Raw genomic sequence first — 57,671 nt, 5'->3', positions numbered from 1 at the left:
AACCAAATCGGGATGCGCCGTCAGTGTGTCGGTGGCGATCGAGGCCGCCTTGCCACGATCCCAGTCGCCCGGCAGCGAGGCGACGACCTCGAGCCCCGGCGCCAGTTCCTTGAGCTTGTCGGCAAAGCCCTTGGCGCGCTTCTCGCCGGTGATGTTGCCGGAGAGACCCTCGATCACCAGCACCGGACCCTTGGCGTCCTTGCCAAGCTTGGAGACGAGATATTCGGCCCCTTGCGCACCCGCGGCGACGTTGTCGGAACCGATATGGAAGGTGACCTTGACGCCTTCCTTGTCGAGAACCGCCTGGTCGAGATTGTTGTCGAGATCGACGATCTTGATGCCGGCATCCTGCGCCGATTTCAGGCAGGGCAAGAGGTTGGTCGAGTTGATGGCGGCGGTGATCATCGCCACCGGCTTGCGCTCGAGCATCGTGTTGCAGAGGTTAAGCTGCGGCTCGGCCGCCTGGTCGCTTTCGGCCGCCTGCTGGAAGTATTTCACGCCGGCTTCCTTGGCGCCGTCGGCGACGCCCTGCGCCATCGCGCCCCAGAACGGATTGGCCAAGGTCTTCATCAGCACGCCATATTCGCCGTCCTCGGCCTTAGCAGTGCCGACCGCGGCAAAGGTAAGCGCCACGCCCAATGCGAGAGTAAATCGATTTATCTTTGTGGAAAGCGATGTCATTCCGTCCTCCGTTTGTTTGCGCCGGATGCCTCGGCCAGGGCCGGCACTCTTCTTCCGTTTTCGACAATGGGGGTTATTGTCGGTCTCCTCCCCCGGAATGCGGGACGCTGCCTGGCGAGCCAACGGATTCCCGCATGAACACCTTGCAAGGTTCGAGCCGCGCCCTCGGCGGACCGCGCTCGCCTTCGATCCTGCGAAACAAAACCTCCATTGCGTTGGCGGCGATCTCGCGCACCGGCTGCACCACCGCGGCGATCGCCGGCCATGTCACCTGCATCCATTCGGCGTCGTCGAAGCCGACCAGCGAGATGTCGTTTGGGCAATGCCAGCCGCGCCGCCGAAATTCCGAAAGCGCCACCAGCGTGCCCTTGAGGAAGAGCGAATAGACCGCCGTAGGCCTGTCGCCGCCGTCTTCCCGCTGGCTGAAATAATCGCGAAGCAGCGTCCGCAAGGGCCCGACATCGCTTTCGCAGAGTACGACGTCGACCCTGATGTCGGGCGCAAGCTCAACTGCCATCTTGCGAAACCCTTCGAGCCGGGCGCGCACGGTCGCCGCCTGCTGGCCGAGACCGACCACAAGAACATGGCGATGGCCCTGGCTGACCAGCGCGCGCGCCACCTCGGCGCTTGCCGCCGCGCTGTCGGCCGAAACCGTGTCGAAGGCGTCATCGGCAAGCACGCGGTCAATCAGCACCCCTGTCATGCCGTTCGCTTTCATGAAACCGGCCGCCGGTCCGTGCTCGTTTCGCACCGGCGCCAGTACGACGCCGGCAACGCGCCAGTCATGCATGCGGGCGAGGATCTCCTTCTCACGTTGCTCCGATTCCCGGCTGGAGGCGGCGACCAGCGTATAGCCGCGTTGCTCGGCGAGGCCTTCGAGCTCGCTCACCATCTGGCCGAAGAACTCGCTTTCGAACTCCGGCATGATGGCGCCGATGATGCGACGCTTGGCCCTGCGCATATCCGAGGCGAGCGGATCGACGCGGTAGCCCAGAAGCTCGACGGCATCGAGGACGCGCTGCGCGTTTTCCGGTTTTACCGTGGTGACGCCGGAAAGAACCTTGGAAACAGTGGCCGCCGACACGCCCGCCTGGCTTGCCACATCGTGGATCGACGCGCGCCGCTGCTGGGCCTGCTGTTGCGCCATTAATCTTCTCCCGGAGGCGAGTGGTCGCCCTCTCGTTAACATAATCGATAAATCGATTTTTCGCTGTTGTAAATCGTTTCATCGGGAGTAAAAACGCTGATATGATTGGTGCGATCCAATCGCGCCGGGAGGAAAATCATGTCCAACAAAGCCTCGCCGCTGGTAATCAGCGCACCCGAACCGCGCACGCTCGACCTGATCTTCACGCCGCCGCAGCTGGCGCGCTTCCGCAAAAGATATCGCATCGTCGAGACAACGCCGGAAGGCGTCTCGGAGTTGCCGACAGATGTGCTGGCCGAAGCCCGCTACATCGTCGGCCAGCCGCCGATCACCCCTCAGACGCTGGAGAGGTTGAAAGCGCTGCGCTGCATCTTCAACGTCGAGACCAATCTCATCAACAACATTCCCTATGAGACGCTGTTTGCCCGCGGCATTCACGTCGTCACCACCGGCCTGGTGTTCGCGGAGCCGGTGGCGGAACTGGGCCTTGCCATGGCGCTAAACCTGGCGCGCGGCATCGTCGATGCCGACCTCGCCTTCCGGCAAGGCAAGGAACTATGGGGCGGTGACGGCAACCAGACGGCGCGACTCCTCTCAGGTTCGGATGTCGGCATCATCGGCTTCGGCGATCTTGGCCGCGCTCTCAATCGGCTGCTGACCGGCTTCCGAACGCGCACTAGAGTCTTCGATCCCTGGCTACCGCCTTCCGTGCTGGTGGAGCATGGCGTCGAGCCGGCCTCGCTCGAAAGGGTGCTGTCGGAAAGCGATTTCGTTTTCGTCGTCGCCTCGGTGACCAGCGAGAACCAGGGTTTTCTCGGCGCCGACGCTTTCGCCAAGATGCGCCAGGGCGCCGCTTTCATCCTGCTCAGCCGCGCCGGCGTCGTCGATTTCCCGGCGCTGATGGAAGCGGTCAAAAGCGGCCATGTCGTTGCGGCCAGCGACGTGTTTCCCGAGGAGCCGCTGGCGAAGGACCATCCGGTGCGCTCGCTTTCCGGCTTTCTGCGCTCAGCCCACCGCGCCGGCGCGCTCGACGTTGCCTTCAAGCGCATGGGCGACATGGTGCTGGAGGACATGGACCTCGTCGACCGCGGTCTGCCGCCGCTGCGCTCCAAGCGCGCCGAGCGCGAGACCGTTTCACGGATGCGCTCCAAGCCGGTCGACAGGAACTGATCGCCCCTCGTCGCCTGGAACGTAACATTCCTGCTAATGATTGCCGCCCGTGGTGTAGTGCAACCAAACTTAACGTCCGGACCACGGAGAGTTTTCGGCCCTCTCGGTACCATTTTTCTTCAGAATTTTTTTCTGCATTTCACGGGAATAGAGGAACTTTGATCCGGACCTTCCGTTGATGACACGATCGTTTCTCGAACGATCCGGAGAAACAGGAGGTTATGTCATGAACATCAAGATGATCTGCCTTGGCGCAATGACCCTTTCGATGGTTGCCGGCTCGGCTCTCGCCGCTGGCGAAACCGGCACGTCGGCGCTGGATGACCCGGCCAAGATGCAGCCCTTCTACACCGACTCCAGCATGAAGACGATGGTCAGCAAGGACGCCTTCGTGAAGGCGTGGAAGGCAATGTCGCCGGAGGACCAGACCGCGATGATGACGGCTTGTGAGGACGAGGCCAAGAACGCCAATGCAGCCAACAGCCATCCGGAGTTCTGCAGCAGCGTCAAGGAGAACGGCGGCAGCAAGTAACCAGTCAGTGCAGCTACCGGCAAAACGGCCCCGTTGTGGGGCCGTTTTTGCGATCCCAGACGAAGGACCGTGACGCACTTTCCCCAGATTGATCAGGCAACCAGATCGCTGCGGTCCGTCTGTTCGAAGCCGTCATTGAAATTCGCCGCGAGCCAGGCGATCGCGCTGGCGACATCGGCGATAGCGAAACGCGCCGCGGTCTCGCCCTGCGGCCTCACGCGGATCGAGATCCCGCCCGCGGCATTGACGGTCTCAAAACCGTTTTCGTCGGACGTGTCGTCGCCGAGGAATACCGGACGCCGTCCGGTGAAAGGTTCAAGCTGCATGAAGCGCCGGATTGCGGCGCCCTTGGCCGCCTCTAGCGGCATCAGTTCGACACCGGCATTGCCGGCAATTACGCGGTAGCCTTTCGGCAGCCGGGCAAGTGCTGTCTCGACCAGCTCCGTCGCGCGGGCCAGCAATTGCGGCGCTGCCCGCGTGTGGATGGCGAGCACCGGCCCCTTGCGCTCCACATAGACGGCCTTGCTTGCCAACTCCAGCTCGATTTCGTCGGCAAGTGCGGCCATATCCGCCGGCTCGTCGGCGGCCTCGATTTGTCCGTCCGGTGTCAGCCTGTGCTCCAGCCCGTAGAGGCCGGCGATCCGCAGCTTCAAAGGCTCGAACAGCCGGTCGACGGCCGCGATAGAGCGGCCGGTGATGAAGGCGAGCGCTCCATCCAGCCGGTGCTCGACCGCTTGCAGCAGCGAACGCAAGTCCGTGCTGACCGCGACGCTATCTGGATGGGCGGCGTGCTCGAGCAAGGTGCCATCGATATCGAGGAAGAGCGCCCACCGGCCTTCGGGGAGCGGTGGGGTCAAATCTGCTTGGATGTTCATCGGAATCCGACTGCCTGTTTGCGTTCGAAGATAGAGACGACATTGTCGCCGTTGGTGTTTGCCGAGCGGTCGGACAAGGCCGTGACGCGGTCGAGCTCGCCGCGCTTCCTCAATCGCGCCGCGTCGAGCAGCATGCTGCCGGCCCAGCGATAGACATTGTTGTCGCGTACGATCTCGCGCATGCGGCGCATGCGCTCGCGCTGCTCGTCGGGCCCCATGACCAGCGCCTGCCGCATGGCTTCGCTCATCATCGCCGCGTCGTAAGGATTGACGATCAGCGCCTCGAGCAGTTCGCGCGAGGCGCCGGCAAACGTGCTGAGCAGGAGCACGCCCTCTTCGTCGTCGCGCGCGGCAACGAACTCCTTGGCCACGAGGTTCATGCCGTCATGCAGGCTGGTGACGAGGCAGATGTCGGCCGCGCGGTAGATCTTGTAGACGTCCCTCTGCGAGTGATGCTCGGCCACGAGCACGACCGGACGATAGCTGCCGTTGCCGTAGCGCTCGTTGAGTCCCTCGGCGAGCCGCTGGCATTCCTCATGCAGGTGCTTGTAGGCCGGCAATGTGCCCCGGCTCGGTGCGGCGACCTGCAGGAACACCGCCTTGCCGATCATTTCAGGGTAGCGGATGAACAGTTCCTCCAGCGCATGGAAGCGGTCGAGAATGCCCTTGGTGTAGTCGAGGCGCTCGACACCGACGCACAGCTTGGCGTCGGCTGGAATCCCGAACCGCTCGCGGATTTGCGCGCGGCATTCCTCGACCGGCGGCAGGCTCTTCAGGAGCTGCACAGGCCATTCGATAGAGATCGGGTAGGCGTGGACCAAAGTCGTCTGGCCGCCATAGGACACCGCGGCATCCGCCCGTTCGATCCGGCTCTCCATGAAGCGGTCGACGCTCTCGGTGAAGTTGTTGGCATGGAACTGGGTGTGGAAGCCGATGATCGAGCTGCCCAGCAGCCCATCCAGGATGCGCTCGCGCCACGGACAGATGCTGAACACTTCCGAGTTCGGCCACGGGATGTGCCAGAAGGTGATGACGATGGCCTCGGGCAGGCGCTCGCGGATCATGCGCGGCAGCAGCGCGAAATGATAATCCTGGACCAGCACGATCGGCCTCTCGTTGCGCGCCTCGGCAACCACCGTTTCGGCGAATTTGCGGTTGACGGCCTCGTAGGCCGCCCAGTCCGACTCGCGGAAGATCGGTCGGGTAAAGGCTATATGGCAGAGCGGCCAAAGCCCTTCATTGGCGAAGCCGAGATAATAGCCCTGATATTCCTCATCGGTCAGCCAGACCCGGCGCAGGGCATAAGATGGATTTTCGGGCGGCACCTGTACCCGGTCGTGGCGGTCGACGACCTGACGATCCGCGCTTCCGCCGCCATAGGCGATCCAAGTGCCGGCGCAGGCGCGCGTGATCGGCTCCAGTGCCGAGACCAGTCCGCTCGCCGGCACGACGAGCTCGACATCGCCGTTCTCGTCCTCATTGTGGATGTAGGGCTCGCGGTTGGAGACGACGATGACCTGTGCGTCCGGCAGATCCTCGGCAAGGATCTTGCGCAGCGTCTCCGGTGACCAGGTGACGAGGGCGGCGTCGACCGACTGCCCGTTCTTCTCGAATTCGCGCAACACCTTGCGTGCGGCTTCCGATGCGACGTCCTCGCCCGCACCGGGCGTGTTCACAGCCGTTGCATGCTGGTGACGGTGCCTGGTTATTGAGACGAAGATCGCGAGAGCGCTGAGTCCGAGACTAGCTAGGATAAGGACCCACAAGAGGCCGACGCCATACTGTGCCATTGATGCCAGGTTGCCTCCGGCTGTCCGCTATTTTGTTTTCGTTCTTGCCGGCTGCGGAGAGGTGTGCCGGTTCCGGTTTGCAAACGCATAGGGCGCTCGTCGGTTCCGACATTTTTCGACTGCCGGATGCATTTGCGGGACTCCGCTCTCGTAACGGTTTTTCCGCCCGGAATTGCGCAAACGACCCGTCTAAGTCCGCACAATCAGCGGCACCAGGCCCTCATGCCGATCGGCGAGGAAGGCAACGACGCGGTCTCCGACACGCTGGAAGGTGAGGTCAATAGTCTCATCGCCGACGGACAGATGCCGGAGCGTGAGCGTGTCGATACCGATAGGCATCCGTGGGCGGGTGACGCGCAACTCGCCTTTCCAGCCGTCGATTTCCAGACCGAGGCAGGCCTGCATCAGCATGAAGGTAGAGCCTGCCGACCAGGCCTGCGGCAGACAGGCGACAGGATAGGCGATCGGCGCCTCGCCTGGCGCCCGGGTGAAGCCGCAGAACAATTCCGGCAGCCGCATATTGAAGTGCACGGCCGACTCGAACGTGCCGCTCATCAGCCGCACGACACTTTCGCGCTCTCCATAGCGCGAGAGGCCGACACCGCAGAGCGCCGTGTCGTGCGGCCAGATCGAGCCGTTATGGTAGGACATTGGGTTGAAGAAGATCGCGTCGTCCGCAAGCGTCCTCAGTCCCCAGCCGGAATGGAAGGAAGCCGACAGCAATTGATCGGCGACAATCTTGGCGCGCTCCGGCTGCGGCAGCCCGGCATAAAGCAGATGCCCCGCATTGGACGTTCGCACCTTGCAGGGCTGGCCTTCGCCGTCGATCGCGATGGCGTAGAAGTTTAGATCCTCGATCCAGAAGTCACGCTCGACGGCGATCCGCATTTCCTCGGCGCGGTTCTCCCAATGTTCGGCATCGGCAAACTCGCCGCGGCGGCGTGCGAGCGCGGCAAGGCCGCGATAAGCGGCAAAAACATAGCCTTGCACCTCGACCAGCGCGATCGGTCCTTTGGGCATGCGGCCGTCGGCATGGAAGACCGAGTCCACGCTGTCTTTCCAGCCCTGGTTGGCGAGGCCGGACTCCGCTGCGCGTTGGTAGGTGACGAAACCCGTTGCCCGGCTTGCCTCTTCCGTCCACTCGGCCGCCGCCTTAAGCGATGGCCAGAGCGTGTCGATGAAGGCCATGTCGCCGGTGCGGTCGGCATAGGCGCAGGCGAGATGAATGTAGAGCGGGGTCGTGTCGACGCCGCCATAATAGCGGCCGAAGGGAAGTTCGCGCAGCGCCGCCATTTCGCCCTTGCGCGTCTCGTGCATGATTTTGCCTGGCTGGGAATCGATGAAGGGCGACGTCTCCGTCGCCTGATGTTCGGCAAGGAACGCCAGCACGCCGCGCGCGAGACCCGGATTGAGCCACAGCATCTGCAAGCCGGAGATCACGCCGTCGCGGCCGAAGGCCGTGGAGAACCACGGGATGCCGGCATAAGGATAAGGCCCGGTAGGAAGCTCGGTGGTAAGCAACGCGACATCCGCGCGGGCGCGCTCGACCCAATCGTTGAAGACGCGACCGGAGCTGTGGACCGTGGCGCCATGCCGGCGCTTGGCGCGCATGGCAAAACGCGCGCGTGCGGCAGCGGCCCGGAACCGGTCGCGATTCGGCGTTTCGGCAACTTCCGGGCCCACTTCGACATAAAGCACCTTGCTGCTGCGCTTGGTCACCGCGATCAGGAAGTCGGCACGACTGTCGCTCAGTTGGTCGGGAGCTTGCGAGAAGGAGATTGCCGACTGGCGCGGCAGGCCGTCGAGACCGTCATAGCCGAGCATAACGGACGCCTTGTCGGTCTTCGCCAGATGGACCGTTCCACGTTTCGGCCGTGTCGAGCCGCGCACCTCGAACATGTCGCGAAAGTCGGCGGCGAAATGCAAGGAGATGGCGATGGTCGAATGCTCGCGGCTGTAGTTGGAAAGCGTGATGCGATCGAATAGCCTGTCCTGCCAGATCAGCCTGACGCGCTCGATATGGATCGCGCCTTGCGGAATGTCGCGGCCGGCGGCGCTCTGTATCGGCAAGTTGGTAAGGTTGCTGGTGAAGAGAACATTGTCCTGGCTGAGCGAGGCGCCGAGCAGCGACATCGGCCTGCCGCCGATCGTCAGGCGGAACTCGGAAAGAACGCGCGTGTCGTCGCGAAAGAAACCGTCGCCGGCGCCCCTGATGTCACCATAGGCGTCGGTGACCGCGAAACAATCGCCCTGTTTGAGCGCGAACAGCCGGTGAGGCTCCCGCGGCGCTGTTTCGTCGAGCGAGGCAAGGGCTACGGCGGGATCGAGCTTGCGCTCGTCGAGCTGCGTCATTCGTCACCTCTTCGCTTGCCCCGCCCAAAAGAGAATGCCGGTCAGGAGGCTCTCGCCTCCTGGATGCCGATCAGGCGCATATAGGCGGCAAGATAGTCGCGCGCCATCCTGGTGGCTGAAAACCGCTTTTCGAAGACCGTCCTCACCTGCCGTCGGTCAAGTTCGAGCAGGGCCGGCGTTGCAGCGACCGCATCATCGACAGAGTCCACGACAAAGCCGGTCACGCCCTGGTCGATGAGCTCCGGCAGGGCGCCGCAGTTCCAGGCGATTACCGGCGTGCCACAAGCCATCGCCTCGATCGGCGCCAGGCCGAACGGCTCCGGCCAGTCGATGGGAAACAGCAGGCCCGCGGCATTGCCGAGAAACTCGGCCTTCTCGTGTTCCGCGATCTCGCCGACATAGTCGACCCGGTCGCCGTCGATGAGCGCCTCGATCTCGTCGTGAAAATAGGCGCGATCGTCATCGCCGATCTTGGCCGCCAGCTTAAGCCTCAAACCGGAACGCCGCGCGATCTCGATCGCTCGATCCGGGCGCTTGTCGCGAGACAGCCGGCCCAGGAAAGCCAAATAGGGTTCCTCGGCCGAGGGATTGTAGGTGGGCTGATACGCATCGACCGGAATCCCGTGATGGATCGTCGCCAGCCAGTTGGCGTCGGGCAATCCGCGCTTCTGGCTGTGCGAGATGGAGATCATCGGAAAGCGCGGGAAGCGCTTGTAGGCCGGCGCCAGGTCGACATAGTCGAGCCGGCCATGCGGGGTCGTCACCGTTCGCCCCGCCATGTGTTCGAAGAATGGAAAATGCACGAAATGACTGAGATGGAAGTGTATGACGTCGAACTCGTCCGCCCGCTCGCGCACCTGGCAAAGCATCGCCATATGCGCCGCAATCTCGGACTTTTTCGGCCGCGGATCGAGACGGATTGCCTGGTCGCGGCCGGGCACCAGCCGCGCCGAGGTCTCACTGTCGCCGCTGGCGAACAGGGTCACTTCGTGCCCGACTTCCACCAGCGCTTCGGTGAGATAGGACACGATCCGCTCGGTGCCGCCATATAGTTTCGGCGGCACGGATTCGTAGAGCGGCGCGACATGAGCGATGCGCATGGTTCCCTCAAACGGTTGATGGGAACCAAAATGCGTCAGCCGCCAGATCGTTCCTGCCCGATTGTCGCAGGCGAGGCCTCGAGCTTCGGCCAATCAACTCATCCAGTTGCCGCCGTCCACATTGAGCGTCTGCGCCACGACGTAGTCGGCCTCGCTCGATGCCAGGAAGACGGCCGCACCCCGGTAATCGTCGGGATCACCCATGCGCCCCGCCGGCACCGCCAGCCCGACCTGCCGCTTCTTCTCGCCGATCGGCAGGTTCTCGTAACGCGCGAACAGGGCGTCGACCTGGTCCCACATCGGTGTGTCGACCACACCAGGCGCGATGCCGTTGACGTTGATGCCGTGCTTGATCAGCGCAAGGCCGGCCGATTGCGTGATGCTGATTACGGCGGCCTTGGTGGCGCAATAGACGGCGACCAGCGCCTCGCCGCGCCGTCCCGCCTGCGAGGCCATGTTGATGATCTTCCCCTTGCGCCCTTGGGCGACCATGCGCTTGGCCACCGCCTGCAGCGTGAACAACAGCCCTTTCACATTGACCGAGAACTGCAGGTCGAAGCTCTTCTCCGAAATCTCGAGAAGCGGCCCCATGTCGAAGACGGCGGCATTGTTGACCAATATGTCGATCCCGCCATGCGTCCTCGACACCGAAGCGACCATCGCGTCGATCGAGGCGAGGTCGCGCACGTCGAGTTGCAGAGCGGTAGCTTTGCCTTCGAGCTCGCGCGCAAGCGCTTCCGCCTTGTCTACTGCCATATCGGCGATCACGACATGGGCGCCTTCGGCGGCGAAACCGCGCACGATGGCTGCACCGATGCCTTGCGCGCCGCCAGTGACGACGGCGACCTTGTCCTTGAGTTTCATCGCAATTCTCCTGTCTCAGCGCCCTAAGCTCAGCGCCATCTCAGCGTGTGGTATAGCCGCCGTCGATGACTAGCACCGCGCCGGTCACGTAGCTCGAGGCGGGAGAGCACAGGAAAAGTGCGGCCGCCGCAACTTCTTCCGGCTGGCCGACGCGGCCCATCGGCGTCATGCCGCGCCAGATCGGGAACCATTCCGGATTCTCGATGCCGCCGCGCGAAAGGTCCGTTTCGATATAGCCGGGCGCGACGGCGTTGACGCGGATGTTATCGGCCGCCACCTCGCTGGCGAGGCTCTTGGTCATCATGTGCACCGCCGCCTTGGAACTGTTATAGGCAACCTGGTTCTGGGGAATGTTGGAGACGATGCCGGAAATCGAGCCGACATTGAGGATCGCGCCGCCTCCCTGGCGCCGCATCGGAGCCAGCGCCGCCCGGCAGCAGCGGAAGACGGCATCGACATTGATTCCCATCGTCTGCCGCCAGATGTCCTCCGGATAGTCGCCGCTGTCGCCATGGATGGCGATGCCGGCGCTATTGACCAGGATGTCGAGGCGGCCGGCCTTGGCGAGCGTGTCGGCGACCAGCCTGTCCGGCGCTTTCTCGTCCAGCATCTCGGCGGCGTGAAAGTCGAAGGCGAGGCCCGCGAGTTCCTGCCGCGCATCATCCTTCATCGTCCGGCCCGCAACGACGACGCGTGCGCCGGCTTCGCCGAGCGCCTTCGCGATGGCGAGGCCGATGCCGCGCGTGCCGCCGGTCACCAGCGCGACCCTGTCGTCCAGTCGGAAGCGGTCGAGGATCATGGCGGCGGTTCCGTTTTGCGAGGGCCGGTCGGCGAGCCGCTCAGATGTCCACGCTCTGCGGCAGGATGACGAGGTCGCGAATGGTGATGTTGCGCGGTCGCGTCAGCATGAACAGCACGGCGTCCGCCACTTCCTTCGCCTCCATCAGGCTGCCGGCGGCGAGCGCTTCTTCCATCTTGGCCTTTGGCCAGTCGCTGAGCAGCGCCGTCACCACCGGACCGGGAGCGACTGCACCGACGCGAATGCCGTGCTTCAGCACCTGGCGCCGGACCGTATGGACGAACGCCTGCACGGCGAATTTCGAAGCGGTGTAGATCGGCTCCCAGACCACCGGAACGAAGCCGGCCACCGAACTGGTGACGATGATGTCGCCGCTCTGCTTTTCGATCATGTGCGGCAGCACGGCGTGCACCGTGCGGAACACGGCGTTGACGTTGAGGTTGAGCATCCTATCCCACTGATCGGGGTCGCCCGATGCCACCTCCCCGCCGACATAGGCGCCGGCATTGGCGTGGAAGATGTCGAGTTGGCCCGCTCTTTCGAGGATCTCGGGCATCATGCGGTTGACGCTCGCCGGATCGAGCAGGTCGGTGACAACCGCATAAGCATTGTCGCCGAGCTCCGCGACAAGTTCCTGAAGCCGGTCCTCGGCCCGGTCGACTAGGAAGACCTTTGCGCCGGCGGCGAGCATGGTGCGGGCGCATTCCAGCCCGATGCCCGAGGCAGCGCCAGTGATTGCGGCAACCTTGCCGGAAAGACTATCAGACATTGCGATCCTCTTCGATAAGCCGTCAGGCGCGGCCGTGTGAGACACGCGAGCGGCGGGCGAGAGAATCGACGATGACCGCGATCGCCAGCACGCAGCCGGTGATCATGTACCGGAGCGAGGATGACAGATCGAGCAGCGTCAGGCCGCTTGCGATGGATTGGATGACGATGATGCCGAGCAGCGCCGAATAGGCGCTGCCGCGGCCGCCGAACAGGCTGGTGCCGCCGATGACGGCCGCCGCGATGGCGTTGAGATTGACGTCGCCGGTGCCGGCCTGCTGGCTGGCGGTTGCCAGGCGTGCCGCCGAGAGCAGGCCGCCCGTCGCCGCCAGCGTGGCGCAGAGCGCGAAGGCGCTGGCGTAGATCAGCCGGAGATTGATGCCGGCGCGACGCGCCGCTTCGCGGTTGCCGCCGACAGCGGTCATCGAGCGGCCCCATTGGGTGCGCTTCAGCGCATAGTTCATCGCCACCACCAGGCCGACGAACAACGCGAACATCCAGGGCACGCCGCGCGACAGATTGAGGTAGTAAGCCACCAGTTCGAGCGCGACCGTGATCGCGACGGCCTGGAGCAGCAGCCCGCCGAGCGAACGCGATGACAGGCCGGCGGCCTGGCGGCGTTGCGCCTTGCGATAGCCGAGAGCCAGGGCAAGCAGGCCGGGCACGACGGCCAAAGTGTGCGCCACCCAGTGCGGCATCACGAGCAGCTGTCCGAAATTCACCAGCGGCGAATCGTAAGGCAGGTTGATCGAGCCCGTCGGGCCGAGGATGTAGAGCTGCAATCCCAGGAAGGCGAGCAGGCCCGACAGCGTCGAGACGAAGCTTGGCATGCCGAGCCTATTGAGCAGCAGCGCGTAGACGCAGCCGGTCACGAACCCGACCGCCATCGCCGCCAGCATGGCAAGCGCGACCGGCCAGCCCCACTGCACCCACAGCACGCCGAGCAGCGCGGAGGCCAGGCCGCTGACGGACCCGACGGACAGGTCGATCTCGCCAACCATCAGCACGCAGACGATGCCGAGCGAGATGATGCCGACGGTCGAGCAGTCGAACAAAAGATTGACCAGATTGTTCGGCGACAGGAATACCGGGTTGAGCGTCTGGAAGATGGTGCAGATCAAAACCAGCCCGACCACCACGGGCAGCGAGCCGAGATCGCCGGAGCGGACGCGGTCGAGGAAGCCCCTGATGGCGCCCTTCGCGCCGCTGCGATCCTTCAGCCGTTCGTCGCTGCGATCGAGCAGCGCGCCGGGATTGCGGTCGGACGCCGTGGTCATGGCTGTTCTCCTTGCGCCTTCTCGGCCGTGCGCCTGCCGCGCCGCGAGACCGCATTGTCGTCGGCGCCGGTGATCGCGGTGACCAACTCCTGATTGGAGGCGCCGGGCAGGAAGATGCCGTTGTTGCGGCCGAGCCTCAGCACCACGATGCGGTCGGCCACGGCGCGCACGTCCTCCATGTTGTGGCTGATCATGACGACGCCCAGCCCGCGATCCCGCACGCGCTCAATGAGGTTCAGCACTTCGGCGGTCTGCGCGACGCCGAGTGCGGCGGTGGGCTCGTCGAGGAGGATCACGCGCGGCTCCATCAGCAGCGAGCGGGCGATCGCCACCGTCTGCCGCTGCCCGCCCGACAGCGACGCCACCGGCTCGCGTACGCTGGGAATCCGCGCCGAGAGCTCGTTGAGCAGTGTCCAGGCGCGGACCTCCATCGAGACCTCGTCGAGGCGAAGCGGATGAAGCTCGCGGCCGAGAAAGATGTTGGCCACGACGTCGAGGTTTTCGCAGAGCGCGAGATCCTGGAAGACGGTGGCGATGCCGAGCTTCAGCGCCGCGGCGGGATTGGCAAGCGTCACCGGCTGGCCATCGAAAGTGATCGAGCCGGAGCTCGGCATGTGCGCGCCGGCCAGGATTTTCACCAGCGTCGACTTACCGGCGCCGTTGTCGCCAACCAGGGCGACGATTTCTCCGGCATTGATGTCGAGATCGACGTCGGTGAGAGCCGACACCGCGCCGAAATTCTTTGAGATGCCGCGCAGGCTAAGCACCGGCGGACGGCTCGTCGTGGGCGGTGCGTCGGGTATTGCCATTGCGTGTCTCTCTTCCCGCGTTTTGGTCGATATGTCCGGCCGCCAGGAGGGAGCGGCCGGACACACCCGACTCTCAGCCCTGACGGGCCAGCCGAGCATATCGCAGGCGACGCGGCTGCGCCGCATCGCTGTTGGAGACGATACGGCTCCGCCGCCTCGCTCCTAGAAGACGATGCACCTTGGGCCGCATCGCTTCTGGCAGACGATGCGGCTTCAGCCGCATCGCTTTGGGAGACGATGCGGCTTCAGCCGCATCGCTCCTTATTGAATGCCGAGCTTCTTGCAGCCTTCGGCGTAGCGGTCGGTGCAGAGCTGGGCTGCGGTCTGGATCTTCTTGTCGATGATCTCGGCCTTCAGATTCTCCTGCGTCACCACCGCCGGCACGAAGAGTTGCGAGGGCGTATCGTAGAGCGTTGTCTCGGCTTTCGGCGTCTCGCCCTTGAGAAGTTGTACAGCAACGTTTGCCGCCGCCGCGGCGACGATTTCGCTCGGCTTGGAGATAGTGTTGTACTGGTCGCCGGCAATGATGAGCTGCAAGGCGGCGATCGTCGCGTCGTTGCCCGTCACCGGCGGCACCGGATCGACGCCGGCTGCCTTGAAGGCGGCAATAGCGCCGCCGCCCGTGCCGTCATTGGCGGCGACCACGCCGACAATCTTGTTGCCGAAGCGCGCGATCTGTCCCGCCGCCCATTGCTGGGCATTCGATGGCGCCCAGTTCGGCGTGTCAAATTCGGCGAGCGTCTTGTAGCTGCCGGTCTTGAGACCCTCATGGATGCCGTCCTTGATCAGGCCCGCCGCGGCGTCGGTCGGCGAGCCGTTGATCTGCAGCACGCCGACGTCGCCGTCGCTCGACACGCCCTTGGCCTTGAGATGCTCGACCAGCGAGGCGGCGATCGCCTTGCCGATGGCCTTGTTGTCGAACGATACATAGAAATCGGCCTTGGCCGTGGGGATCGGACGGTCATAGGCGATCACCTTGACGCCCTGAGCCTGCGCATTGTGCACCAGCGAGGCCGCCGCCGCGGAATCGACCGGGTCGAGCACGACAACCTTCGCGCCCTGAGTGATGACGGAGTTGAACTGCTGCTGTTGCTTGGTGACGTCGGCGTCGGCATTGAGATAGAGCACCTTGCAGCTGTCGCAAAGCTTCTTCATTTCAGCGACGAAGCCCGGATGATCATGCTCTTCGTAACGCGTCGAGCCCTGGTCGGGCATCAGGAACGCGACCGTGGAGCCGGCGATATCCTGCGCATTGGCAAAAGTCGCCCCGAGAGCGAGGCTCGAGACGGCCATCGCGGCTGCTGTCAATCTGGACACGTATCTGGACATAAGGTCTTCTCCAATTCCCATTGTGTGATCTAAACGGACTTCGACATCGAGCCGCGGATGCTGCTCGCGCGCCCGATTGGAAGTCCAGTGAACTCGTGCAGCAGCCTCACGGCTTCCTCCCGCTGGCATGACACGAGGAAATACTCGTCCATCGCTGGTTCGCTTGCGCGACCCACCGCTTCGTCCTGGTTCTTGTCTAAGGCTTGTTTCTCCTCCCGAACTCCTTTCTATGCGGCGCGCGCGGCCGCGAAATTATCCGCAACCAATCTCCTGAACTGCGAGGGCGGCATGCCCTTCTCGGCCAGGAACTGGCGATTGAAGTTCGACAGATTGTTGAAGCCGACCTCGAAGCAGATGTCTGAGATCTGCGCCTCTTCGTCGCTCATCAGGATCTGGCAGGCGAGATTGATGCGCAGCCGCTTGATGTACTGCAGCAGCGACATGCCGGTATGCTTGCGAAACGAGCGCGAGAAGGCGCTCGGCGTCTGTCCCGCGATTGCCGCCAGATCGCCTTCGTTGAATTGCTGGGTCAGGTTCTCGCGGATATAGGCGAGCGCCTGGTTCATGCCCGCAGACATGTATCCGGACGGGTCCGGCAGATAGTTCTCGCTGGCGAGCACGCGCGGCGTAGTTTCGCGGCTCAGCGCCTCCATGATCGACATGAACAGGCTGATCCGGTGAACGCCGTAAGCATGCGTGATCTCCGCCAGCAACGGCATGACCGCCCTGCTCACACTGGCGCTGAACAGGACGCCGCGCCGCGCGAGCTCGAGCAGTGGCGAGACCGCGCCAAGCTCGGGAAAAGTGGCGATCGCGCCGCCGATGAATTCCTCGCTGAACTGGACCAGCCTGCAGCGCAGCGGAACTGACTGACCTTCCGGAACCTCGCTGATCCAGTTGTGCGGCAGGTTCGGACCGGTGAGAACGAGGTTGCCGACCTCGAACTCGCCGATGAAGTCGCCGACGAAATAGCGGCCCTTGGTCGCCACGATCTGGTGCAGTTCGTATTCCGGATGAAAATGCCAGCGCACCGTATGGTAGGGATAGCCATGCCACCTCACCGCGAACGACTCGCCAGGCCTTATCTGTATGACTTCCAGATCGGGTCCCATCGATTCCTCCCGCAGGCTGTGCCAGCCTTCGAACCGCGGCCGTTTGTTCCGGCTCATCTAGGGTCAGGATAGCGGCGGCCAAGGATGTCCGCCACCTCGCCACGCCGCGCCTACTGATACGTTTTTGACCTTTTTGACCCAGCGAAAAACCTCCCTTCGAAAATTAGAAGCTTCGAATATCGGCGACTGGCCCGCGGCCATTGGGCGTGGGAAAGTCGCCGCGGACCACGCTATCGCATTGCACAATTCCGGCCGGGCTGCACAATAGGAAGCATGTCCGCTGGTTCGTTGACCATCCTTGTTATCGACGAGAACCGCATCCGCGCCTCGACCATCGAGGCCGGATTGCGGGACGCCGGCCATCGCCATGTCACCGTTGTTCATGACGTGGCCGGCATTGCCAAGCGCATCGCCGAGATCGAGCCGGATGTCATCGTCATCGATCTCGAAAACCCCAACCGCGACATGCTTGAGAACATGTTCCAGCTTTCGCGAGCGGTGAAACGGCCGATCGCTATGTTCGTCGACCGCTCCGACCGGGCCTCGATCGAGGCGGCGGTCGAAGCCGGCGTGTCCGCCTATGTGGTCGACGGGCTGAAGAAGGAGCGCATCAAGCCGATTCTCGACATGACGATCAGCCGCTTCAACGCCTTCTCGCGCATGGCGCGCGAACTGGAGGAGGCGCGCAGCGAGCTCGAGAACCGCAAGGTCGTCGATCGCGCCAAAGGCATATTGATGAAATCGCGCGGCTTGAGCGAGGAGGCCGCCTACGCGCTTCTGCGCAAGACCGCCATGAACCAGAACCGCAAGATCGCCGACATCGCCCAGAGCCTGGTGACGGCGGCGGGATTGCTGGGACCGCTGGAGGGCGAATGAGCAAGACTGCGGCGCACGAGATCACCGCCGGCTTCATGCCGCTCTTCGACAGCGCCGTCCTTGTAGCGGCCGGCGAGATGGGCTTTGCCGCCCGCGAAGGCATCGAGCTCAAGCTGCATCGCGAGACCTCGTGGGCCAACATCCGAGACCGCATCGCCATCGGCCATTTCGATGTGGCACATATGCTCGGGCCGATGCCGCTCGCCTGCAGCCTCGGCCTCACGCCGCTTGCCTCGGAGACCATAGTGCCCTTCTCGCTCGGGCTTGGCGGCAACTGCATCACCGTCTCCAATGCGGTGTGGCAAGGCATGGCGGCGCACGGGGCCGCGCCCGACCTCGATCCGGGACGCGCTGGCACGGCGCTTGGCGCGCTGATCCGCGAGCGGGCGGCCGCCGGCCGCGAGCCTTTGCGTTTCGCCGTCGTCCATCCGCATTCCGGGCATAATTACGAGCTGCGCTACTGGCTCGCCGCCTGCAGCATCGATCCCGACCGCGATGTCGAGATCGTCATCGTGCCGCCGCCCTTCATGGCCGATGCGCTCTCCGCCGGCCGCATCGACGGCTATTGCGTCGGAGAGCCCTGGAACAGTGCCGCCGTCGCCGCCGGCACCGGCCGCATCGTCACCGTCAAGGCGCTGCTGTGGCGCAACAGCCCGGAAAAGGTGATCGGCGCGCGCAGAAGCTGGGCCGAGGAAAACCCCGACGCGCTGGCGGCGCTGCTGAGAGCGCTGCATCACTCCGCGCGCTGGTGCCAGGATCCGGTGAACCGCGGCGCGCTGGCCGCGCTGATGGCCAAGCCTGCGTTCCTCGGGCAGCCGGAGGCGATCCAGATGCCGGCACTCACCGGGCGACTTCAGCTCGGCGGCGGCCCGGAGCGCAGCGTTGAGGCTTTCTTCCTGCCCTTCGACAAGGCGGCGAACTTTCCCTGGAAGAGCCATGCGCTCTGGTTCTACACGCAGATGGTGCGCTGGGGACAATTGCCGCATACGCCGCAAAACCTGGCGATCGCCCGCGACTGCTACCGGCCCGATCTCTACCGCTCGGCGCTGAAGCCGCTCGGCGTGGCCCTGCCCGGCGCCAACGCCAAAGTGGAAGGCGCGCTGAAGACCGCGACGCCGGTCGGCTCGGCCGGGGCGAGCCTTGTGCTCGGCCCGGACGGATTCTTCGACGGCCAGATCTTCGATCCCGATCGGATCGATGCTTACATCGCGGCCCAGAATCGCGACTGATCATTTGCGCGCCATTCTTGTGCATTGCACAAAATTTGTGCGCCCTGCCCGCTCCGTTGATCAACGTTTGACCGTGTCTCGGCTCGGCCGGGCCGGTGCCTGAAGCGCCTACCGCTTTGATTTTTCTGGAAATCCGTCTTCCACGCAAAACTGGCACGCTTCGTGCTTTAAGATAATCGCGCCCCTCGCGGGCAATAGAACAGGCGTCCAATGGCGGGCGCCACAGGCAAAGCTGCCGCTCAGGTCGACGCGCGATCCCGGATGTACGGACGCGACAGGCCTGGTCGGCAGCTTTTTTGTTTTGGACCGAAACGCAATCGAAGGCGCCGATCCCAGGCGGCGCCGAACGGAGACGACGATGACGAAACGGATCGGAATTGGCGCTTCCCTGATGGATTTCACCCGCCGCGATTTCCTGGCGAGCAGCATCCTGACGGCGGTGCTGTTCGCCGCCGCGCTTCTGCTGTTTCCCACCAATCACGACAGAGAGGCCAAGGGTCCGCAAGTGACCGCGCAGGTCCCAGCCTCGGCGCGCTGACCGATGCCGAGCCTTTGATCAACACAACACGCGGTGTCTCCCACGCCGCAAACGGAGCCGACCATGACCGCAAACCTCCAAGCCGCGCCCAGTCAGGACAGTAGCTCCCGGCAGGCGCTCCTCATCTCCACCATCGCCTTCACCGTCTGCTTCGCGGTGTGGACGATCTTCTCCATCATCGGCGTGCGTATAAAGCAGGAGCTCGGGCTGAACGAGACCGAGTTCGGATTGCTGGTCGGCACGCCGATCCTCACCGGCTCGCTCGTGCGCATGGTGCTCGGCGTCTGGACCGACCGCTACGGCGGCAGGCTGGTTTACACCATGACCATGCTCGCGGCCGCGGTCGCGACCTTCCTGCTCGCCTTTGCACATACCTATGAGCAGATGCTGGTGGCGGCGCTCGGCGTCGGGCTTGCCGGCGGCTCCTTCGCGGTCGGCGTCGCCTATGTCTCGCGCTTTTTCCCCGCGCGCAAACAAGGCACGGCTCTCGGCATCTTCGGCGTTGGCAATGTCGGCGCCGCGGTCACCAAGTTCCTGGCGCCGCTCGTGCTGATTGCCTGGGGCTGGCAGTCGGTCGCGCTGATCTGGGCCGCGGCGCTGGTTGTCATGGCCGGCGTGTTCTGGTTCACGACCAGCGACGATCCGGTCATCCGCGAGCGCCGCGCCGGTAAGGCAGTACCGGCGAGAAGCTTCTGGCAGGAATTCGCGCCGCTGAAGAACCTGCAGGTCTGGCGCTTCGCCTTCTACTACTTTTTTTCCTTCGGTGCGTTCGTGGCGCTGTCGCTCTGGCTGCCGCGCTATCTGATCGGCGTCTATGGCTTCGGCATCGCCACCGCCGGCATGATCGGGGCCGCCTACTCGATCCCTGCAAGCATTTTCCGCGCTTATGGCGGCGTGCTTTCCGACCGCATCGGCGCCCGTACCGTGCTCTATTGGACCTTCACCGTCTGTGCCGTCGCGACCCTCGTTCTGTCTCTCCCGTCGGCAGATTACGTCGTGCGCGGCATCAGCGGGCCGATCCCGTTCCATGTCGAGATCGGCCCGCTCGCCTTCATCGCCGTCGCCTGCGTGCTCGGCTTCTTCATGAGCCTCGGCAAGGCCGCCGTCTACAAGCACATCCCCGTCTACTACCCGCAGAGCGTCGGCGCGGTCGGCGGGGTGGTGGGCATGATCGGCGGCCTCGGCGGCTTCATCCTGCCGATCGCCTTCGGCGCGCTGAACGACCTCACCGGCGTCTGGTCGAGCTGCTTTATGCTGCTCTTCGTCATCGTGGTCTCGTGCCTTCTCTGGATGCACGCCACCATCCGCCGGATCGAGCGCGCGGCCGCCGTAAAGCCCGCGCCCCTCACCTACGCCGCCGAATAGATCGGAGCTGACCGGACATGAGCGAGAAACTCGTCATCATCGGCAACGGCATGGCCCCCGGCAGGATGCTCGAGCACCTGCTGGAAGCCGCACCCGACCGCTACGCCGTCACCATCTTCAATGCCGAGCCACGCGTGAACTACGACCGCATCATGCTGTCGCCGGTGCTTTCGGGCGAGAAGGAGTTCGAGGAAATCGTCATCCATGGCGACGGCTGGTACATCAAGCACGGCATCACCCTCTACAAGGGGCACAGGATCGTCGCCATCGACCGTGAAGCGAGGACCGTCACCTCGGACCACGGCGTGACCGAAGGCTACGACAGGCTGATCATCGCCACCGGCTCGGTGCCGTTCATCATCCCGGTGCCGGGCAAGGACTTGCCGGGCGTGCTCAGCTACCGCGATCTCGACGATGTCAACGCCATGCTGCTTGCCGCGCAGTCGCGCGCCAAGGCGATCGTCATCGGCGGCGGCTTGCTCGGCCTGGAAGCGGCGGCCGGTCTGAAAGAGCGCGGCATGGATGTGACCGTCCTCCACGTCATGCCGACACTGATGGAGCGCCAGCTCGATCCGGCTGCCGGCTATCTGCTGCAGAAGGCGGTCGAGGCGCGCGGCATCAAGGTCATGACCAAGGCCAACACCAAGGCCATTGTCGGCAATGGCAAGGTCGAGGGCGTCGAGCTCATGGACGGCACGATCATTCCGGCGACGCTGGTCGTGATGGCGGTCGGCATCCGCCCGAATATCGCGCTGGCCAAGGACGCAGGGCTGGAAGTCAATCGCGGCATCGTCGTCGACGACCGCATGCAGACATCCGATCCGGCGATCATGGCGCTCGGCGAATGCGCCGAGGTCGGCGGCCATGTCTACGGGTTGGTCGCGCCCCTCTACGAGATGGCCCGCGTGGCGGCGGCCGGGCTGGCGAACGGCGAGGACAGGCGCTTCGTCCATTCCGACACGCCGACCAAGCTCAAGGTCACCGGCATCGACCTTTATTCGCTCGGCGACTTTGCCGACGGCGACGACCGCGAGGAGATCATCCTGCGCGACGCATCGGCCGGCATCTACAAGCGAGTCGTGCTGCAGGACAACCGCATCATCGGCACGGTGCTGTTCGGCGAGACCGCCGACGGCGCCTGGTTCAACGATTTGAAGAAGAAGGCGACCGACATCTCGGAGATGCGCGACACGCTGATCTTCGGCCAGGCATTCCAGGGAGGCGCTTCCTCGGACCCTTTGGCGGCCGTTGCGGCACTGGCGGATGATGCGGAAATCTGCGGCTGCAACGGCGTCTGCAAGGGAAAGATCACCGGCGCGATCACCGGCAAAGGGCTGACCGGGCTCGACGACGTGCGCGCCCACACCAAGGCCTCGGCTTCGTGCGGCTCGTGCACGGGTCTCGTCGAACAACTCCTGAAACTCACGCTGGGCGAGGCCTACAATCCGGCGGCCGTGCAGCCCATGTGCGGGTGCACGAGCCTCGGTCATGACGACGTGCGGCGCCTGATCAAGGCCAAGGGGTTGAAAACGATACCGGCCATCATGCAGGAGCTCGAATGGAAGACCTCCTGCGGCTGCGCGAAGTGCCGGCCCGCGCTCAACTACTATCTGGTCTGCGATTGGCCGGACCAATATGCCGACGACTATCAGTCGCGCTTCATCAACGAGCGTGTGCACGCCAACATCCAGAAGGACGGCACCTATTCGGTCGTGCCGCGCATGTGGGGCGGCGTCACCAGCGCGAGCGAATTGCGCGCCATCGCCGACGTGGTCGATAAGTTCGACATTCCGACCGTGAAGGTGACCGGCGGCCAGCGCATCGACATGCTTGGCATCCGCAAGGAGGACCTGCCTGCGGTATGGGCCGATCTCGGCAAGGCTGGCTTCGTCTCAGGTCATGCCTATGCCAAGGGCCTGCGCACGGTCAAAACCTGCGTCGGCTCCGACTGGTGCCGCTTCGGCACGCAGGATTCGACGGGGCTGGGCATCCGCATCGAGAAGTTCATGTGGGGCTCCTGGACCCCAGCCAAGGTGAAGATGGCGGTCTCGGGATGCCCGCGCAATTGCGCGGAAGCGACCTGCAAGGATGTCGGCGTGGTCTGCGTCGACTCTGGCTACGAGATCCACTTCGCTGGCGCCGCCGGCCTCGACATCAAGGGGACCGAAGTGCTCGGCCTGGTGAAGACCGAGGACGAAGCGCTGGAGGTGATCGTGGCGCTTGTCCAGATGTATCGCGAGCAGGCCCGCTACCTCGAGCGCATCTACAAATGGGCCAAGCGCGTCGGTACCGCCGAGATCAAAAAGCAGATCCTGGATGACGTGGAGAAGCGCCGCGCTTATTTCGAGCGCTTCGTCTTTTCGCAGAAATTCGCGCAGGTCGACCCGTGGTCCGAACGCGTCTCCGGCAAGGACAAGCACGAGTTCCGGCCGCTGGCCTCGGTCGGGTTCGCCGAGGCGGCCGAGTGATGGAGAAGTTCGCGCCATCCTGGACGCTCGCCTATCAAGCAAACACGGGAGTGTCCCAATGAACTGGATCGCAATCGGGTCCGTTTCCGACGTCCCTCGCCGCGGCGCGCGTTGCGTGGCCACCCCGCAAGGCAAGATCGCTGTTTTCCGCACCGCGGATGACAAGGTCTTCGCCATCGAAGACCATTGCCCGCACAAAGGCGGGCCGCTCAGCCAGGGCATTGTCCATGGCGCGGCGGTGACCTGCCCGCTGCACAATTGGGTGATCTCGCTGGAGACCGGCAAGGCGCTCGGCGCCGACGAAGGCTCGGTTAGGACGATCCCGGTCAGGATCGAAGGCGAACGGCTGTTCATTGCGCTCGAACCGTTGGCCTCGAAAGCGGCCTGAGCCATGGAAGAAGCACGCGAGGTGAGGACCACCTGCCCCTATTGTGGGGTGGGGTGCGGCGTGGTGGCCGAGATCGCCGCGGGTGGCAAGGCAACCGTCCGCGGCGATCCCGAGCACCCGGCCAATTTCGGCCGCCTTTGCTCTAAGGGTGCCGCGCTTGCCGAGACGCTCGGCCTCGATGGCCGCTTGCTTCAGCCGGAAATCCAAGGCAGGCAGACGAGTTGGGACGAAGCGCTCGACCTCGTCGCCGCGAAATTCTCGGACGCGATTGCCGAGCATGGGCCGGACTCGGTCGCCTTCTATGTCTCCGGCCAGTTGCTTACCGAAGATTACTACGTCGCCAACAAGCTGATGAAAGGCTTCATCGGCTCGGGCAATATCGATACCAATTCGCGGCTGTGCATGGCGTCGTCGGTCGCCGGCCACCGCCGCGCTTTCGGCGAGGACATCGTTCCCGGTGTCTATGAGGATTTCGAGCACGCCGATCTGATCGTGCTCACCGGCTCCAACACCGCATGGTGCCACCCCGTGCTCTACCAGCGCATGCTCGCGGCGCAGCGCGAACGCGGAACCAGGATCGTCGTCATCGATCCGCGCCGCACCGCCACGGCCGACGAATGCGACCTGCACCTGGCGCTTGATCCGGGCACGGACGTGCTCTTGTTCAACGGCCTTCTGGCGCATCTCGTCCAGAGCGGAAAGATCGACGCGGATTTCATCCGCACCAGCACATCGGGCTTCGAAGCCGCTGCCGCGCTGGCCGGTGCCGATGCGCCGTCGGTCGCGCGCGTCACAAAAGGCTGCGGGCTGGTGGCCACGGATGTCCAGGCCTTTTATGAGATCTTCGCCGGCACCGAACGGACGGTCACCGTCTACAGCCAGGGCGTCAACCAGTCGGCACATGGAACCGACAAGGTCAGCGCCATCCTCAACTGCCACCTCGCCACCGGCCGCATTGGCAAGCCAGGCATGGGGCCGTTCTCGGTCACGGGCCAGCCGAACGCCATGGGCGGCCGCGAGGTGGGGGGCCTCGCCAACCAACTTGCCGCGCACATGGACTTCGCGGATCAGGCCGCTGTCGAGCGGGTCTCCCGCTTCTGGAAGGCGCCCGGAATCGCGCGACGCGGCGGGCTGAAGGCCGTGGACATGTTCCAGGCGGTTGCCGACGGCCGCATCAAGGCGCTGTGGATCATGGGTACTAATCCCGCGGTGAGCATGCCGGACGCGTCGCGCGTGCGCGCCGCCCTGTCCAAATGCGATTTCGTCGCGGTTTCGGATGTGACCCGCACCGACACCACGCGCTATGCCGATGTGCTGCTGCCCGCCGCTGCCTGGGGCGAGAAGGACGGCACGGTCACAAATTCGGAACGGCGCCTCTCGCGTCAGCGGCCGTTCGTGCCGTCGCCGGGCGAAGTGAAAGCCGATTGGCGCATCATCTGCGAGGTCGCCGCGCGCATGGGCTTCGGCGATGCTTTTGCCTACCAGACGCCGGCGGAAATCTTCCGCGAGCATGCCGCGCTCTCGGCTTTCGAGAACAATGGGGGGCGCTTGTTCGATCTGGGCGGCCTGACGGATATCAGCGATGCGGGCTATGCCGGCTTCGCGCCGCGCCACTGGCCGGCACCAGAACCGCGCGAGTACCAGACGAGATTGTTTGCGGACGGTCGTTACCCGACACCGGACGGCCGTGCGCATTTCGTGCCGGTGCGGCAGGAGGCGACGGCGTTTACGGTCGATGCGGACTATCCGCTTGCGCTGAACACGGGCCGGTTGCGCGACCAATGGCACACCATGACGCGTACCGGCACCGTGCCGCGCCTGATGGCCAACGCGCCGGAACCGGCGGTCGACCTCAATCCGGCGGATGCGGCCGCGCACCAGCTCAAGGATGGTGACCTTGCCCATCTGTCGACGCGCTTCGGTTTCGTGCGCGCGAGAGTACGTGTGACCAACGCGCAGCGGCGCGGCCATGCCTTCATGCCCATGCATTGGAGCGGCCAGTTCGCGGCCAGGGCCGCCGCCGGCCTGCTGTCCTCGCCTGTCACCGACCCGCATTCCGGCCAGCCGGAACTGAAGCATGTCCCAGTCAGAATCGTGCGCGAAAACACTGGATGGGCCGGCGTGCTCATCACGCGGCGCGACCTCAGGCCGACCGGTTTCGTCCACTGGAGCCGCTACGCGGTCGAAGGCGGCTGGGTCTACGAACTGACGGGGACCGAACCGCCGGACCAGGGCATTCTTCTGGCGCGCAAGCTGCTCGGCGTTCAACGGCAGGATCAACTGCTCGAATACACCGATCGCCGCGGGCTCGCTTATCGCGCCGCTGCGATCGACGAAGGCGGCGCCATGGCTGAGGCCGTGCTGGTCGCCGCTCCAGACCAGTTGCCGACGCGGGACTGGCTGGTCTCGCTGCTGGCCACCCGCCAGCCGCTGTCGCCAGCCGATCGCCATGCGCTTCTTTCCGGGCGTTCACCAGCGCCGATGCCCGCCATCGGGCGGGTCGTGTGCTCATGCTTCCACATCGGCGTCAACCAGCTCGCTTCGGCGGTCGCTGCGGGCTGCGACAGTCTGGAGGCGATCGGCTCGACGCTGCGCGCCGGAACCAACTGCGGGTCGTGCCGCTCGGAGATAAGGGCGATCATCGACGCCCGGCACGTTCAGGCCGCCGAGTGAAATTCTCCCGAACCGTTCAGATCACCGCTTCTTCCAGGAATGGTTCATTGCGCGGGATGCGCTCGTAGCAGAACGGTGACAGGTCCAGCGTCTGGAAGGCGCCGTGAACGATCAGCTCCGATACCGCCCGGCCGACCGCCGGCGACTGCTGCAGGCCGTGCCCTGAGAAGCCGTTGGCGAACATGAAGTTCTTCACCTCCGGGTGAAAGCCGACGATGCCGTTGTGGTCGAGCATGTTGTATTCGTAGTGGCCGGTCCAACTGGTCTGGACCTTGAGCGCGTCGAAGGCCGGAATGCGGTGCCACAGCGCCGGCCAGATATAGTCGTCGAACTCCTCGAAATGCATTTCGAAATCATCGTAATCGGCCGGCCCGTCGCCCTGCGGCGTGTTGCCGGTGAGGAAGAGCTCGCCTTCCGGGCGCACGAAAGTGCCGGAAAGGTCGATGACGTTGGGCATTCGCCCAGGGATCGGGTTGGCGCTGGCGAAGACGAAGCTGTAGCGCTTGTACGGGGCTACCGGGATGGAAAGGCCGGCCATGGCAGCGACCTGCTGCGCTCGCGGGCCGGCGGCGTTGACCAGGGTTCCGCAAGCGACTGTCTCGCCGGTCGCCAGCCGAGCGGAGACAACCCGCCCATCGACGACATCCAGTCCGGTCACGGCATTGTCGATGTACTCGACCCCGCTGGCGCGGGCGGCGCGGCGGAAGCCGTTCAACATGCCCATGGAATCGAACCAGCCCTCTTCGCGCGCACCCCACGAACCGCCCCCGAGGTCGTCGACATTCAGCCAGGGGAAGCGTTCCTTCAGCGGACCCGGCTCGAGGAAGACGGTGTGGGCGCCGAGGCTGCGCTGCAGCTCGACCCGCTCCTTGGCCGCCTCCACGCCTTCCGGCGAGCAGCAATAGAGATATCCGTGCTCCTTGAAGCCGAGATCGGGCGCCGGCTCGTTCGTGTAGAAGGGCGCCATCCGCTCCTGGAAACCGCGGATGATCTCGATGCCGAACTGGCTGATCTTCACATTGATCGGATTGGAGTATTGCTGGCGGATGGCGCTGGTGGAGAGCGCCGTCGAGGAGAATTCGTAGCTGGAGTCGCGCTCGACCACGAGGATCGAGGCGCCACTGCCCAGCGCCTGGCTCAGCCAATAGGCCGTCGACGAGCCGATGACCGCGCCGCCGACGATGACGATGTCGTAGGCGTTGCGCGAAGGTGGTTTGTAAGCGGGGATCGCCACGGCCGTCTCCCGAGTCTAGTGGTTGAAGGACGCAATCAGGGCGTCCGAGCCTCGCGCCAACAGGCCGAGGTCGGAACCGACGGCAACCATGGTGAAGCCTTCGGCGAAATAGCGGTCAGCGTCGGCCTTCACGGGAGCCAAAATCCCGCTCGCCTTGCCTGCCGCGGCCGTGGCCTTGCGCACGGAAGCGATCGCTTCCTGCACATGCGCAGCGCCGGGATTGCCCATCGCGCCCATATTCGTGGAAAGATCGCCGGGCCCGACAAACAGAACGTCCACGCCATCCACCGCTGCGATCTCAGCCGCATTGGCGACGCCGGCCGCGTCCTCGATCTGCACCGCCAACAACTGCTGCTCGCGCGCTTTCGCATGATACCCGGCGATGCGGCCGAAGGCGTTGGCGCGATGGCCGACCGAGAAGCCGCGGAAGCCGCCCGGAGCATAGGTCATCGCCGCGACGATTGCGCGCGCCTGGTCCGGCGTGCGCACATTCGGAATCATCAGGCTGCGGGCACCGACATCCAGGGCCTGCTTCATCAGGTTGGGATCGTCGGACGGCAGGCGCACCACCGCCTCGCACGGAAATGCCGCCGCGACCTGAAGCTGCGCCATGATGCTGCGCAGATCGTTGGGGCTGTGCTCGCCGTCGATCAGCAGCCAGCCCGCTCCGGAACCAGCCACCACTTCTGTGGTCAGCGCTGAAGCCAGCGAGCACCAGATGCCGATATGAGGCCGGCCGGCCTTAACGGCCGCCTTCAGCGAATTGACGCGCTCTTGCATTTGCGACGGTCTCCAGTGGAAGAGGCATTGAAATTTGTATGATGTCCTATATCATACGCCTCCATTGAGCTGCAAGACGCTCTGGCGAGCACGGGAGTTGCGCATGAAAATCGGTTTCATCGGACTTGGCGTCATGGGCGCGCCCATGGCGCGGCATCTTGCCGATGCCGGGCACGAGATCGTCACGGTGCTCAATCGCTCTCCTCTGCCTGCCGATCTGAAAGCGTCGGTGCTGGCTTCCCCGGCGGAAGTGGCGCGGGTTTGCGAAATCATCATCACCATGCTGCCCGATACGCCCGACGTGGAGCGCGTCCTGCTCGGGCCGGGTGGCGTGCTCGAAGGGATTTCAGCCGGCAAGCTGGTCATCGACATGAGCTCGATCAGCCCGATCGCCACCGCGCAATTCGCGGCGAAGTTCAGGGAAGCGGGAGGCGGCTTCCTCGACGCACCCGTCTCCGGCGGCGAGGTCGGCGCAAAAGCGGCGAGTCTCACCATCATGGTCGGCGGGCCGGCTGCCGAATTCGAGCGCGCGCTGCCCATCTTCGAAAAGCTCGGCAAGAATATCACCCTGATCGGCGAGAAGAACGGCGCCGGCCAGACCTGCAAGATAGCCAACCAGATCATCGTCGCGCTCAACATAGAAGCCGTTGCCGAAGCGCTTGTTTTTGCCAGCAAAGCGGGCTGCGATCCGGCGAAGGTCCGAAGCGCGCTGATGGGCGGCTTCGCCTCGTCCCGCGTGCTCGAAGTGCATGGCGAGCGCATGATCGCCCGCACCTTCGCGCCGGGCTTCCGCATCCGCCTGCACCAGAAGGATCTCAACCTCGCGCTCGAAAGCGCCCGCGCGTTTGGAGCCGCCCTGCCGAGCACGGCGCTGGCGCAGCAACTGATGAATGCCTGTGCGGCCCGCCCGGGCGGCGCGGAAGCAGACCACTCGTCGCTCGTCCGGGCTCTCGAGGTCCTGAGCGATCATGAACTGTCAAACGGAAAGGAATAACCGATGCGCGGAACCGGCAAGGCCGATGTCTTCGTCATGCTGGCCCATCCCGTGGGCCACGCGAAAAGCCCTGGCATCTTCAACGAGATCTTCGAGCAGAAGGGGCTCGACAGTCTGATGGTGCCGCTGAGCTGCCGTCCGGAAGATTTCGATACTTTCTGGGCCGGCATCACGGCGGCGGAGAACATCCGCGGCGTGATCATCTCGGTGCCCTATAAGGTCCCGGTCTACCACAAATGCGCCGCCGCCCACGATCGCGCCACGCGCGTGCAAAGCGCGAATTCCGTGCGCCGGCAGGCGGACGGCACCTGGTATGCCGACAATTTCGACGGCGTCGGCTTCATCGACAGCTTGAAGGCCGGCGGACACCGGATCGCCGGCCGGCGCATTCTCCAGGTCGGCGCCGGCGGTGCGGGCGCCTCGCTGACCTATTGCCTCGCCGAGGAAGGCGCGACGGAGATCCGCCTCGCCGACATCGACAGGGAGCGCGCGCAAAAGCTCGCTTCGCTGGTCAGCAGGTCGTTCCCCGATTGCCGCATCGAGGTCGGCGAACCCGATCCGTCCGGAATGGACATGGCGATCAACGCGACGCCCTCCGGGCTGAAGGCCAGCGATCCGCTGCCGATGGATGTGAACAAGCTGACGCCGGAGATGACCGTGGTCGACATCATCATGGAGCCGGCCGAAACGGCCCTGCTCAAGGCGGCGAAAGAGATCGGCTGCCGCATCCAGCCCGGACGCCCGATGATGGACTTCCAGGTCGAGGCCATGGCCGCATTCTTCGACATCGAGCGAAAGGAGCGCCACAATGGCTGAGGCTTCGACCGCGGTCGTCATCGGCGGCACATCCGGGATCGGCCGCGCTATTGCGGAGCGCTTCGCCGAGGAAGGCTACCAGGTGGTCGTCGCAGGCCGGGACGCGAGCCGCGGCAAGGAAGCCGCCGAGGCCTGCGAGAGCGCCGGCGCCCAACGCGCCGTGTTTGTCCAGACCGATGTCGGCGATCCCGCTTCCGTCGAGGCGCTGGCGCAAGACGTCAGCAATGCGTTCGGCACCCCTCATGTCGTGGTCAACTGCGCCGGCATCCTGCAGAGCGGCAAGCATGTGCTCGACCAGGACCTCACCGAAGACGAGCAGATGTGGCGGATCAACTATCGCGGCACGCTGCTTGGCTGCCAGTTGTTCGGCCGGCTGATGTCGGCCGCCGGACGCGGCGCGATCCTCAATGTCGGCTCGCTCGCCTCCTTCGCGCCGCTGTCGCTTCCGGCCTACACGCCCGGAAAGCATGCGGTCCTGGCGCTCACCCAGATCCTGGCTGCCGAACTCGGCCCGCATGGAGTCCGTGTGAACGCCGTAGCGCCGGGCTATACCCTCTCCGACGGGCTGAAGGCCAGGATCGCCAAGGGCGAACGCAACCCGGAAGCGATCCAGGCCACCACCGCGCTGCGCCGCTTCGTCGAGCCGCGCGATGTCGCCGAGGCGGCGCTGTTCCTCTGCTCCGACCGTGCCGCGTCGATCACCGGCGTTACGCTGCCCGTCGATGCCGGCTGGCTCGTCCAGGCGCCGTACGCGCAGTACCTGCAGGGCAACCCCATCCGGCAGACGCCGGCAATCTGACGAGGAAGATCCAGTGGGCGATATCCAGCGCTTCGACTTCGACACCCGCATCCATCACGGCGTCATCCACAACGGAACGCTCTATCTGACCGGCCAAGTTGCCAAGCCGGGCCAGCCGGCGGCCGACCAGATGCGCGAGGTGCTCGCCAAGATCGAGGCGCTACTCGCCACGGCAGGCACCGACAAGACCCGCATCCTCCACGTCCAGATGTGGCTGGACGACGTGCGGGATTTCGACGAGGTCAATGCGGTCTGGGACGCCTGGATGCCGAAAGAGCATGCGCCGGCACGCTCTTCCGGCGAGGGGCGGATGGCCAAGCCCGGCATGCTGGTCGAACTGATCGTCACCGCGGCGGTTTGAATGGTCTCGCCGGTTCGGGCATCATCCCGAATCTGAACTTGAACGGCCCTAGTCTGGACTTGAACGGAAGGCCTGAATGACGAAGCGCAAGCCGCTTTCCACCGTCGTGGCGGAGAGCCTGGCCGAAAAAATCCGCTCCGGTGAGTTGCAGCCGGGCGCGCAACTGCCGACCGAGGCGGAGCTTTGCGCCGAATACGATGTCAGCCGCACCGTCGTGCGCGAAGCCGTGGCGCGGCTGCGCTCCGAGGGCATGGTGGTGCCGCAGCAGGGTCGCGGCATGTTCGTCAGCGAAACACCCGTGCCGCGCAATTTCTCGATCCCGGACGAGGCGCTGAGAACCTTGCCGGAAACCATCGCCTTGCTCGAACTCAGGTTGAGCGTCGAAGTCGAATCCGCCGGGCTCTGCGCCGAACGCCGCACCGACAAGGAGGCGAGCGCCATCCGTGCCATGATGGATGACATCGACGCGCAGCAGGCCGACCCGGCGGCCGTCCAGATCCACTACGACTACGATTTCCACCTCGCGATCGCCAAAGCCGCGCGCAACGAATTCATCCATGGCTTCCTGGCCTATCTCGGACCGATGATCGTGCCGCGCTTCCAGCTCGGCTATGTCGTCGAGCCGGCCCTGAAGGACAGCTATTACGCTCGCATCCACAGCGAGCACAAAGCCATCGTCGATGCCATCGAAAGACAGGACGGCGGCAAGGCCCGCCAGGCCATGCGCAAGCATCTGCACAACAGCCTCGGGCGCGTTCGCGCCCTGGCGCGGGCTTCCGGAGTCGAGGCGACCGACGCGGAGCAAAAGGCCGCCGCAGCCTCGCTCTTCACCGAAATGAAAAGGCCTGCACCAACGGCCGGGTAAGGCGCGACGGGGTCGATCTTTCGCGTCGGCACCGAATGCGACCTGCTGTGCATAGCGAAAGCCGTGTTTTTGTTCCACCGACGACCGGGAATCCTCTCCTGCGCGCCGAAGATATCATTCTCCCTTGGTTCGCAGCGTTGGAGGCCGCGCAGGCAGCGTGGAACGTTTGAACTGCCGGAAAGGCTCTCGAAAGTTTATCTTTCCTTTTTGCTGCTTTTCTTGGTTTCGCGTCACCGGTCGAGGCCGCAGACTGAAGATCAGGCAATAAGGGGAAGCCCACGTGACGACAGCCTTCATCACAGGTGCGACGAGCGGCATTGGGCGAGCCATCGCCATCGCGTTGAGCGACGCCGGCTACAACGTCTATGCGGTCGGCCGCAGCCAGGCCGCGCTCAAAGAACTGCAGGCCGAGCGTCCGGGCATCCTGCCGATCGCCGTTGACGTTACCGACCGCGAGGCTTTGGAATCGGTCCTGGCCGATCTCACAATCGATGTACTGATCAACAACGCCGGCATCATGCCGCCGCTCGGCAATTTCGCCGACATGACGATCGCAGACATCGACACCACGTTGGAGGTGAACCTCAGCGCGGCGATCCTGCTCACCCGCCTCGTCGTGCCGCAGATGCGCGAGCGCCAGTCCGGCCACATCTTGTTCACCGGCTCCACCGCCGGCCACGCGGCCTATTCCAACATCGCCGTCTATTCGGCCACCAAGGCGGCGATCTCCGGCTTTGCCGCTGCCTTGCGCGCCGACCTCTCGCCGTCCGGCATACGCGTCACCGAGATCGTCGCCGGTCGGGTCGAGACGCAGCTCTACAAAGGCATCCTCGACGCCGACGCCCGGGCGGCGATGTACGCCGGAAAAGTAGTGCAGCCGGACGACGTGGGCAGGATGGTCGTCGCTGTGCTGGCGCTCCCCGCATGGGCCGACGTTACCCGTTTCGACATCATGCCGACCTGGCCGACCTCGCCCAGCGGCACCAAGTAAGGAAAACTGCAATGAAGGATCTTTCCGTTCTGATCGTCGGCGGCGGCGCCGGCCTTGGCGCTCTTCTCGCCCGCATGGCTGTGGAGGCCGGGGCGGCAAAGATCGGCATCATCGACATCAACCAGGAAGCCGCTGAGAGCGCTCTCGACGCGGCGAAAGCCAAGGGCCTGTCCACGGCTGCCGCAGCTTGCGACATCCAGGTCGGACCGCAGTGTCACGCCGCCTTCGACGCCATTGTCGCGAAGCTCGGGCGCGTCGACACGCTGATCAATTGCGCCGCGATCTATCCTCGGCGTCCGCTCCTCGAGATCACCGACGCCGAGTGGGACGCCTCCAACGGCATCAACATCAAGGGCACGTACCACATGATGGTGGCGGCCGTTCGCCACATGCAGTCGCAAGAGCCAAAAGCGCATGTGCGTGGAAGGATCGTAAACCTCACTTCCGTCGACGCCTTCAAGGCGCATCCGCAGAACGCCCATTATGCGGCGACCAAGGCCGCCGTCGTCAGCCTCACGCGCTCCTTTGCCCATCACGTCGCCAAGGACGGGATTTTGGTGAATTCCGTCGCGCCCGCCGGCATGGCCACCGAGAAGGCCAAGGCGCTCGGTTTTCTCGAGGAATTGGCCAAGGCAAGCCCGCTCGGCCGCGGCGCCGAGCCGACCGAGATCGCCGAGTGGGTGCTCATGACCGGCGGCCCGAAGAACACCTATATGACCGGTGAAAACGTAATCGTCTCAGGCGGTTACATCTACGCCTGAATCGGTTTTCATAAGCCGGCGGCGTCTGAAATCCAGCAGTGCATGATCAACGGAGTCTCGAACGAAAGGAGGCGGACCTCACGATGACCGGCAAGCTTCGCCTTCCTTCGCTCAATGCGCTTCGCGTCTTCCACGCCGTCGCACAGCACAAGAGCTTCCGGCAGGCCGCCGACGAGCTCCTGGTGACGCCGCAAGCCGTCGGTCAGCAGATCAAGCTCCTGGAAGACACGCTGCAGGTGACGCTGTTCGAGCGCAAGGGGCGCTCGATCGAACTGACTGAGTCGGCGATCTTGCTCTCGCACTATGTCAAAGCCGGCTTCGACGAATTTTCCGAAGGCGTTCGCCGCGTCACCAAATCGAACTACCGGGACCGCATCGATCTCAACGCGAGCCCCTACTTCGCAACGCACTATCTGCTGCCCAGGCTTTCATTGTTCCGCGAGATCCTGCCGGGCGCTGACCTGCGCCTGACGACGATGGTCGACCTGCCCGATTTCGGGCGTGACGACATCGATATGACGGTGCAGTGGGGCTATGGCAACTGGCCGGACTACGAGACCACGCTGCTGGTGCCGGACCCGAAGATCATATGCTGTACCCCGGCGATCGGCGAGAAGATCAAGTCGGCGCAGGACCTGACGCGGTTCACGTTGCTCGACACCGTCAAGTCGAAGCGGCTGTGGCCCGACATATTGCGGCACCTCGGAGTGGAACTGGCTGAGGGCGACCGCAGCATCGGGTTCGATGACGCCGCCACCATGCGCCGTGCGACGCTCCAAGGCATCGGTGTCGGCCTGGTTTCCGTCATCGATGCCGAGGAGGACTTCAGGTCGGGCGCGCTGGTCGCGCCACTTGGCCGTGACGCCCTCTCGGACATGAAGCCGGAAGAAGTCCCCGGCTTCTACCTCGTCATGCCGCGCGGGCATCTGCGCGTGAAGGCGGTGGCCGCCCTGCATCGCTGGCTCGTCCAGCAGGATTGGGGCAGCGACCTCAAGCTTTCTCTGCCGAAACCGACACCGCTCTCCGATTAGGAGCGGCTTCGCGACCGAGGGCCGAAGCGCGTCTTTCGGGCCTCCAACAACAAGAACAAGTGAACCTCAACAGTGGAGACAACAAACATGAAAATGACGAAATGGGGGGCCGCAGCCATGGCCCTTGGCCTGGTTCATTTTGCGGCGCCGGCCGAGGCGGCGGGCGGCAAGACGCTGGAAACCGTGAAGGCGCGCGGCGTGCTCAACTGCACGGGCCATGACGGCTCCTATCTCGGCTTCGCCGAGGTAGACGACAAGGGCAACTGGAAGGGCATGGACATCGACCTCTGCAAGGCGGTGGCGACCGCCGTGTTCGGCGACCCGGCCAAGCTGAAGATCGTCCCGATCAGCTGGGCGCAGCGCTGGCCGTCGCTGCAGTCGGGGGACGTCGACATCATCATCAAGGCGTCGGGCGGCACGCTCAGCCGAGATACCGAGCTCGGCCTGCAATTCTCGATGTCCTATTACCTCGGAACGACCAAGGTGATGGCGCATAAGGAGCTCAACCTGAAGTCGCTCAAGGACGCCGATGGCGGCTCGATCTGCATTCCCGCGGGGACGACCATCGAGCAGCAGGTCGCGGCCTATGCGCAGAAGGTCGGGATCAAGCTGGAGCCTGTCGTCATCGAAAAGACGGAAGAGCTCGAGCAAGCATACTTCTCGGGGCGCTGCGACATGTATGCCCAGTGGGGGCCAGTTCTCGCAATCGCGCGTGTCGCCAAGGGCAAGGTCGACGACCACGTGATCCTGCCCGACGTGCTCGCCGTCGAACCCGAGGTCATGATCGTGCGGCAAGGCGACGACAACTGGGTCGACGTCGCCAACTGGACGCTCTCCGCCCTGCTCTTCGCCGAGCAGGAAGGCATCACCTCCAAAAATGTCGATGAGATCAAGGCCAAGCCCACGTCGCCGGCAGTCGCCAAGTTCCTGGGTGCCGCGCCAGGCATGGGCAAGGGTCTCGGACTTCCTGACGACTGGGCCTACAACGTGATCAAGAAGGTCGGCAACTACGGCGAGATCTTCGATCGCGATCTCGGCAAGGAGTCGCCCTACAAGATGGATCGCGAGCTCACCAACCTCTGGAACAATGGCGGCGTCCTGTTCCCGCTGGTGATCGACTGACTCCACCTCTCAACGCAGCTCGCTCTGAGCTCCGCCTGGCACCGCCAGGCGGAGCCGGCGACAATTCGGGGAAGACCATGATGGTCAGCCTGCTAAGAAATCAGAGGGTCCGCAATACGCTTTTACAGGTTCTTTATGTCGGCTCGCTTGCTGCGATGCTCCTTGCCTGCGTGATGATCGCCCGGCGGAACCTGGCGCAGCAAGGCATCACCTCCGGCTTTGACTTCCTGTTCAAGTCGACGGGCTGGGATGTCAACTTCTCGCTGCTGCCCGCCACCGCCAACGACCCCTACTGGTGGTTCTTCCTCATCGGCGTCATCAACACGCTATTCCTGGGATGCACCGGGCTGATCCTGGCGACGATCGTCGGCACCATCGTCGGCCTGGCGCGGACCTCCTCGAACGAGCTGGCGCGGCTGCTTGGCCGCACTTATGTCGACATCTTCCGCAACATCCCGCTGATCCTCCAGGTCTTCTTCTGGTACGCCGTCATCACGCATCTGCCGACGCCACGCGCCGCGCACGAGGCCTTCGGCATGCTGCTGACCAGCCGCGGCCTCTATGTGCCGGTCCCCAATGTCGGCGGCGTCGCGTTTGCGGCAGCTTTCCTTGCCGTAATCGCGGCGATCGCGCTGCCGGTTTGGCTGGGCCGGACCACGCGCCTCAGCCAACCGCCCGGCGAGCGGCTCGGCATTCAACTGACCGCGGCCGCGACGGCACTGGCCAGCGCAGTCATTGTCCTTGCGCTGGGCCGCCTGCCGGACCTGCCGCTGCTCGACTTCCCTGCCCTGCAAGGTCTCAATCTCAAGGGTGGCCTGCGCATCCCTCCCGAATTTTCCGCTTTGGCCATCGCGATCGCCATCTATGGCGGCTCCTATATCGCCGAAATCGTGCGTGGCGGCTTCAAGGCCGTCGGGAAGGGCCAGATGGAGGCCGCACTTTCGCTGGGGCTGAGCCCCTGGCGCGTGTTCACGCTGGTGCGGCTGCCGCTGGCGCTGCGTGCCATGCTGCCGATCCTCGCGAACCAGTATGTCTGGCTGATGAAGGCGACGACCATGGGCATTGCGGTGGGCTTCACCGACTTCTTCATGATCGTGGCGCTGACCATCAACCACTCCGGCCAGACGCTGGAGGCGATCGGCATCCTGATGGCGGGCTTCCTGGCGATCAATCTCAGCCTGGCAGCCGTGTTCAACCGCATCAACAAAACCATTGCCCTCAAGGGCAATCAGTTGAGGGGGTGAATGATGGAGATGGTAATTGTCGCTCCTCCTGCCCCTGGCAAGCTCGAAGACCTGAGGCGCCGTTTCTTCGCCACGCCGCTGCAGGCGCTGCTGTCGCTGATATCGCTGGCGATCATGGCTTTCGTTCTCTGGAAGCTGTTGAACTGGGCGGTGTTCTCAGCGGTGTTCACCACCAGCGGCGGGCCCGAGGCCTGCCAGGCGGCGGCAGGAGCCTGCTGGTCGGTCATTGCCGCCAGATGGCGCATCATCCTTTTCGGCCTCTATCCCTTCGAGGAGCAATGGCGCTCGGCCTTGGCCTGTGTGGCCGTCGTGGTCATGACAGTGCTGAGCTGCATCCCGGCCTTTTGGACCGGCAGCCGCATCGCGATCGTCTGGGGCGTCGGAGCGGCGCTCTACTATGTGCTGATGAAAGGCGGCGTGCTCGGCCTTCCCTATGTCGGCGAGGAAGCCTGGGGCGGGCTGGCGCTCACCCTTTTCATCTTCGTCACCACCTGCCTGATCGGCTTTCCGCTGGCGATCTGCCTGGCTCTCTTGCGCCGCTCGGAGCTGCCCTGGATATCCAGGACCACGGGCCTGATCATCGACGGAGTGCGCTCGCTGCCGCTGATCTCTATTCTCTTCACCTTCGCCGTCGTGCTGCCTTTCGCGCTGCCGCAATGGATGGCAGGCGACAAGCTGTACAGAGTCATTCTCGGCTCGGCCCTGTTCTTCTCGGCCTATCAGGCCGAGATCGTGCGCGGCGGCATGCAGGGCGTTCCGAAGGGCCAGGAAGAAGCCGCCATGGCGCTCGGCATGAGCTACTGGCAGCGCATCGGCCGCATCCTCCTGCCGCAGGCCATGCGCAACGCGCTGCCGGCGACGATCAACCAGTTCGTCATCTCGTTCAAGGAAACCTCGCTGGTGGTTATCGTCGGTTTCTTCGAGATCCTCGCTTCCGGCAATGCCGCCTACGGCACCGGCGAATGGCGCTTCGCCTATGTCGAGGTCTATGCCTTCATTGCGCTGATCTATTTCGTCTTCGTCTTCAGCCTGTCCCGCTACGGTGCTTACCTCGAGCGCCGCATGTCGGTCGGCGAACGGTAGGGAGGCGCGCAAAGTGATTTCGACGCAGTCATCCGGCGCCGCGGTTCATATCGAGAACCTGGACAAATACTACGGCTCCTTCCACGCGCTGCGGAACATAAACCTTTCCGTGAAGCGCGGAGAAAAGATCGTCGTCTGCGGCCCCTCGGGCTCCGGCAAGTCGACCATGATCCGCTGCATCAATCGGCTCGAGCAGCACAATGGCGGGCGCATCACCGTGCTCGGCACCGAGCTCAACGACGATGTCGGCAACATTGACGGGATCAGGCGCGAAGTCGGCATGGTGTTCCAGCACTTCAACCTGTTCCCGCACATGACCGTGCTGGAGAACTGCATGATCGCACCGATGATCGTGCGCAAGCGACCGCGCGCCGAGGCCGAGGCGACCGCCCGGCGCTATCTGGAGAAGGTCCGCATTCCCGAGCAGGCGACGAAGTTTCCCGGACAGCTCTCCGGGGGCCAGCAGCAGCGGGTGGCCATTGCGCGCGCCCTTTGCATGCAGCCGCAGCTCATGCTGTTCGACGAGCCGACCTCGGCGCTCGACCCGGAAATGATCGCCGAAGTGCTGGACGTCATGGTGACCCTTGCTTCGGAAGGCATGACGATGATCTGTGTCACGCACGAGATGGGCTTCGCGCGCCGCGTCGCCGACCGCGTCATTTTCATGGACCGCGGCGAGATCGTCGAGGAGGCGCCGCCGGAGCAGTTCTTCACCTCTTGCCGGAACGAGCGCACCCGGCAATTTCTGTCGCAGGTGCTGGGTCATTGAGCCAGAGCCAGCTGCTGTCTATACGCGGCGTGCCACACATCGCAGGTATCGCAATGACCGATCCCGTCACCGCTTTGCGCGAGATTCTCGGACCGAAAGGCTGGCTTTCGGGCACCGACGCCGAGCCTTATCAGCGCGACTGGCTGAACCGCTATGGCGTCGCGCCTTTGGGAGTTGCCAGACCCGCGAGCACGGCCGAAGTTGCGGCAGTGGTCAAGGCATGCCGGGTGGCCGGCGTGGCCGTGATTCCGCAAGGCGGAAACACCGGCCTGTGCGGCGGCGCCGTCGCCGATCGGGCGAACGCGGTGATCGTCTCGCTTTCGCGCATGACGGCAATAGGCGAACCGGATCCGGAGAGCGGGTCGATTGCGGTTGACGCGGGCGTTGTGCTCGCCGCGTTGCACGACGCGCTGGAGCCGCATGGCCTGATGTTCCCGATGCATCTCGGCGCCGAAGGCAGCGCCAGGATCGGCGGCCTGATCGGCACCAATGCCGGCGGCAGCCAGGCGTTTCGCTATGGCATGATGCAGGACCTTGTGCTCGGCCTCGAAGTCGTGACCCCGGACGGCGCGGTATGGGACGGCCTTCGCGCGGTGCAGAAGGACAATGCCGGCTATCAGCTGCGCAAGCTGTTCTGCGGTGCCGAAGGCACGCTCGGCATCGTCACGCGCGCTGTCCTCAGGCTCTATCCCACCCCAAAACAACAGGCGAGCGCGCTTCTGGTGATGTCCGACTTCGCCGCGGCCGTTTCCTTCGGCACCTATCTGCGCGGCGAGGCCGGCGAGTTCCTTGCCGGGCTCGAATTCTTCTCCGATGTCGGCCTGACGCTGGCGCTCAAGCATCTGCCTGATCTCGCCTACCAGCTGGAAACACGAGGCGACGTCTACCTGCTCGTCGAACTGGCGTCAGGTTCGGCGCGCGTTCCGCTGGAGGATATCCTCGCTTCGGCACTGGAATGGGGTATGGAGGAAGGTCTGGTCGTGGATGGCGCGCTGGCCAATTCGGGCGCGCAGCGGGCGCAATTCTGGCGGCTGCGCGAGGAACAACCCGAGGGGCAGCGGCTGGAAGGCGAACAGTTGAAGCACGACATCTCGGTGCCGCCGGGCGCCATCGCCCGATTCATCGAGACCGGCGCCGGGATTTGCGACGACATCCTGCCCGGCGTGCGGATCAACCCATTCGGGCATCTCGGCGACGGCAACATCCACTACAATCTGTCGCCGCCGGAAGGCCGCGCCGATTTCGACGGCAAGGCGGGACAATTTGCCGAGGCGCTGGCTGCGCTCGCTACCGAGATGGGGGGCAGCTTCGCGGCGGAACATGGGCTTGGGCGCGCCAAGATCGCCATGGCCGAGCGGAATCGCAGTTCTGTGGAGCGGGAACTCATGGCGCGGCTGAAGGGCGCGTTCGACCCGCAGGGCACGATGAATCCCGGCGTCCTGGTTCGAATTGCAGAATAAAGAAAAACTTTCGAATGGATCGCATTTCTTGATTTCGCGTCGGCCCGCCAGAGTGCAGGTATAAGTTCGAAAGGCAGGCTCCGTCTGCTTGCCACCAGCGTAAGAGGATGCCGAAGCATGGTCCGCAATGGCGGTCGCCTTCTTGTCGAGTGCCTGATCTCGCTTGGCGCGACCAAGAGCTTCGGCGTTCCCGGCGAAAGCTATCTCGCCGTTCTCGACGCGCTGCACGACACGCGTGGAAAGCTGGACTACGTGCTCTGCCGCAATGAGGGCGGTGCGGCTTTCATGGCTTCCGCCTACGGCAAGCTGACGGGCACGCCGGGCATCTGCTTTGTGACGCGCGGCCCGGGCGTGACCAATGCCAGCATCGGCGTGCACACCGCCATGCAGGACAGTTCGCCGATGATCCTCTTCGTCGGCCAGGTCGGCACCGACATCAAAGGCCGCGAAGCCTTCCAGGAAATAGACTACCGGGCGGTGTATGGAACCGTCGCAAAATGGGCGGTCGAGATCGATGACGTCGATCGCCTTCCCGAAATCGTGGCGCGGGCCTGGACCGCCGCTTTGACCGGACGCCCCGGCCCCGTGGTGGTCGCGCTGCCGGAAGACATGCTGACGGCCATGACCGAAGCCGCGCCGCTCGGCGGGCCGGCGCCTATCTTCGAAGCGGCGCCGGCACAGGAGGCAATTGCGTCGGTATTGAAGATGCTTGCCGCCGCCGAAAATCCGGTGCTGCTGATGGGCGGCGCCAACTGGACGGCTGACGGACGCGCGGCGCTTCAGGCTTTCGCCGAAGCCTCCGATATCCCGGTCGTGACAGCCTTCCGGTATCAGGACCAGTTCGACAACCATTCGCCGGTGTTCGTCGGCGAGGCCGGCGTCGGGATGGTGCCGCATGTGAAAAACTTGATCCGCGACGCGGACGTGATCCTCGCCGTCAATGTCCGCTTCGGCGAGATGACGACCGACGGCTACACCCTGCTCGAAGTTCCCGTACCGCGCCAGAAGCTGATCCACGTGCACGGCTCCGATCGCGAGATCGGCAAGATCTATGTGCCCACGATCGGTATCCATTCCGGTCCGAACGCCTTCGCCAAGGCGCTCACCCCGATCAAGGGTTCTTGGGCCGACTGGCGCACGACGGCACGCAAGGCCTATGAAGGCACGTTCGCTGCGCCCGTGCAGCCCGGCCCGGTCGACATGGTCGCGGTCAGCACCTGGCTGCGCGAGACGCTGCCGCCCGACGTCATCCTCACCAACGGCGCCGGCAATTTCACCGTGTGGCCGAACAAGTTCTTCAAGTTTGGACCGCAAGCGCGCCTGCTTGCGCCGCAATCCGGCGCCATGGGCTATGGCCTGCCGGCCGCGATCGCGGCCAAGGTCGCATACCCGCAACGCACCGTGGTCTGCTTTGCCGGTGACGGCGACTTCCAGATGAACTGCCAGGAACTCGGAACCGCCATGCAGGCCGGCGCGCAGCCGATCGTGCTGATCGTCAACAATGGCATATACGGCACCATCCGTGCCCATCAGGAGCGCAACTATCCGGCTCGCGTCTCCGGAACCTCGCTCGAGAATCCCGACTTCGTGGCGCTGGCGAAGGCCTATGGCTTTCACGCCGAGCGGGTCGAATCCACGGGGGATTTCGCGGCGGCGTTCGAGCGGGCGCTTAGCTCGACGACCGGCGCCGTCCTCGACATCGCCATCTCGCCCGAAGCGATAACGCCCCGGCAGACCCTCTCTCAGATGCGCGACGCCGCGCTCGCTTCCCAGAAGGCCAAGTCATGACCTCCAGAACTGACGACATCCGTCTCGGCGCGGACATCGGCGGCACCTTCACCGACATCGCCCTTGATGTCCGAGGGACGATGTTTTCGACCAAGGTGCTGACCAACTATGCGGCTCCCGAGCAGGCGATCCTCGACGGCATCGCCATCGTCATTCGCGACGCCGGAATTTCTCCGTCCGAGATCGGCATCATCATCCACGGCACGACACTCGCCACCAACGCGCTGATTGAGCGCCGTGGCGCGAAGACCGCGCTGGTCACGACGGAAGGGTTCCGCGACGTGATCGAGATGCGAACGGAAAACCGCTTCGAGCAGTATGATCTGAACCTGCAACTGCCGACGCCGCTGATCCCGCGCGAGGATCGCTTCACCGTCAAGGGCCGCATCGGCGCGGAAGGCCAGGAGCTGCAGCCGCTCGACGAAGCCGCTCTGGAAGAGATCGCCGACCGCATCGCGGCGGGCGGTTTCGGCTCGGTGGCGATCGGCTTCATCCATGCCTATGCCAACCCCGACCACGAGCGCCGGGCGCGCGAGATCCTTGCCAGAAAACTCGGCATCCCGATCTCGATCAGCGCCGAAGTCTCGCCGCAGATGCGCGAGTTCGAACGCTTCAACACGGTCTGCGCCAACGCCTATGTGCGGCCGCAGATGGCCGACTATCTCGCCCGCCTGCAGACGCGCCTGAAGGACATGGGCGCCGATTGCCCCGTCTTCATGATCCATTCCGGCGGCGGCCTGATCTCGGTGGAGACCGCTTCGGAATTTCCGGTCCGGCTGGTCGAATCCGGCCCGGCGGGCGGCGCGATCTTCGCCGCAGACATCGCCAGGCGCTTTGGTCTTGAGAAGGTCGTCTCCTACGACATGGGCGGAACCACCGCCAAAATCTGCCTGATCGAGGACTATGCGCCGCGCACGGCGAGAACCTTCGAAGTGGCGCGCACCTACCGCTTCTCGAAGGGCTCGGGCATGCCGATCTCCATCCCGGTTATCGAGATGATCGAGATCGGCGCCGGCGGCGGTTCCATCGCCTGGGTCGACGCCATGGGCCGTATCCAGACCGGGCCGGAGAGTGCCGGCTCGGAGCCGGGGCCGGCCTGCTACGGGCGCGGCGGCAAGCGTCCGGCGATCACGGATGCCGATCTCGTGCTCGGCAAGCTCGACCCCGACAATTTCGCCGGCGGAGCGATCAAGCTGGACAGCACTGCGTCCGAGCAGGTGATTCTGCGCGATGTCGGCGAGCGGCTGTCGCTCGATGCCATGTCGACGGCCTTCGGCATCTGCGAGGTAGTGGACGAGAACATGGCCAATGCCGCCCGCGTCCATGCGGTCGAGAACGGCAAGAACATATCCGACAATCTGATGATTGCCTTCGGCGGCGCCGCCCCGCTTCACGCGGCGAGACTGTGCGAAAAGCTCGGCATCGACCAGTGCATCGTTCCGCGCGGCGCCGGCGTCGGCTCGGCGATCGGCTTCCTCAAGGCGCCGTTCGGCTACGAGGCGCTGGCCTCGAAGCTGACGCGCCTGTCGCGGTTCCAGCCTGCCGAAGTGAATGCCCTGCTCGCCGATCTCAAGGCCTCCGCCGAGGGTTTTGTGCGCGGCGGCGCCAGCGGCAGGATCGTCTGCGAAATCACCGCCTTCATGCGCTATGCCGGCCAGGGCTGGGAAATCCCCGTGCCGGTGGCAGACGAGCCGTTCGGCGACGATGCCGTTTCAGAACTCAAGGCGTTGTTCGAGGAGAATTACCAGCGCTTCTTCGGCCGCGCCATCGAGGGGCTCGACGGACTGGAAATCGAGATCGTCACCTGGTCGGTCAAGGCGACGGATGTCCGTCCCGCCGTCGCCAGGCACGAGCTCACAACTGGCAAGAAGACGAGCGAACTCAAAACGACCCGCGAGGTGTTCGATCCGGTCAGCGGCGCGCCGCGCAGCTACGGCATCGTCGAGCGCGACACGCTCCGCCCCGGCGATCGGATCGCGGGCCCCGCGGTCATCGTCGAGCGCGAAACTTCCACCGTCGTCACCACCAGCTTCGACGCCGTCATCCAGAGCGACGGCGCGATCCTCCTGATCCGCAAAGGCAGCCAGGCATGAGCGATATTGGCGAAATCCGCATGCAGGTCATGTGGAACCGGTTGATCTCGGTCGTCGAGGAGCAGGCGCTCACCCTGCTGCGCACCGCCTTCTCGACTTCGGTGCGCGAATCCGGCGACCTGTCGGCTGGCGTGTTCGACCCGCGCGGCCAGATGCTTGCGCAGGCAGTCACCGGCACGCCGGGCCACGTCAACACCATGGCCGAGGCGGTGCTGCATTTCATGCACGAAATCCCGCGCGACCAGATGTTCGAAGGCGACACTTACGTCACCAACGATCCCTGGCAGGGCACCGGCCACCTGCACGACATCACCATGGTGTCCCCGTCCTTCCTCAACGGCGAGCTGGTCGCCTTCTTCGCCTGCACGGCGCATGTCGTCGATGTCGGCGGGCGCGGCTTCGGCGCCGACGGCAAGTCGGTCTACGAGGAAGGCATCCAGATCCCGATCATGAAGTTCGCGGAAAAGGGCAAGGTCAATCTCGATCTGGTCAGGATCCTGCGCGCCAATGTCCGCGAGCCCAACCAGGTGGTCGGCGATTTCTATTCGCTCGCTGCCTGCAACGAGGTCGGGCACCGGCGCCTCGTCGACATGATGAAGGAGATCGGCCTGACCTCGCTGGATGGGTTAGGCGATTTCATCTTCTCGCGCACCCGCGACGCCATGCTGGAACGCATCGAGGCGCTGCCCAAGGGAAGCTGGTCGAACGAGCTGGTGACCGACGGCTACGACGAGCCGGTGAAACTCGCGGCCACGGTGTCGGTCCGCGAGGACCATGTCGAGGTCGACTTCACCGGCACCGACCCAATGAGCCGCTGGGGCATCAACTGCCCGATCATCTACAGCAAGGCCTATGCCTGCTATGCGCTGAAATGCATGGTGGCGCCCGACATCCCGAACAATGCCGCCTCGCTCGCCTTCTTCACCGTGTCGTCGCCGGTCAACATCCTGAATGCCGTGCGGCCGGCCCCGGTGGCGTTGAGGCACATCTTCGGCCACATGGTGCCCGATCTGGTACTTGGCGCGTTTTCCAAGGCGTTGCCCGGAAAGATCCTCGCCGAAGGCGCCGGCGCGCTGTGGAACATCCACATTTCGGCGCGGCCCGTCGCCGGCGCGTCCGGCCGCCGCGCCGAAGTGCTGATGTTCAACTCCGGTGGCATGGGCGCGCGGCCCGAGCTCGACGGCTTGTCGGCGACGGCCTTCCCGTCCGGTGTCCATACGATGCCGATCGAGGCGACGGAGCATACCGGTCCGATCGTGATCTGGCGCAAGGAGCTGCGGCCGAATTCCGGCGGCGACGGCGAGTTCCGCGGCGGCCTGGGTCAGATCATCGAGATCGCCGCGACCGACGGCCACGACTTCGACTTCTCCGCCATGTTCGACCGCGTGAACCATCCCCCCCGCGGACGCAATGGCGGCGAGCCCGGCGTCGCCGGCGTGGTCAAGCTCGACGACGGCACAAAGATGCGCCCCAAGGGCTGGCAGCACGTGCCCGCCGGGCGGCGGCTGATCCTCGAACTGCCGGGCGGCGGCGGCTATGGCGATCCGGCCAAGCGCAGCGCCGCCGCGCGGGCCAACGACCGATCCAAGGGTTACATCTCGGAGAACGACCAATGAGTTACGTTGCCTCGCGCCTCTCGGCGGTGAAGCCTTCGGCTTCCATGGCGGCTTCGCAGGCCGCCAAGGCGCTGCGCGCCAAGGGAGTGGACGTGATCGACCTCGGGTTGGGCGAACCCGATTTCCCGACCCCGCTTCACATCATCGATGCCGCGCATTTTGCCGCCAAGGCCGGACAGACGCTCTACACCGCCGCCGCGGGCACCATCGAAGTGCGCGAAGCCGTCGCCGGCAAATTCCGCCGCGAGAACAGCCTGGACTACACGGCCGACGACATCGTGGTCGCCAACGGCGCCAAGCAGATCATCTTCAACGCGCTGATGGCGACGCTGGAGCCAGGCGACGAGGCGATCCTGCCGGCGCCCTATTTCGTCTCCTATCCGGAAATGGTGAAGCTGCTCGGCGGCACGCCCGTCGTCGTCGAATGCCCGGAGACCACAGGCTTCCGGCTGACGCCGGCGCTGCTGGAAAAGGCAATCACGTCAAGGACAAAGTGGCTTTTCCTCAACATGCCCGGCAACCCGTCCGGTGCGGTCTATTCCGCGTCCGATCTCAAGGCGCTGGGCGCGGTCCTGGCAAAACACCCTCAGGTGCTGGTCCTTTCCGACGAGATCTACGAGCACATCCTCTTCGACGGACGCGAATTCGTCTCCTTCGGCAAGGGCTGCCCCGAGCTCAAGAACCGCACCCTGATCGTCAACGGCGTCTCGAAGTCCTACGCCATGACCGGCTGGCGCGTCGGCTACGCAGCCGGCCCCGCGCCACTCATCAAGGCGATGTCGACGATCCAGAGCCAGTCCTGCACCTCGGTGTGCTCGATCGCACAAGCCGCGACCGTCGCCGCCCTCAGCGGTCCGCAGGATGAAGTCGCGCGCTTCCGGCAGGCCTTCGAGGCGCGCCGCAACCTGGTAGTGGACGGCATCAGGAAGATAAACGGACTGACGTTGTCGCCGCCGGAAGGCGCCTTCTACGCCTATATCGGCTGCGCCAGCCTGATCGGCCGCAAGACGCCCAAGGGCGTCGTCCTGGGGGATGACGCGGCCGTGGCCAACTATCTTCTCAACGAAGGACGCGTGGCGTCGGTGCCGGGCGTCGCCTATGGACTGTCACCCTATTTCCGCATCTCGACGGCGACTGGCGAAGGGGTGCTGGCCGAGGCGATCTCGCGGATCAATGCCGCCGTCGCGCAAGTGGAGTAAACGATGCCGCACTACGAACGTATATTGATCACCGGCGCCGCTGGCCGGCTCGGCTCGCAATTGCGCAAGGGACTGGTGCCGCTGGCAAGCAATATCCGCCTGGCGGGCCGCGGGCCGTTCAGCGATCTTGCGCCTTATGAAGAAGAAGCCGTCTTCGATCTTGCCGACATGGAGGCGACCATCGCAGCCACCAAGGACTGCGATGCGATCGTGCATTTCGGCGGCGCGCCGCTCGAATGCGAGTGGCAGACCATCCTCGATTCCAGCATTCGCGGCTCCTACCACATCTATGAAGGCGCCCGGAAACACGGCGTGAAGCGCGTCGTCTACGCTTCCTCGGTGCATGCCATCGGCTATCACGAGATCGAGGCGCATATCGGCGTCGACGCGCCGGTGCGCCCCGACAGCCTCTATGGCGTGTCGAAAAATTTCGTCGAAAGCCTCAGCCGGCTTTACTGGGACAAGTTCGGCATCGAGACGGTGTGCCTGCGCATCTTCTCGTCTTTCCCCGAGCCGGCAGACCGGCGCATGCTGTGGTCGTATCTTTCCTTCGCCGACTGCGTGCGCCTGGTCGAGGCATCGCTGACGGCGCCGCGCGTCGGCCACACCATCTCGTTCGGCCTATCCAACAACAAGCTGAAGATGGTCGACAACAGCGGCGCCGATCATCTCGGATTCATCCCGCAGGACAGCGCCGAACCGTTCCGCGCCGCCGTCGAGGCGAAGACTCCCGTTCCCGACCCAAAGAGGCCGTCGGTGAAATATCTCGGCGGCTGGTTCTGCGAACTCGGTCATCCGGACGACAAGCCCGAATGACCATGCCTCGCAAGCAGGTCAGTTCGGAAAATGCCGACTGACCCAGCCGACATGGGCGCTCCCATGGCAATCGATGGTTCAGTCCCGTGGCCGCACCTGCGGCAGCGCGGCCTCGAGCGACCGTTCGAACGCGTCAACCAAAGCATCGACCTGAGCCTCGCTAATGATCAGCGGCGGACAGAAAGCGATCGCATCGCCCATGTTGCGCGAGATCACGCCGTTGTGCTGCATGAACCCATTGACCAACGCGCCGAGAGCGGTCGGCTTCCCCCATGGCGCCTTGCTCGCCTTGTCGGCGACCAGCTCGACGGCGGCGATCAGGCCGACGCCACGCAATTCGCCCACCAGTGGATGGGAACCGAGCTTGCGCAGCCTGGCCTGCAAATGCGCGCCGACCCTGCGCGCATTGCCGACAAGGTCGCGCTCCTCGATCAGCTTGACGTTTTCCAGCGCGACGGCCGCGGCGACAGGATGACCGCCGCCGGTGAAGCCGTGGCCGAAGGTGCCGATGCGATCGCTCTCGTCGGCGATCGGTTCGAAAACCTTGTCGTTGATCAGCAGCGCCGAGATCGGCAGGTAGGACGACGAGATCTGCTTGGACAACACCATGATGTCGGGCTTGATGCCGAAGGTCTGCGAACCGAACATCTCGCCGGTGCGGCCGAAGCCGCAAATGACCTCGTCGGCCACTAACAGGATGTCGTATTTCGACAGCACCGCCTGGATTTTTCCCCAATAGCCGGCGGGCGGAACGACGACGCCGCCGGCGCCCATGATCGGCTCGCCGATAAAGGCGGCGATGGTTTCCGGCCCCTCTGCGAGGATCAGTTTTTCCAGGTCGTCGGCCAGACGGCTGGAAAACTGCTCCTCGCTTTCGCCGGGCTCGGCATCGCGCCAATGGTGCGGCGTCGAGGTGTGCAGGATATTGGCGATCGGCAGGTCGAAGGACAGATGATTGTTCGGCAGCCCGGTCAGGCTTGCCGACGCGATGGTGACGCCATGATAGCCGCGCTTGCGGCTGATGATCTTTTTGCGCGCCGGCTGGCCGAGCGCGTTCGACCGGTACCAGATCATCTTGATCGCCGTGTCGTTGGCCTCGGAGCCCGAATTGGTGAAATAGGCCTTGCTCATCGGCACCGGCGCCATCTGCACCAGCTTTTCGGCCAGATCGATCAGCGGCGAATGCGCCTTCGAGCCGAAATCGTGATAGAAGGGCAGCTTCGACATCTGCCGCGTGGCCGCCTCGACCAGTCGCTTTTCCGAGAAGCCGACGGCAACGCTCCACAGGCCGGCCATCGCCTCGATATAGCGGTTCCCGGCAATGTCCTCGACATAGATGCCGTCGCCCTTTTCGATGACCAGCGGTCCCGTTTCCTGATGCTTGCGGGCATTGGTGTAGGCGTGCATGTGGTAGCGGATATCGCGGGCTTCAGGGGAATTCGGTCTGGCGTCCATGATGGCTCCTGTCTGCGAGTGTAGGACCATCTCGCTGGTCGAGAAGTCCGAAATTTGCCCTCGTGTCTGAGCTGTGATGCATCATCGCACGTTCAAGCCGCAAGAGCCGCCCTGTCAGGATCGATAGCGCCATGGGAACCTGGCGCATGGTCGGTCTCGCAAGCCGCGGCGGGCACATGATTGCCCTACAGCAATGGACAACAGCCAGATGATCCTTGAGAAAGGGCTGTGAGGTGCCGCTCGCGCAACCGAATGGGCTGGGCATGGAACGGGTTGACTGCGTGATTGCCGGTGCCGGCGTGGTGGGCCTAGCGATCGCGCGCGGCCTTGCCGCGCAAGGTTTCGACACGCTGATCCTCGAAGCGGCGGATGCCATCGGCACCGAGACGAGCTCGCGCAACTCGGAAGTGATCCATGCCGGCATCTATTATCCGCAAGGCTCGCTCAAGGCGCGGCTCTGCGTGGCCGGCCGCGAGATGCTCTATCGCTACTGCGCCGAGCGCTCGATCCCGCACCGGCGCTGCGGCAAGCTGATCGTCGCGACCGATGATGCGCAGGAGCCGGTGCTTGCCAACATTCGAGCCAATGCCGAGGCCTGCGGCCTCGGTGACTTGCGTTTCCTCTCCGCCGCCAAGGCTCACACGCTGGAGCCGGCGCTGCATTGCACCGCTGCCCTGCTTTCGCCCTCCACCGGCATCATCGACAGCCACGCGCTGATGCTCGCCCTGCTCGGCGATGCCGAGGAAGGCGGTGCGATGCTGTCGCTCAACACCCGCATCGTGTCGGGCCGGATCGAAGCCGACCGCATCGTTCTCCACACGACCAGCACGGGAATCGGCGAAGATTTCGAGATCGCCACATCGCGGCTCGTGAACGCGGCGGGCCTCGGCGCTGTCGCGCTTGCCGGCTCGATCACAGGATTCGATCGCCGGTTCCTGCCCGGGCTTCGCTACGCCAAAGGCAACTATTTTTCAGTGGCGACGCGAGCGCCCTTCTCGCACCTCATCTATCCCGTGCCGGAGCCCGGCGGGCTCGGCGTCCATCTGACGCTCGACCTTGCCGGCACGGCGCGCTTTGGGCCTGACGTCGAGTGGACCGATGCGCTCAACTACCGCGTCGACCCGGCACGCGGCACCCGCTTCTATGCTGAAATCCGCAAATACTGGCCGGAACTGGCCGACGGCAGCCTGCAGCCGGCCTATAGCGGTATCAGGCCAAAGCTTTCCGGTCCCGGCGAAGCCAACAGCGATTTCGTCATCCAGGATACCGGAACGCATGGCATCGCGGGCCTGGTCAATCTGTTTGGCATCGAAAGCCCCGGGCTGACCTCGAGCCTGGCCATCGCCGAGCATGTGACGCGCATCTTGCTGGAGCATCGCTAAGGGACATCGGAGCTCGAGCGAAAGCATGACGCTGAGAAGCCGGCTCCGGCCTGCGGACCGCCCCGAATCGCACCGGCCGCAGCAAACAATGTCCTTGCGGGCCTCGCGGCTGCTGACCATAGTTCGGGTATGAAACCAAATGTCCCAGTTAGCTTCCGCAGCACGAAATGAGTTCCGCGAAAGAATCCCTCGTTGTCGTCGAGAGCCGCCCTGGCGAGAAGGTGGGGCTGGTCGAAATCAATCGTCCCAAAGTGCGCAATGCGCTCAACCTCGAAGTGCGGGAGAAGCTGGCCGCCGCCGTGGCAGGCTTTTCCGAGGACACGGAAATCCGCTCGATCGTCATTGCTGGGCGCGGCGGCAACTTCGCTGCAGGAGCCGACATAAAAGCGTTTGAAAAGCTCGGCTCGGCCGACATGCTTCTGCAGCGCACCCATCGCTACTGGGACGCGATTGCCAGGTGCCCGAAGCCGGTCATTGCCGCGGTCGAAGGCTTCGCGCTGGGCGGCGGGTGCGAGCTTGCCATGCACGCCGACATCATCGTCGCCGCGCGGACAGCCACTTTTGGTCAGCCTGAAGTCAAGCTCGGCTTGATGCCGGGCGCCGGCGGCACCCAGCGCCTGCTCAGGGCAATCGGCAAATACAAGACGCTGATGCTCCTTCTCACCGGCGACCTGTTTTCGGCCGAGGATGCCGAGCGTGCCGGCTTGGTCAGCACGCTGACGGATGAGGGTCAGGCCTTGCAGAAAGCGCTGCAGATCGCTGAGAGGATCGGCCGTCTTCCGCCGCTGGCCGTCGAGCAGATCAAGGAGGCGGTCGTCAACGGCGAGGACGCTCCGTTGGAAACCGCCTTGCGGCTGGAACGCAAAGCCTTCCAGCTGCTTTTCGATACCGCGGACAAACAGGAGGGCATTGCCGCCTTCCTGGAGAAGCGCGGACCCTCGTTCAAGGGGCGCTGACTTGGCAGGCGCGGGAGGGGAGCCCACCAGTCGGATCGGGAAAGCCGGTGTCGTAGGCGCCGGGGTGATGGGTTCCGGCATAGCGGAGGTCCTGGCGGCGGCAGGCATCGATGTGACGATGGTCGATGATGCCCCCGGAAAGGCGGCGGCGGCCATCGAGCAAATCGCGTCGCGTCAGCGCGCCAGGGCAGCCGCCGGCAAAGTCAGCTCGGAGGTAGTCGAGAAGCTGCTCGCCCATATCGAACCTGCCGAAACACTTGGGCGACTGGCAGGCGCCGATCTGGTGGTGGAAGCTATTGTCGAACGTCTCGAGCCCAAACGTCAGCTCATCGAGGCGCTGGAGACAATCGTCAGGCCGGACGCCATCATCGCGACCAACACCTCTTCGCTGTCCGTCACGGCGATCGCTTCCGCGGCCAAGCGACCTGAGCGGATTGCCGGCTACCATTTCTTCAATCCCGTGCCCGTGATGAAACTGGTCGAGGTCATCTCAGGAGCTCACACGGCGCCTGAGGTCGAGCACACGCTGGTCGAGCTTGCGGCCCGCTTCGGCCACCGGCCCGTCGTCGCCAGCGACACGCCCGGCTTTATCGTCAATCACGCCGGCCGTGCCTTCGGCACCGAGGCCCTGGCCATGCTGCGGGAGGGCGTGGCCTCGATCGCCGAGATCGATGCGATCCTGCGCGACGCCGCCGGCTTCAGGATGGGCCCCTTCGAATTGATGGACCTCACCGGGCTCGATGTCTCCCACCCGGTGATGGAGGGTGTCTACAACCAGTTCTATCAGGATCCGCGCTACCGCCCTTCCGTCATCGCGGCGCAGCGTGTGGCGGCGGGCCTGCTCGGGCGCAAGACCGGACGCGGCTTCTATGCCTACGACGGCAACCGGCAAGCCGTTCCGCCCGCATCAACACAGCCGGCGGAGACCAGCGGGATTCCGGACCGTGTCACCGTCTTGGCCGACAATGACACCGGCGAAATGCAAAAACTGGTCGCGTCGGCCGGCGCCACTGTTTGCGGCCGCCAGGATCAGGCGCTAGGGCGGGACGGCCTCATCCTCGTAGGGTTGGAGGGGCACGATGTCGCCGGCGCCGCGATGCGTCTTGGCCTCTCACCTTCACTATGCCTCGGGTTCGATCCCTATTTCGGCCTGGACCGTCACGTCACGCTCGTCGCGTCGGCGGCGACGTCCGACAAGGCCAGGAGCGCCGCCCGCGCGCTTGTCAAACGCGCCGGCCGCAAGGCGACCCTGGTGAGCGACAGTTGCGGCGCGGTCTGCCAACGCGTCGTCGCGATGATCGTCAATATCGGCAGCGAGATCGTCGAGCAAAAGATTGCATCGGCGGCGGATGTCGACGCCGCCGTACGGCTGGGGCTCGGCTATCCCCACGGACCTCTCGAGTGGGGCAACAAGCTCGGCCCTGCCCGCATTCTGCGCATCCTGGATACGATCCATGACCGCACCCGGGATCCTCGCTACCGCGCAAGTCTTTGGCTGCGACGGCGCGCCGAATTGGGGCTTGCGCTGGAAGAATAGGCTGCCGGAAGGAGACGATTTGGCCCTAACGGTTTGGGCAGTTCAGCACTTCCGCGCGCTGAACTGCCCGTGCCAGGCCTGAGCGCCTTGCATCAGCTCGAAATGTAGGACCGATCAAATCCGGCTGTTTTGATCAGTCCCGGAAGATCGTGCAACTCGACGACCCCGTAACGGAATGAGGCCAGGGCGGTCTGACGCAACGTTTTCAACACGCGACTTACATGCACAGCCGAAAGTCCCAATGCATCGGCCAGTTCGCCCTGGGTCAGCGGGCATTCGAAGCGGGCCGGATAGCTCGTTGCCGATCGATGTGAGCGGCAGGCCAGTTCGAGAAGGAAATGGGCCGTGCGCTCAACGGCACCCCTTCTGCTGACGCTTGCCAGGTGTTCCGCAACCCTTGAATATCGATCCGCCTCAGCCCGCAGGATTGCTTCGCAGATGGACTGCGGATAACGCGCAGAACATGTACGGACGGGGCCGGCCAGCTCGATCGCGATGACGTCCGAGAGGGCCGTCACCGTATCGCCCGCTTTTCCGGCGAACTCGATCACCGCAATTTCGCGAGGAAGCGCAAAATCGACGATGAGACGTGAGCCATTCGGCAATGTCTTCGCAAATGCTGCCCAGCCGGCGATCATAATCAGAATAGAGGATTTGGTGTGGTATTCGCCTGCAATAGTCGCGTTGGCCGCATAGGTGCGGCGCACGGCTCCTGGCAGTACAGAGATTCCCCTTTCCCAGCTTGCGTCAGCAAGCGCGGGTCCTTTCACCAATCCAACTTGCTTCGATAAGTTCATTTCCCCGAATCGCCCAAGCCCATGATCCACCCCCCCGGGTCAACCTGAAGCTGCAACTATCGACTAGGCAAAAAGTTCCATCTGTCACCTCATCCGAATTGCCGCGCAGTCTACCACCTTTTGGTACAACCCTACACCCTTGGTATATTAAAGTCGCTCAGGCAGCACAGCTTTGGCTTGCAGCGCACGATGACTTCGGAACAACAGCTCGTGCCGCACCGATGCCAGCAGCATGCCGCGGCGTGCCCGCATGCCGTCGAAATGCAGCCCCACCGCACCGATCCCGCATACTGCGCCCGACAGTATCGTCTGGACCATCGCAAAGCCCCGGCGGGAGAGTCTCGTCATTACGCGCGACGCTGCGGATGCAGCGAAAAGTTGAACCGCGCTGTCGGTCCGGACAGGCTGCCCGAGAACCTGCCGCCGGAACACCGATCCTTGTCTTCGAACCTTGTTGTCAGGGGCCCCCACCCGTCGATGAGGCAAAATTGCGTCCTGCCGATTGCGTTGACGCCGGAGCCGCGGATTCAGGTCGCGGACCGGGCGCTTGCAGCTCTTGCCAAGGCGGCCCTGGGATATATCGCGTCTCGCTTTCTGGATTGTCCGTCGCGCCGACCGCGACGGTTTGCACCATTGCTCCGGCTTCCGGCTTCCGGCGCGAACGCCTGACGCTGTAGGTCTGTCGCCGCTCCTCGGCGACTTCCAGGCCGTCTATTGCCGACGCAACCAATGCGAGGCGGTCCTCGATCTGCTTCATACGCCTCCAGGTGGAAAGCAAGGCCAATGAAACGAGGACGCAATAGGCGAGAAGGGCGGCGACCGCTCCCGCCCAATTCTCGATACCCAACAATAGCAACATGACAGTGCCGATAATGACGGCAAGGGTCCCGTAGCCCAGCGGCCGGCCCTTAAGAAGAAGCATCAGCGGCAGGGTTGCCGCCAGCAGAAGAATGACCCCGGGACCGTCGAGCACCCAACCTGCAAAACTCGGAACGACTTCGCTATAAGTGTCCATGTCAACCTCAGAACTGCCGAGGCCGGCCGCTTCTCTCATCGTCAGGAGCATCCTTGACGATCGTAGCGTTGTAGTGGACCTCCCTGAAGGGCGAGAGGAAGGTGTCTCGGCGACTTCTTAAAGCTCGGAGAGGCATACGGGGTAGACCAGATCGACCTTTAGCCGAGTTACTACTCAATAATGGTAATGGCGGCGATGTCCGCGAAGCTGATATGTTTCTGCCTTACCGGTGACGCGATCGGTGAGTGGGCGCAGAAGAGCGATTTGGACATGTCGGCGGGACACCAACCCTTACGATTCATGCGTTTGAGAGCGCATAACGGCTAGCTGCCCGACCCATTTTGAAATGAACGCCATTCAGCCGACGCTGAAGGGCTGGGAGTTGTGCTGTCGATCGTGAGGATTCGGGAAATGGCCAATCCAACTGATAATCCGAGGATGATTCGGGAATTCCTGCCCCTCGACGTCAGGGAAGTCTTCGATTTCTTTCTTCGTCGGTGGAAGCTGGTGTGCGGAATTGCCGTCATCACTTTCACACTGTTTATAGCTGCCGCATACATTCTTCCGACAACATACACCGGAGTTTCTCAGATATTACTTGACGCTCCGATCGACTATATGACTCCACAGGATTACTCCAATTCAGATTTTTCTGACAATCCAACGTTCATTGAAAGTCAGATCGCTGTCTTGAGGTCTGCGTCACTTCTTCAGCAGGTCGTCGACAGCCAAAAGCTGGCGGAAGACCCCAAGATAGGACCGGGGGCATTGATATGGCTCCAGAACGCGCTGGGAGTTTCGCGCGTCGGGCTTGGCAACGTCATTGAGCTTGATGTAGGCGCCTACGATCCGGAAAAAGCGGCATCGCTCGCGAACGCGATTGCCCAGGCCTATGTAGCAGATCGAATAAGGTCCCGTTACGAAGGGGTCCAGAAGGCCTCCTCGTGGCTCAGCGATCGGGCCGCCTATCTGCGAGCGGAGCTCAGCCGTTCGGAGCAAGCTGTCCAGAAGTTTCGGATCGATCACAATTTAGTGGCGACGCAGGCGGGCAGCTTGACTGACCAGCAGCTGTCCGAGTTGAACGTCGCCCTAATCAACGCGCGCGCCGAGTTATCCGAGAAACGTTCGCAATATCAGCAAGTTAGCAAGGTACAGGCTGCCGGAGGTGACATCCAGTCGATTCCGGACGTGCTGCAGTCGGTGGTGATTAACGCGCTCAGGGCTCAGCTCTCCGGAGTGACCCGGCGGGAAGCCGACCTCAAATTGAAGTATGGCGAGCGGCATCCCGAGGTCTTGTCCGCTCAGGCCGAGCGCCGCGACATCGAGGGACAGATCGCTGCCGAAGTCCAGCGCCTGATCGGCAATCTGAAGAACGAGGTCGACGCGGCCGAAGCTCGGGAGGCTTCTCTGGCTCGCGCCCTGGACTCGGTATCCAACCGCTCCGAAATCGAAGGTCAGGTTGGCGTCCAGTTACGCGATCTGGAGAGGATCGCGGCCGCGAACAAGGAACTCTTTGAGACGTTCCTGTCACGCGCCAAGCTCACCGAAGAGAAATCCACCCTCCTCAACAGCGGCGTGCGTGTAATCACCGATGCGAGCGTTCCTGGCGCGCCAAGCTTCCCAAACAGGCCTCTTTTTGCGGCTTTGGGTGTGGTTTTCGGCATCTTCTTCGGGGGCGCCGGCGCCGTGCTGCGTGAACTCTTCGCTTCCGGCTTCATGGCAAAGAAGCAGATCGAGGAAGAATTGGCAGTTCCGGTTCTTGCGTCGATGCCAAGGATGTCAGGCTGGTCGAAAGACGTCCATGCTCAGCCTGTGGCCTATCTCGAGCGCAAACCGCTCTCCAGGTACAGCGAAGCGGTGCGGCGGCTTCGCCTCGGTATCCAGGCCACGCCGGAACTGGACCGTTCGCCGCGCCTGGTGCTCGTGACATCAGCGATGCCCGGGGAAGGCAAGACAACGCTGGCATTGAGCCTGGCTTGCTCGGCGGCTGCCGACGGCGAACGGGTTCTGGTCATCGACGCGGACTTGCGTCTTTCGGCCGCCACGGCCTTCTTCGGCATGGCTGACAAGGTCGGATTGGTCGATCTCCTGACCTTGCCGGTGAAGGCCGCAAACGCGATCCATCTGGACGAACGCTCGGGCATATCCATGCTGCCCGCAGGAGCAAGAACCCGCAACCCGCCTGCCCTTCTTGCTTCGGCGCGAATGCGCTCGCTGCTTGAGGAGGTTCGGGGAAAATTCGACACGGTGATCATTGACGCACCACCCGTCGGACCCGCGGCCGATGCCTCGATCCTGGCCAGGCATGTCGACAAGGTCGTCTTCGTCGTGAGGTGGCGGGAAACCTCGCGCGAGGCCGTTGCCGAAGGAATTCGACATCTTGGCGATCGGTCCAAGCTTGCCGGCATTGCCCTGACGATGGTGGACGAACCAAAGCTGCCCAGATACGGCCGTTACACGTCGCTCGAAAGCAGTGTCTCGGACAGTTACTACCTCAATTAGGGAAGAGACAGTATTGCGTCATGCTGCACACTAACTTCTGCAACAACGGTTTTCCTGACTCGA

General features: G+C 64.1%; 51 protein-coding genes (2 of these 51 running past the window's edge). 32 read left to right on the top strand and 19 right to left on the bottom strand.

Annotated elements, in window-relative coordinates:
• Together CK215_RS17360 and CK215_RS17355 are read right to left on the bottom strand one after the other, a co-directional pair.
• Positions 1-681, bottom strand: partial view of a substrate-binding domain-containing protein gene (locus CK215_RS17360; protein ID WP_127217102.1) — the 5' portion only. 309 nt of this gene lie to the left of the window's left edge; only the first 681 of its 990 coding nucleotides appear in the window; the start codon lies at positions 679-681; its stop codon lies off the left edge, out of view.
• A gap of 73 nt (positions 682-754) precedes the next feature.
• A complete protein-coding gene (locus CK215_RS17355; RefSeq protein ID WP_095831636.1) occupies positions 755-1,828 on the bottom strand; it encodes a LacI family DNA-binding transcriptional regulator in 1,074 nt (357 codons plus the stop codon).
• A 138-nt stretch (positions 1,829-1,966) separates the two neighbouring features.
• Between CK215_RS17355 and CK215_RS17350 the strand changes: the two genes are divergently transcribed.
• On the top strand, positions 1,967-2,998 hold the full coding sequence (locus CK215_RS17350; protein WP_095784001.1) for a hydroxyacid dehydrogenase: 1,032 nt from the start codon (positions 1,967-1,969) through the stop codon (positions 2,996-2,998).
• Positions 2,999-3,224: 226 nt separating this feature from the next.
• On the top strand, positions 3,225-3,530 hold the full coding sequence (locus tag CK215_RS17345; RefSeq protein ID WP_095779425.1) for a hypothetical protein: 306 nt from the start codon (positions 3,225-3,227) through the stop codon (positions 3,528-3,530).
• Positions 3,531-3,622: 92 nt separating this feature from the next.
• Here CK215_RS17345 and otsB read toward each other — a convergent pair whose 3' ends face one another.
• The 11 genes from otsB to CK215_RS17290 all read right to left on the bottom strand — a co-directional run bounded on the left by otsB (position 3,623) and on the right by CK215_RS17290 (position 16,605).
• Complete coding sequence (gene otsB / locus CK215_RS17340) at positions 3,623-4,405, bottom strand: trehalose-phosphatase (RefSeq protein ID WP_066992182.1); 783 nt, start codon at positions 4,403-4,405, stop codon at positions 3,623-3,625.
• A complete protein-coding gene (locus CK215_RS17335; protein WP_066992180.1) occupies positions 4,402-6,195 on the bottom strand; it encodes a trehalose-6-phosphate synthase in 1,794 nt (597 codons plus the stop codon). Before CK215_RS17335 ends, otsB begins: the two co-directional genes overlap by 4 nt.
• Positions 6,196-6,384: 189 nt before the next feature.
• Entirely contained in the window at positions 6,385-8,547 is a 2,163-nt protein-coding gene (locus CK215_RS17330; protein ID WP_095831635.1) for an amylo-alpha-1,6-glucosidase, read from the bottom strand.
• Positions 8,548-8,588: 41 nt separating this feature from the next.
• Positions 8,589-9,647, bottom strand: coding sequence for a glycosyltransferase family 4 protein (locus CK215_RS17325; RefSeq protein ID WP_095831634.1), 1,059 nt, complete (start codon positions 9,645-9,647; stop codon positions 8,589-8,591).
• Positions 9,648-9,740: 93 nt separating this feature from the next.
• Positions 9,741-10,511: an L-iditol 2-dehydrogenase gene (locus CK215_RS17320; protein WP_095831633.1), complete on the bottom strand. Its 771-nt coding sequence runs from the start codon at positions 10,509-10,511 to the stop codon at positions 9,741-9,743.
• A gap of 40 nt (positions 10,512-10,551) precedes the next feature.
• On the bottom strand, positions 10,552-11,310 hold the full coding sequence (locus CK215_RS17315) for a glucose 1-dehydrogenase (protein WP_095831632.1): 759 nt from the start codon (positions 11,308-11,310) through the stop codon (positions 10,552-10,554).
• A 40-nt stretch (positions 11,311-11,350) separates the two neighbouring features.
• Positions 11,351-12,079, bottom strand: coding sequence for an SDR family oxidoreductase (locus CK215_RS17310; RefSeq protein WP_066992165.1), 729 nt, complete (start codon positions 12,077-12,079; stop codon positions 11,351-11,353).
• A gap of 22 nt (positions 12,080-12,101) precedes the next feature.
• Positions 12,102-13,355, bottom strand: coding sequence for an ABC transporter permease (locus CK215_RS17305; RefSeq protein ID WP_095831631.1), 1,254 nt, complete (start codon positions 13,353-13,355; stop codon positions 12,102-12,104).
• Positions 13,352-14,164 (bottom strand): ATP-binding cassette domain-containing protein, encoded by an 813-nt coding sequence (locus tag CK215_RS17300; protein WP_066992159.1) that lies wholly within the window; start codon positions 14,162-14,164, stop codon positions 13,352-13,354. The genes CK215_RS17305 and CK215_RS17300 overlap by 4 nt, the downstream gene beginning before the upstream one ends.
• 261 nt (positions 14,165-14,425) lie before the next feature.
• Positions 14,426-15,493 (bottom strand): sugar ABC transporter substrate-binding protein, encoded by a 1,068-nt coding sequence (locus CK215_RS17295; protein WP_095831630.1) that lies wholly within the window; start codon positions 15,491-15,493, stop codon positions 14,426-14,428.
• Between the two features lie 227 nt (positions 15,494-15,720).
• Positions 15,721-16,605, bottom strand: a complete 885-nt coding sequence (locus CK215_RS17290) for an AraC family transcriptional regulator (RefSeq protein ID WP_066992353.1) — start codon at positions 16,603-16,605, stop codon at positions 15,721-15,723.
• Positions 16,606-16,878: 273 nt separating this feature from the next.
• Between CK215_RS17290 and CK215_RS17285 the strand changes: the two genes are divergently transcribed.
• The 7 genes from CK215_RS17285 (at position 16,879) to CK215_RS17255 (ending at position 26,142) form a co-directional block, all read left to right on the top strand.
• Positions 16,879-17,481: an ANTAR domain-containing response regulator gene (locus CK215_RS17285; protein ID WP_095831629.1), complete on the top strand. Its 603-nt coding sequence runs from the start codon at positions 16,879-16,881 to the stop codon at positions 17,479-17,481.
• A complete protein-coding gene (locus CK215_RS17280; protein ID WP_095831628.1) occupies positions 17,478-18,710 on the top strand; it encodes a CmpA/NrtA family ABC transporter substrate-binding protein in 1,233 nt (410 codons plus the stop codon). Before CK215_RS17285 ends, CK215_RS17280 begins: the two co-directional genes overlap by 4 nt.
• 358 nt (positions 18,711-19,068) lie before the next feature.
• On the top strand, positions 19,069-19,248 hold the full coding sequence (locus tag CK215_RS17275; protein WP_066992350.1) for a hypothetical protein: 180 nt from the start codon (positions 19,069-19,071) through the stop codon (positions 19,246-19,248).
• Positions 19,249-19,311: 63 nt separating this feature from the next.
• The gene (locus CK215_RS17270) at positions 19,312-20,613 is read left to right on the top strand and encodes a nitrate/nitrite transporter (RefSeq protein ID WP_095831627.1); all 1,302 of its coding nucleotides are present in this window, start codon (positions 19,312-19,314) and stop codon (positions 20,611-20,613) included.
• 17 nt (positions 20,614-20,630) lie between these two features.
• On the top strand, positions 20,631-23,081 hold the full coding sequence (gene nirB / locus CK215_RS17265) for a nitrite reductase large subunit NirB (RefSeq protein WP_095831626.1): 2,451 nt from the start codon (positions 20,631-20,633) through the stop codon (positions 23,079-23,081).
• Positions 23,082-23,139: 58 nt separating this feature from the next.
• A complete protein-coding gene (gene nirD, locus CK215_RS17260; protein WP_066992140.1) occupies positions 23,140-23,469 on the top strand; it encodes a nitrite reductase small subunit NirD in 330 nt (109 codons plus the stop codon).
• Between the two features lie 3 nt (positions 23,470-23,472).
• Positions 23,473-26,142: a nitrate reductase gene (locus CK215_RS17255; protein WP_095831625.1), complete on the top strand. Its 2,670-nt coding sequence runs from the start codon at positions 23,473-23,475 to the stop codon at positions 26,140-26,142.
• A gap of 16 nt (positions 26,143-26,158) precedes the next feature.
• Here the strand turns inward: CK215_RS17255 and CK215_RS17250 are convergent, their stop codons facing one another.
• A complete protein-coding gene (locus CK215_RS17250; RefSeq protein ID WP_095831624.1) occupies positions 26,159-27,376 on the bottom strand; it encodes an FAD-dependent oxidoreductase in 1,218 nt (405 codons plus the stop codon).
• 15 nt (positions 27,377-27,391) lie between these two features.
• Positions 27,392-28,156, bottom strand: a complete 765-nt coding sequence (locus CK215_RS17245; protein ID WP_095831623.1) for an HpcH/HpaI aldolase/citrate lyase family protein — start codon at positions 28,154-28,156, stop codon at positions 27,392-27,394.
• 103 nt (positions 28,157-28,259) lie between these two features.
• On the opposite strand from CK215_RS17245, the gene CK215_RS17240 reads away from it, so the two are divergent.
• The 18 genes from CK215_RS17240 to CK215_RS17155 all read left to right on the top strand — a co-directional run bounded on the left by CK215_RS17240 (position 28,260) and on the right by CK215_RS17155 (position 47,964).
• On the top strand, positions 28,260-29,150 hold the full coding sequence (locus tag CK215_RS17240; protein ID WP_095829412.1) for a 2-hydroxy-3-oxopropionate reductase: 891 nt from the start codon (positions 28,260-28,262) through the stop codon (positions 29,148-29,150).
• Between the two features lie 3 nt (positions 29,151-29,153).
• On the top strand, positions 29,154-29,966 hold the full coding sequence (locus tag CK215_RS17235) for a shikimate dehydrogenase (protein WP_095831622.1): 813 nt from the start codon (positions 29,154-29,156) through the stop codon (positions 29,964-29,966).
• On the top strand, positions 29,959-30,765 hold the full coding sequence (locus tag CK215_RS17230) for an SDR family oxidoreductase (protein WP_095831621.1): 807 nt from the start codon (positions 29,959-29,961) through the stop codon (positions 30,763-30,765). The genes CK215_RS17235 and CK215_RS17230 overlap by 8 nt, the downstream gene beginning before the upstream one ends.
• Positions 30,766-30,778: 13 nt before the next feature.
• Positions 30,779-31,126 (top strand): RidA family protein, encoded by a 348-nt coding sequence (locus CK215_RS17225; RefSeq protein ID WP_095831620.1) that lies wholly within the window; start codon positions 30,779-30,781, stop codon positions 31,124-31,126.
• A 76-nt stretch (positions 31,127-31,202) separates the two neighbouring features.
• Positions 31,203-31,991 (top strand): FadR/GntR family transcriptional regulator, encoded by a 789-nt coding sequence (locus CK215_RS17220; protein ID WP_164757237.1) that lies wholly within the window; start codon positions 31,203-31,205, stop codon positions 31,989-31,991.
• A 280-nt stretch (positions 31,992-32,271) separates the two neighbouring features.
• Complete coding sequence (locus tag CK215_RS17215; RefSeq protein WP_095831619.1) at positions 32,272-32,982, top strand: SDR family oxidoreductase; 711 nt, start codon at positions 32,272-32,274, stop codon at positions 32,980-32,982.
• 11 nt (positions 32,983-32,993) lie between these two features.
• Positions 32,994-33,743, top strand: a complete 750-nt coding sequence (locus CK215_RS17210) for an SDR family oxidoreductase (RefSeq protein WP_095831618.1) — start codon at positions 32,994-32,996, stop codon at positions 33,741-33,743.
• An 83-nt stretch (positions 33,744-33,826) separates the two neighbouring features.
• A complete protein-coding gene (locus CK215_RS17205) occupies positions 33,827-34,774 on the top strand; it encodes a LysR substrate-binding domain-containing protein (RefSeq protein ID WP_095831617.1) in 948 nt (315 codons plus the stop codon).
• An 87-nt stretch (positions 34,775-34,861) separates the two neighbouring features.
• Positions 34,862-35,896: an amino acid ABC transporter substrate-binding protein gene (locus tag CK215_RS17200; protein ID WP_082980382.1), complete on the top strand. Its 1,035-nt coding sequence runs from the start codon at positions 34,862-34,864 to the stop codon at positions 35,894-35,896.
• A 77-nt stretch (positions 35,897-35,973) separates the two neighbouring features.
• Positions 35,974-37,140: an ABC transporter permease subunit gene (locus CK215_RS17195; RefSeq protein ID WP_245418722.1), complete on the top strand. Its 1,167-nt coding sequence runs from the start codon at positions 35,974-35,976 to the stop codon at positions 37,138-37,140.
• Entirely contained in the window at positions 37,141-38,223 is a 1,083-nt protein-coding gene (locus tag CK215_RS17190; protein WP_245418721.1) for an amino acid ABC transporter permease, read from the top strand.
• 13 nt (positions 38,224-38,236) lie between these two features.
• Positions 38,237-38,992 carry an amino acid ABC transporter ATP-binding protein gene (locus CK215_RS17185; RefSeq protein WP_095831616.1) on the top strand — a complete coding sequence of 252 codons (756 nt, stop codon included), beginning with the start codon at positions 38,237-38,239 and terminating at the stop codon, positions 38,990-38,992.
• Positions 38,993-39,045: 53 nt separating this feature from the next.
• Positions 39,046-40,452, top strand: a complete 1,407-nt coding sequence (locus CK215_RS17180) for an FAD-binding oxidoreductase (protein WP_095831615.1) — start codon at positions 39,046-39,048, stop codon at positions 40,450-40,452.
• Positions 40,453-40,569: 117 nt separating this feature from the next.
• Positions 40,570-42,240, top strand: coding sequence for a thiamine pyrophosphate-binding protein (locus CK215_RS17175; protein ID WP_095831614.1), 1,671 nt, complete (start codon positions 40,570-40,572; stop codon positions 42,238-42,240).
• Positions 42,237-44,333, top strand: a complete 2,097-nt coding sequence (locus CK215_RS17170; protein ID WP_095831613.1) for a hydantoinase/oxoprolinase family protein — start codon at positions 42,237-42,239, stop codon at positions 44,331-44,333. Before CK215_RS17175 ends, CK215_RS17170 begins: the two co-directional genes overlap by 4 nt.
• A complete protein-coding gene (locus CK215_RS17165; protein ID WP_095831612.1) occupies positions 44,330-45,949 on the top strand; it encodes a hydantoinase B/oxoprolinase family protein in 1,620 nt (539 codons plus the stop codon). Before CK215_RS17170 ends, CK215_RS17165 begins: the two co-directional genes overlap by 4 nt.
• On the top strand, positions 45,946-47,148 hold the full coding sequence (locus CK215_RS17160; protein WP_095831611.1) for a pyridoxal phosphate-dependent aminotransferase: 1,203 nt from the start codon (positions 45,946-45,948) through the stop codon (positions 47,146-47,148). Before CK215_RS17165 ends, CK215_RS17160 begins: the two co-directional genes overlap by 4 nt.
• A gap of 3 nt (positions 47,149-47,151) precedes the next feature.
• Positions 47,152-47,964, top strand: a complete 813-nt coding sequence (locus tag CK215_RS17155; RefSeq protein WP_095831610.1) for an NAD(P)-dependent oxidoreductase — start codon at positions 47,152-47,154, stop codon at positions 47,962-47,964.
• Positions 47,965-48,042: 78 nt separating this feature from the next.
• Here CK215_RS17155 and CK215_RS17150 read toward each other — a convergent pair whose 3' ends face one another.
• Positions 48,043-49,419, bottom strand: a complete 1,377-nt coding sequence (locus CK215_RS17150) for an aspartate aminotransferase family protein (RefSeq protein ID WP_095831689.1) — start codon at positions 49,417-49,419, stop codon at positions 48,043-48,045.
• 263 nt (positions 49,420-49,682) lie between these two features.
• Here CK215_RS17150 and CK215_RS17145 point away from each other — a divergent pair, with 263 nt between their 5' ends.
• The 3 genes from CK215_RS17145 to CK215_RS17135 all read left to right on the top strand — a co-directional run bounded on the left by CK215_RS17145 (position 49,683) and on the right by CK215_RS17135 (position 53,294).
• Positions 49,683-50,801, top strand: a complete 1,119-nt coding sequence (locus CK215_RS17145) for an NAD(P)/FAD-dependent oxidoreductase (RefSeq protein WP_095831688.1) — start codon at positions 49,683-49,685, stop codon at positions 50,799-50,801.
• 167 nt (positions 50,802-50,968) lie between these two features.
• Positions 50,969-51,757 (top strand): enoyl-CoA hydratase-related protein, encoded by a 789-nt coding sequence (locus CK215_RS17140; protein WP_095831609.1) that lies wholly within the window; start codon positions 50,969-50,971, stop codon positions 51,755-51,757.
• A gap of 1 nt (position 51,758) precedes the next feature.
• Complete coding sequence (locus CK215_RS17135) at positions 51,759-53,294, top strand: 3-hydroxyacyl-CoA dehydrogenase (protein ID WP_280953082.1); 1,536 nt, start codon at positions 51,759-51,761, stop codon at positions 53,292-53,294.
• 92 nt (positions 53,295-53,386) lie between these two features.
• On the opposite strand, the gene CK215_RS17130 is transcribed toward CK215_RS17135, so the two are convergent.
• From CK215_RS17130 to CK215_RS17120, 3 genes are all read right to left on the bottom strand, one after another.
• Positions 53,387-54,001 carry a Crp/Fnr family transcriptional regulator gene (locus CK215_RS17130; RefSeq protein ID WP_067328760.1) on the bottom strand — a complete coding sequence of 205 codons (615 nt, stop codon included), beginning with the start codon at positions 53,999-54,001 and terminating at the stop codon, positions 53,387-53,389.
• A gap of 237 nt (positions 54,002-54,238) precedes the next feature.
• Positions 54,239-54,409, bottom strand: coding sequence for a hypothetical protein (locus CK215_RS31340; protein ID WP_170950321.1), 171 nt, complete (start codon positions 54,407-54,409; stop codon positions 54,239-54,241).
• A 139-nt stretch (positions 54,410-54,548) separates the two neighbouring features.
• Entirely contained in the window at positions 54,549-55,145 is a 597-nt protein-coding gene (locus CK215_RS17120) for a hypothetical protein (protein WP_141245490.1), read from the bottom strand.
• Positions 55,146-55,517: 372 nt separating this feature from the next.
• Between CK215_RS17120 and CK215_RS17115 the strand changes: the two genes are divergently transcribed.
• Both CK215_RS17115 and CK215_RS17110 read left to right on the top strand, forming a co-directional pair.
• Positions 55,518-57,608, top strand: coding sequence for a polysaccharide biosynthesis tyrosine autokinase (locus tag CK215_RS17115; RefSeq protein ID WP_095829460.1), 2,091 nt, complete (start codon positions 55,518-55,520; stop codon positions 57,606-57,608).
• 20 nt (positions 57,609-57,628) lie between these two features.
• On the top strand, positions 57,629-57,671 hold the 5' portion of the coding sequence (locus tag CK215_RS17110; RefSeq protein WP_095779451.1) for a transcription termination/antitermination NusG family protein. Its footprint extends 521 nt past the window's final position; 43 of the gene's 564 nt are visible here — the first part of the coding sequence; its start codon is at positions 57,629-57,631; its stop codon lies off the right edge, out of view.

The organism is Mesorhizobium sp. WSM3864, assembly GCF_002294955.1.
In the GTDB taxonomy this organism is placed as follows: domain Bacteria; phylum Pseudomonadota; class Alphaproteobacteria; order Rhizobiales; family Rhizobiaceae; genus Mesorhizobium.
Note: the sequence above shows the minus strand (reverse complement) of the source record. Positions and strands in the feature narration are given on the sequence as shown.

Bases quoted from the DNA above. Each gene is read 5' to 3' on its own strand.
- CK215_RS17140 (WP_095831609.1), top strand. From the start codon at position 50,969: ATGAGTTCCGCGAAAGAATCCCTCGTTGTCGTCGAGAGCCGCCCTGGC.
- CK215_RS17205 (WP_095831617.1), top strand. From the start codon at position 33,827: ATGACCGGCAAGCTTCGCCTTCCTTCGCTCAATGCGCTTCGCGTCTTC.
- CK215_RS17180 (WP_095831615.1), top strand. From the start codon at position 39,046: ATGACCGATCCCGTCACCGCTTTGCGCGAGATTCTCGGACCGAAAGGC.
- CK215_RS17270 (WP_095831627.1), top strand. From the start codon at position 19,312: ATGACCGCAAACCTCCAAGCCGCGCCCAGTCAGGACAGTAGCTCCCGG.
- CK215_RS17355 (WP_095831636.1), bottom strand. From the start codon at position 1,828: ATGGCGCAACAGCAGGCCCAGCAGCGGCGCGCGTCGATCCACGATGTG.
- CK215_RS17175 (WP_095831614.1), top strand. From the start codon at position 40,570: ATGGTCCGCAATGGCGGTCGCCTTCTTGTCGAGTGCCTGATCTCGCTT.
- CK215_RS17150 (WP_095831689.1), bottom strand. From the start codon at position 49,419: ATGGACGCCAGACCGAATTCCCCTGAAGCCCGCGATATCCGCTACCAC.
- CK215_RS17230 (WP_095831621.1), top strand. From the start codon at position 29,959: ATGGCTGAGGCTTCGACCGCGGTCGTCATCGGCGGCACATCCGGGATC.
- CK215_RS17345 (WP_095779425.1), top strand. From the start codon at position 3,225: ATGAACATCAAGATGATCTGCCTTGGCGCAATGACCCTTTCGATGGTT.
- CK215_RS31340 (WP_170950321.1), bottom strand. From the start codon at position 54,409: ATGGTCCAGACGATACTGTCGGGCGCAGTATGCGGGATCGGTGCGGTG.
- CK215_RS17275 (WP_066992350.1), top strand. From the start codon at position 19,069: ATGACGAAACGGATCGGAATTGGCGCTTCCCTGATGGATTTCACCCGC.
- CK215_RS17305 (WP_095831631.1), bottom strand. From the start codon at position 13,355: ATGACCACGGCGTCCGACCGCAATCCCGGCGCGCTGCTCGATCGCAGC.
- CK215_RS17285 (WP_095831629.1), top strand. From the start codon at position 16,879: ATGTCCGCTGGTTCGTTGACCATCCTTGTTATCGACGAGAACCGCATC.
- CK215_RS17315 (WP_095831632.1), bottom strand. From the start codon at position 11,310: ATGATCCTCGACCGCTTCCGACTGGACGACAGGGTCGCGCTGGTGACC.
- CK215_RS17320 (WP_095831633.1), bottom strand. From the start codon at position 10,511: ATGAAACTCAAGGACAAGGTCGCCGTCGTCACTGGCGGCGCGCAAGGC.
- CK215_RS17160 (WP_095831611.1), top strand. From the start codon at position 45,946: ATGAGTTACGTTGCCTCGCGCCTCTCGGCGGTGAAGCCTTCGGCTTCC.
- CK215_RS17245 (WP_095831623.1), bottom strand. From the start codon at position 28,156: ATGCAAGAGCGCGTCAATTCGCTGAAGGCGGCCGTTAAGGCCGGCCGG.
- CK215_RS17325 (WP_095831634.1), bottom strand. From the start codon at position 9,647: ATGCGCATCGCTCATGTCGCGCCGCTCTACGAATCCGTGCCGCCGAAA.
- CK215_RS17280 (WP_095831628.1), top strand. From the start codon at position 17,478: ATGAGCAAGACTGCGGCGCACGAGATCACCGCCGGCTTCATGCCGCTC.
- CK215_RS17300 (WP_066992159.1), bottom strand. From the start codon at position 14,164: ATGGCAATACCCGACGCACCGCCCACGACGAGCCGTCCGCCGGTGCTT.
- CK215_RS17210 (WP_095831618.1), top strand. From the start codon at position 32,994: ATGAAGGATCTTTCCGTTCTGATCGTCGGCGGCGGCGCCGGCCTTGGC.
- CK215_RS17290 (WP_066992353.1), bottom strand. From the start codon at position 16,605: ATGGGACCCGATCTGGAAGTCATACAGATAAGGCCTGGCGAGTCGTTC.
- CK215_RS17190 (WP_245418721.1), top strand. From the start codon at position 37,141: ATGATGGAGATGGTAATTGTCGCTCCTCCTGCCCCTGGCAAGCTCGAA.
- CK215_RS17235 (WP_095831622.1), top strand. From the start codon at position 29,154: ATGCGCGGAACCGGCAAGGCCGATGTCTTCGTCATGCTGGCCCATCCC.
- CK215_RS17145 (WP_095831688.1), top strand. From the start codon at position 49,683: ATGGAACGGGTTGACTGCGTGATTGCCGGTGCCGGCGTGGTGGGCCTA.
- CK215_RS17195 (WP_245418722.1), top strand. From the start codon at position 35,974: ATGATGGTCAGCCTGCTAAGAAATCAGAGGGTCCGCAATACGCTTTTA.
- CK215_RS17295 (WP_095831630.1), bottom strand. From the start codon at position 15,493: ATGTCCAGATACGTGTCCAGATTGACAGCAGCCGCGATGGCCGTCTCG.
- CK215_RS17120 (WP_141245490.1), bottom strand. From the start codon at position 55,145: ATGAGAGAAGCGGCCGGCCTCGGCAGTTCTGAGGTTGACATGGACACT.
- CK215_RS17350 (WP_095784001.1), top strand. From the start codon at position 1,967: ATGTCCAACAAAGCCTCGCCGCTGGTAATCAGCGCACCCGAACCGCGC.
- CK215_RS17240 (WP_095829412.1), top strand. From the start codon at position 28,260: ATGAAAATCGGTTTCATCGGACTTGGCGTCATGGGCGCGCCCATGGCG.
- otsB (WP_066992182.1), bottom strand. From the start codon at position 4,405: ATGAACATCCAAGCAGATTTGACCCCACCGCTCCCCGAAGGCCGGTGG.
- CK215_RS17170 (WP_095831613.1), top strand. From the start codon at position 42,237: ATGACCTCCAGAACTGACGACATCCGTCTCGGCGCGGACATCGGCGGC.
- CK215_RS17335 (WP_066992180.1), bottom strand. From the start codon at position 6,195: ATGGCACAGTATGGCGTCGGCCTCTTGTGGGTCCTTATCCTAGCTAGT.
- CK215_RS17115 (WP_095829460.1), top strand. From the start codon at position 55,518: ATGGCCAATCCAACTGATAATCCGAGGATGATTCGGGAATTCCTGCCC.
- nirD (WP_066992140.1), top strand. From the start codon at position 23,140: ATGAACTGGATCGCAATCGGGTCCGTTTCCGACGTCCCTCGCCGCGGC.
- CK215_RS17255 (WP_095831625.1), top strand. From the start codon at position 23,473: ATGGAAGAAGCACGCGAGGTGAGGACCACCTGCCCCTATTGTGGGGTG.
- CK215_RS17165 (WP_095831612.1), top strand. From the start codon at position 44,330: ATGAGCGATATTGGCGAAATCCGCATGCAGGTCATGTGGAACCGGTTG.
- nirB (WP_095831626.1), top strand. From the start codon at position 20,631: ATGAGCGAGAAACTCGTCATCATCGGCAACGGCATGGCCCCCGGCAGG.
- CK215_RS17310 (WP_066992165.1), bottom strand. From the start codon at position 12,079: ATGTCTGATAGTCTTTCCGGCAAGGTTGCCGCAATCACTGGCGCTGCC.
- CK215_RS17220 (WP_164757237.1), top strand. From the start codon at position 31,203: ATGACGAAGCGCAAGCCGCTTTCCACCGTCGTGGCGGAGAGCCTGGCC.
- CK215_RS17200 (WP_082980382.1), top strand. From the start codon at position 34,862: ATGAAAATGACGAAATGGGGGGCCGCAGCCATGGCCCTTGGCCTGGTT.
- CK215_RS17330 (WP_095831635.1), bottom strand. From the start codon at position 8,547: ATGACGCAGCTCGACGAGCGCAAGCTCGATCCCGCCGTAGCCCTTGCC.
- CK215_RS17155 (WP_095831610.1), top strand. From the start codon at position 47,152: ATGCCGCACTACGAACGTATATTGATCACCGGCGCCGCTGGCCGGCTC.